Origin of the sequence: Paenibacillus sp. HGF5 (genome assembly GCF_000204455.1) — a bacterium.
Lineage (GTDB): Bacteria > Bacillota > Bacilli > Paenibacillales > Paenibacillaceae > Paenibacillus_AQ > Paenibacillus_AQ lautus_A.
Genome location: NZ_AEXS01000053.1, coordinates 1 through 43,303 on the forward strand (window position 1 = coordinate 1; position 43,303 = coordinate 43,303).

The 43,303-nt window shown below is 52.6% G+C and carries 33 protein-coding genes and 1 riboswitch; of the genes, 10 read left to right on the forward strand and 23 right to left on the reverse strand.

Annotated elements, in window-relative coordinates; translation table 11 throughout:
• Window positions 1-755 (reverse strand): FecCD family ABC transporter permease (locus tag HMPREF9412_RS08560; protein ID WP_009591071.1); only part of this gene is annotated, 755 nt, incomplete at its 3' end.
• On the reverse strand, window positions 756-1,811 hold the full coding sequence (locus HMPREF9412_RS08565) for a FecCD family ABC transporter permease (protein WP_036671713.1): 1,056 nt from the start codon (window positions 1,809-1,811) through the stop codon (window positions 756-758).
• Between the two features lie 231 nt (window positions 1,812-2,042).
• A riboswitch (Fluoride riboswitch) is annotated at window positions 2,043-2,103 on the forward strand.
• A 72-nt stretch (window positions 2,104-2,175) separates the two neighbouring features.
• Here HMPREF9412_RS08565 and HMPREF9412_RS08570 point away from each other — a divergent pair.
• Window positions 2,176-3,501 (forward strand): voltage-gated chloride channel family protein, encoded by a 1,326-nt coding sequence (locus tag HMPREF9412_RS08570; protein WP_009591060.1) that lies wholly within the window; start codon window positions 2,176-2,178, stop codon window positions 3,499-3,501.
• Window positions 3,502-3,517: 16 nt separating this feature from the next.
• Here HMPREF9412_RS08570 and HMPREF9412_RS08575 read toward each other — a convergent pair whose 3' ends face one another.
• The 3 genes from HMPREF9412_RS08575 to HMPREF9412_RS08585 are packed head-to-tail and all read right to left on the reverse strand — an operon-like array spanning window position 3,518 to window position 5,456.
• On the reverse strand, window positions 3,518-4,201 hold the full coding sequence (locus tag HMPREF9412_RS08575; RefSeq protein WP_009591048.1) for a hypothetical protein: 684 nt from the start codon (window positions 4,199-4,201) through the stop codon (window positions 3,518-3,520).
• Window positions 4,198-5,088, reverse strand: coding sequence for an ABC transporter ATP-binding protein (locus tag HMPREF9412_RS08580; RefSeq protein WP_009591065.1), 891 nt, complete (start codon window positions 5,086-5,088; stop codon window positions 4,198-4,200). The genes HMPREF9412_RS08575 and HMPREF9412_RS08580 overlap by 4 nt, the downstream gene beginning before the upstream one ends.
• Entirely contained in the window at window positions 5,088-5,456 is a 369-nt protein-coding gene (locus HMPREF9412_RS08585; protein ID WP_009591066.1) for a GntR family transcriptional regulator, read from the reverse strand. Before HMPREF9412_RS08585 ends, HMPREF9412_RS08580 begins: the two co-directional genes overlap by 1 nt.
• 232 nt (window positions 5,457-5,688) lie before the next feature.
• On the opposite strand from HMPREF9412_RS08585, the gene HMPREF9412_RS08590 reads away from it, so the two are divergent.
• From HMPREF9412_RS08590 to HMPREF9412_RS08600, 3 genes are all read left to right on the forward strand, one after another.
• The gene (locus tag HMPREF9412_RS08590) at window positions 5,689-6,822 is read left to right on the forward strand and encodes a phosphodiester glycosidase family protein (protein ID WP_009591068.1); all 1,134 of its coding nucleotides are present in this window, start codon (window positions 5,689-5,691) and stop codon (window positions 6,820-6,822) included.
• Window positions 6,823-6,999: 177 nt separating this feature from the next.
• Complete coding sequence (locus HMPREF9412_RS08595) at window positions 7,000-9,150, forward strand: restriction endonuclease fold toxin (protein ID WP_254664019.1); 2,151 nt, start codon at window positions 7,000-7,002, stop codon at window positions 9,148-9,150.
• A gap of 19 nt (window positions 9,151-9,169) precedes the next feature.
• On the forward strand, window positions 9,170-9,571 hold the full coding sequence (locus HMPREF9412_RS08600; protein WP_009591043.1) for an immunity 7 family protein: 402 nt from the start codon (window positions 9,170-9,172) through the stop codon (window positions 9,569-9,571).
• Window positions 9,572-9,740: 169 nt separating this feature from the next.
• Here HMPREF9412_RS08600 and HMPREF9412_RS08605 read toward each other — a convergent pair whose 3' ends face one another.
• From HMPREF9412_RS08605 to pxpB, 4 genes are all read right to left on the reverse strand, one after another.
• Entirely contained in the window at window positions 9,741-10,379 is a 639-nt protein-coding gene (locus HMPREF9412_RS08605; RefSeq protein ID WP_009591067.1) for a pyroglutamyl-peptidase I, read from the reverse strand.
• A 64-nt stretch (window positions 10,380-10,443) separates the two neighbouring features.
• Window positions 10,444-11,205: a LamB/YcsF family protein gene (locus tag HMPREF9412_RS08610; protein WP_009591069.1), complete on the reverse strand. Its 762-nt coding sequence runs from the start codon at window positions 11,203-11,205 to the stop codon at window positions 10,444-10,446.
• Between the two features lie 7 nt (window positions 11,206-11,212).
• Entirely contained in the window at window positions 11,213-12,220 is a 1,008-nt protein-coding gene (locus HMPREF9412_RS08615; protein ID WP_009591070.1) for a biotin-dependent carboxyltransferase family protein, read from the reverse strand.
• A complete protein-coding gene (pxpB, locus tag HMPREF9412_RS08620) occupies window positions 12,217-12,936 on the reverse strand; it encodes a 5-oxoprolinase subunit PxpB (RefSeq protein WP_009591061.1) in 720 nt (239 codons plus the stop codon). The genes HMPREF9412_RS08615 and pxpB overlap by 4 nt, the downstream gene beginning before the upstream one ends.
• Window positions 12,937-13,173: 237 nt before the next feature.
• Between pxpB and HMPREF9412_RS32855 the strand changes: the two genes are divergently transcribed.
• Window positions 13,174-13,350, forward strand: a complete 177-nt coding sequence (locus HMPREF9412_RS32855) for a hypothetical protein (RefSeq protein WP_009591058.1) — start codon at window positions 13,174-13,176, stop codon at window positions 13,348-13,350.
• Window positions 13,351-13,482: 132 nt separating this feature from the next.
• Here HMPREF9412_RS32855 and HMPREF9412_RS08625 read toward each other — a convergent pair whose 3' ends face one another.
• The 6 genes from HMPREF9412_RS08625 to HMPREF9412_RS08650 all read right to left on the reverse strand — a co-directional run bounded on the left by HMPREF9412_RS08625 (window position 13,483) and on the right by HMPREF9412_RS08650 (window position 22,529).
• Window positions 13,483-14,694, reverse strand: a complete 1,212-nt coding sequence (locus tag HMPREF9412_RS08625) for a VWA domain-containing protein (RefSeq protein ID WP_009591075.1) — start codon at window positions 14,692-14,694, stop codon at window positions 13,483-13,485.
• A 3-nt stretch (window positions 14,695-14,697) separates the two neighbouring features.
• On the reverse strand, window positions 14,698-17,052 hold the full coding sequence (locus tag HMPREF9412_RS08630) for a DUF5682 family protein (RefSeq protein WP_009591073.1): 2,355 nt from the start codon (window positions 17,050-17,052) through the stop codon (window positions 14,698-14,700).
• On the reverse strand, window positions 17,049-18,152 hold the full coding sequence (locus HMPREF9412_RS08635) for an ATP-binding protein (protein WP_009591055.1): 1,104 nt from the start codon (window positions 18,150-18,152) through the stop codon (window positions 17,049-17,051). The genes HMPREF9412_RS08630 and HMPREF9412_RS08635 overlap by 4 nt, the downstream gene beginning before the upstream one ends.
• A 19-nt stretch (window positions 18,153-18,171) precedes the next feature.
• Window positions 18,172-20,028 carry a HEAT repeat domain-containing protein gene (locus tag HMPREF9412_RS08640; protein ID WP_009591046.1) on the reverse strand — a complete coding sequence of 619 codons (1,857 nt, stop codon included), beginning with the start codon at window positions 20,026-20,028 and terminating at the stop codon, window positions 18,172-18,174.
• 28 nt (window positions 20,029-20,056) lie between these two features.
• On the reverse strand, window positions 20,057-21,487 hold the full coding sequence (locus HMPREF9412_RS08645) for an SWIM zinc finger family protein (RefSeq protein ID WP_009591041.1): 1,431 nt from the start codon (window positions 21,485-21,487) through the stop codon (window positions 20,057-20,059).
• A gap of 310 nt (window positions 21,488-21,797) precedes the next feature.
• Complete coding sequence (locus tag HMPREF9412_RS08650; protein ID WP_009591076.1) at window positions 21,798-22,529, reverse strand: metallophosphoesterase family protein; 732 nt, start codon at window positions 22,527-22,529, stop codon at window positions 21,798-21,800.
• Window positions 22,530-23,009: 480 nt separating this feature from the next.
• Here HMPREF9412_RS08650 and HMPREF9412_RS08655 point away from each other — a divergent pair, with 480 nt between their 5' ends.
• The 3 genes from HMPREF9412_RS08655 to HMPREF9412_RS08665 all read left to right on the forward strand — a co-directional run bounded on the left by HMPREF9412_RS08655 (window position 23,010) and on the right by HMPREF9412_RS08665 (window position 26,146).
• The gene (locus HMPREF9412_RS08655) at window positions 23,010-24,266 is read left to right on the forward strand and encodes an extracellular solute-binding protein (protein ID WP_009591047.1); all 1,257 of its coding nucleotides are present in this window, start codon (window positions 23,010-23,012) and stop codon (window positions 24,264-24,266) included.
• 81 nt (window positions 24,267-24,347) lie between these two features.
• A complete protein-coding gene (locus HMPREF9412_RS08660) occupies window positions 24,348-25,307 on the forward strand; it encodes a carbohydrate ABC transporter permease (RefSeq protein WP_009591050.1) in 960 nt (319 codons plus the stop codon).
• Between the two features lie 17 nt (window positions 25,308-25,324).
• Entirely contained in the window at window positions 25,325-26,146 is an 822-nt protein-coding gene (locus HMPREF9412_RS08665) for a carbohydrate ABC transporter permease (RefSeq protein WP_009591051.1), read from the forward strand.
• A 75-nt stretch (window positions 26,147-26,221) separates the two neighbouring features.
• Here the strand turns inward: HMPREF9412_RS08665 and HMPREF9412_RS08670 are convergent, their stop codons facing one another.
• The gene (locus tag HMPREF9412_RS08670; protein ID WP_009591062.1) at window positions 26,222-27,814 is read right to left on the reverse strand and encodes an MDR family MFS transporter; all 1,593 of its coding nucleotides are present in this window, start codon (window positions 27,812-27,814) and stop codon (window positions 26,222-26,224) included.
• A 207-nt stretch (window positions 27,815-28,021) separates the two neighbouring features.
• Here HMPREF9412_RS08670 and HMPREF9412_RS08675 point away from each other — a divergent pair, with 207 nt between their 5' ends.
• Window positions 28,022-28,405 carry a MerR family transcriptional regulator gene (locus HMPREF9412_RS08675; protein ID WP_009591074.1) on the forward strand — a complete coding sequence of 128 codons (384 nt, stop codon included), beginning with the start codon at window positions 28,022-28,024 and terminating at the stop codon, window positions 28,403-28,405.
• Between the two features lie 39 nt (window positions 28,406-28,444).
• The gene (locus tag HMPREF9412_RS08680; protein ID WP_009591052.1) at window positions 28,445-29,674 is read left to right on the forward strand and encodes an aminopeptidase; all 1,230 of its coding nucleotides are present in this window, start codon (window positions 28,445-28,447) and stop codon (window positions 29,672-29,674) included.
• A gap of 150 nt (window positions 29,675-29,824) precedes the next feature.
• On the opposite strand, the gene HMPREF9412_RS08685 is transcribed toward HMPREF9412_RS08680, so the two are convergent.
• The 7 genes from HMPREF9412_RS08685 to HMPREF9412_RS08715 form a co-directional block, all read right to left on the reverse strand.
• Window positions 29,825-35,041 (reverse strand): S-layer homology domain-containing protein, encoded by a 5,217-nt coding sequence (locus tag HMPREF9412_RS08685; protein ID WP_036671711.1) that lies wholly within the window; start codon window positions 35,039-35,041, stop codon window positions 29,825-29,827.
• A 774-nt stretch (window positions 35,042-35,815) separates the two neighbouring features.
• A complete protein-coding gene (locus tag HMPREF9412_RS08690; protein WP_009591059.1) occupies window positions 35,816-36,388 on the reverse strand; it encodes a DUF1697 domain-containing protein in 573 nt (190 codons plus the stop codon).
• Window positions 36,385-37,782, reverse strand: coding sequence for a protoporphyrinogen oxidase (locus HMPREF9412_RS08695; protein ID WP_009591044.1), 1,398 nt, complete (start codon window positions 37,780-37,782; stop codon window positions 36,385-36,387). The genes HMPREF9412_RS08690 and HMPREF9412_RS08695 overlap by 4 nt, the downstream gene beginning before the upstream one ends.
• A 528-nt stretch (window positions 37,783-38,310) precedes the next feature.
• A complete protein-coding gene (locus tag HMPREF9412_RS08700; RefSeq protein ID WP_009591072.1) occupies window positions 38,311-39,054 on the reverse strand; it encodes a GTP pyrophosphokinase in 744 nt (247 codons plus the stop codon).
• A gap of 250 nt (window positions 39,055-39,304) precedes the next feature.
• Window positions 39,305-41,053, reverse strand: coding sequence for an RNA polymerase sigma factor (locus tag HMPREF9412_RS08705; protein ID WP_009591049.1), 1,749 nt, complete (start codon window positions 41,051-41,053; stop codon window positions 39,305-39,307).
• Window positions 41,054-41,226: 173 nt separating this feature from the next.
• Window positions 41,227-42,597, reverse strand: a complete 1,371-nt coding sequence (locus HMPREF9412_RS08710; protein WP_009591045.1) for an LLM class flavin-dependent oxidoreductase — start codon at window positions 42,595-42,597, stop codon at window positions 41,227-41,229.
• Window positions 42,598-42,645: 48 nt separating this feature from the next.
• A partial coding sequence (locus HMPREF9412_RS08715) for an ABC transporter permease (protein WP_009591064.1) occupies window positions 42,646-43,303 on the reverse strand: 658 nt, incomplete at its 5' end.

Here is a 43,303-nt window from a genome sequence, read left to right on the forward strand (position 1 = left end):
TTCAATTGCTCCCTTGTAACGGAGGCTCCCAGTCCGGTCGCCGTCGGCTCTCCAAGATTGAGAACGTTCATCACCTGCGCTTTGTACATCACGAAGGGCAGCAGAACAAGCATCCATGGGAGCAATGCCAGGACGAACTTCCAGCTCGAGCCCCAGATGCTGCCGGCTAGCCAGGTGGCAACAAACTGATATTTTTCCGGGCTTAAACGCAGCGTCAGCACGATCATAGCCGCACTGATGCCGGCTGCTACGGCGATTCCCGTCAACAGAAGGCCCGTCGGCTTAAAGCCCTGATTCTTCTTGTAAGCCAGTACGCATATCAATGCTGCGGTGCCGCTCGCTCCAATCAGGGCGAGTACCGGCAGCAGAAAGACCGGAGCCGCCGCCGTGCTCGGAAAAAATGAAATGAACAGCATAACCATTAATCCGGCTCCCGCATTGATCCCCAAAATACCGGGGTCCGCCAGCTCATTACGGGAAATGCCCTGCATAACGCAGCCGGATATCGCCAACCCGGCACCAATCAGAAGCGAAATTACGATCCGCGGCAAGCGGAATTCGAACAGCACCAGCTCCTGTTTGTCCGTCCCGCCGCCAAACAAGGTTTTTATGACTTCAAGCGGCGATAAGCGAATGACCCCGGTGTTCATGCTAATGAGAAACACCAGTATGATTAGTGCGCCCAGGATTGACAGCGTCATGATCTTGCGCTTCCTGCCTTTACGCTCGTGCATGGTATTGGTAACGGCATCCATCTACAGCTCCCTCCTTTCTTTGCGTGCCAAGTAAAGGAAGAAGGGCACACCGATCAGTGCGATGATCGAGCCCACAGGCGTCTCGTATGGGGGATTCACCATTCTTGCCGCCAGGTCGGCTATGACGACCAGCAAGCTTCCCAGTACGGCCGAGCAGGGAATGATGAGCCGGTAGTCGACGCCGACAAGCTTCCGGGTAAGGTGCGGAATCATCAGACCGACGAAGCCTACCGCACCGACAACCGAGACGGCAGCCCCCGCCAGCACCAGCACGATTACCGTTCCGCCCAGCTTGACAAGTCCCGTTCGCTGACCGAGTCCCTTGGCGATATCGTCGCCGAGGCTGAGCATGGTAATGGAACGCGACAATGCTATAGCGCCCAATATAGCAGCAGCTATCCAAGGCAGCATAATTTTCAAATGAACCCACTTAATCCCGGCCGTACCGCCGGCATACCAGAACGCCATGTCCTGTCCGACCTGAAAATACAATGCGATGCCTTCGCTCAGCGCACTTAGCAGAGCGCTCAGCGCCGCACCCGCCAGAACGAGGCGAACCGGTGTAAGACCGCCTTTTGCCATGGAACTGACTCCGTACACGAGCACGGCACCCAGGCCAGCCCCCAGGAACGAGAACAGAATCAGGTACATATACGGCAATCCCGGAAAAAATGCAAAGCAGATCGCAATAACAAATCCCGCTCCCGCATTTAATCCGAGCAGACCCGAATCAGCGAGCGGATTTCGGGTCATCCCCTGCATAATCGCACCCGATACGGCAAAGCAGGCTCCCACCATCGCTCCGCCGAGGACCCTCGGCAGCCGAAGCTCCTGAATAATCTGATGCTCCGTCACATCGGGATTAAAGAAGAACACCGCTTCCCATACATTTCGCAGATCAATGTCGGCAGCGCCGAGCGATATGGATAAAGCTATGCCAAGCACCAATGCTGCCACGCCCCCGGTAAGAATCAGGGTCGCAGCCCATGGGCGTCCTTTGATATTGGCGTGGGTCTTTTCATCCGTAAAACTTGGATTGGACGTATTTGATGACATCATTTTCCCCTCAATTTTGTGATATTGATTATCATTATCATTGGTAACTATAAAATAGACCCCTTTCTTCGTCCATGGACAATTCGAATTTCTTTTTGAAAAAAAGTCCATGTCCAAGTCAAGCACTTTTTTCCAGCCTCATTTCGCAGTCATCTGGCTTAACTGTTCCATTAGACCTCAATTTCGATGTCTGTTGACATGTAAGCAGACAGTCCATTACAATAAATTCTAATTGAATGAGGCGATGGAGTTCGCCATAACCGCTTCCATAGCTAATGACTCCTACCAGAGGTCGCTTTCCTGGTAGGAGTCTGTTTGTGTATGGAGGGATTAGCGGCGAATCTATAGAAACGGGTGAGCTTGCATGATGAAAAAGTGGTTTGAAGGCGCCGAGAAATGGTCATTGGCCTTGTTGTCCGGTTACTTCGTCAAATGGGTCGTTCTGGGAGGCTTCGTGGGGTTGATGACGGGCAGTGCCTCTGCCTTCTTTCTCTACAGTCTGGACTACGTGACCTCCCTACGCATGGGAAATCCATGGCTGTTATACCTCCTTCCCTTGGGAGGCGCCGCAGTCAGCTTCCTTTATTACAAGTTCGGCAAGAGCAGTGCCAAGGGAAATAATCTCATTCTGGAACAAATTCATGACGGAACCGAAACCATTCCATTGAGAATGGCGCCGTTAGTGCTGATTGGCACGTTAATTACCCATCTATTCGGGGGGTCAGCAGGCCGGGAAGGCACTGCCGTTCAAATGGGGGGAAGCCTGTCGGAGTGGTTCGGCAAGCTTATCCGCGTAACGCCGGCGGATCGAAAAATACTGCTGATCTGCGGAATCAGCGGCGGTTTCGGATCGATCTTCGGCACGCCGCTGGCCGGCACGCTGTTCGGTCTTGAAGTGCTTGCCATCGGGCTGGTCTCGCATCAGGCTCTCCTGCCAGCATTCGCTGCAAGTATGGTCGGAAACCTGACCGCTACCTCTATATGGGGCGTCAGCCATTTGCATTATCCGATCGGAGATATTCCGGCAATGGGTTTTATGGTGATCATCAAGGTCGTCTTGGCCTCATTGTTATTCGGTCTGACAAGCCGGCTGTTCAGTGAGCTAACCCATTCGCTCAAGCGTTGGTACGGTTATGTTTTTCACAATCCGATGTTCAAAAGCGCGGCAGGAGGCGTCATCATCATTGGGCTGGTCTACCTGCTCGGAACCCGCGATTATCTGGGGCTGGGCATTCCGCTGATTGAAGCGGCCTTCGATGGCGAAGTTTCGCCTTTTGCTTTTCTGGGCAAAATTCTCTTTACCTCGCTGACGCTTGGAGCCGGGTTCCAGGGAGGCGAAGTCACCCCGTTGTTTGCCATCGGGGCAACACTGGGCAGCGCATTGTCGGGGTGGATCGGATTGCATGCCCCTTTCCTGGCTGCTTTAGGCTTCATCGCGGTATTCTGCGGAGCGACAAACACCCCGATTGCTTGCTTTATCATGGGAATCGAGCTGTTCGGCGGGGAAGGCGCGGTGTATATGTTTATGGCCTGCGTCATCAGTTACCTCTTTTCCGGTCACTCCGGCATATACACATCGCAGCTTATAGGCACTTCCAAACACCCGCGGCTCTCGTACCCGCCGGGCACGACCCTTGCCGGATCGAAGGCGTTAAACAAACGGAAGGACAACAAAAAGACGTCCGAGTAATCGGACGTCTTTTGCTTTACACCGAGCTTTTACGAATCGAGCGGTAACTGACGAGTGCGAGGATAACCGAGATGGGAAAGAGCCACAGGGACAATTCAAAGGCAGTATGTTTGACAACCCAGTCAATCACTTGCCTCCACCAGCCATAATGGGTGACCAGAACGCTGGCCCCCGACAATAGAATGAAATAGGCCGCCATCATGACAAAGGTCTTAATGCCGCGATGACGAAGATAGAACACGCCGATTCCTATCCCGATAAAGGCAAATGTAAGAAGCAATATGAAATAAATGATGAATTGTTCGAATAACGTGCCGTCATTCAAATACGGCAGTTTGAAAAACGATAACCGGTCTCCCCAAGAACTCGTTAAGCTTTCTATTTCGGCTAATGCCAATAATATAACCGACGTTAGGACGCTGTACGCTACCACCATCAGAACAGAACCCAGATAGAAGTCCGTTCTTCGAATGCTGAATCCGAGGGAGAAGGGAAACAGCTGCAGCACCGATACCAGAGCCGCGATAAACACATAGATAAAGATCGTTGCCAAACCCCCGGCATAGATCGCTTCACCATTAACCAATACGCTAATGATGTAGTTGACCAGAAAGCTGAATGCCGTGATGGCCCAGGGCAAATAAAACCAGGATAGTTTCTGTCTCGAATAAATATGGATTACGCCAGGAATTCCGTTCATGGTTGGATCCCCACCTTTTCGTGCTTAGTTAAATATACGATCAATTGTTGAAGGGACACCGGGGTTGTTTCCAAGCCCAATTCCTCCGCCTCTTTTTGCAGCTTCGATGTCGCGCTTCCCATTAACGTGACGGACAACATGGAAGCGAACGATTCCCGATGTATCACTTCATGCCCTTGGATAAACGATTCAACCGTTCCGGAAGGACCGACGATCTTAAACGCACGTCCGCGCAAGTCATCCGTAGCATCGTCAAGCAAGATTCGGCCGGAATCAATGACGATAATATGCTCCAGCAATCTGCTGACTTCATCGATCAAATGCGTGGACAGAATAATCGTGCGCGGATGATTCGTGTAATCCTCGATCAGATGATCATAGAACAGCTCTCTGGCCACGGCGTCCAGCCCAAGATAAGGTTCATCAAAGATCGTTACGGGCGCGCGGCTGGCAAGTCCGACGATGATGCCTACCGATGAGAGCATGCCGCGGGACAATCTCTTTACGAGTCGTTTCATAGGCAGCCGGAATACCTCGATCAGTTTGTTCGCATATGCCGCATCCCAATTCGGATAAACGTTAGCTGCAATTCCCATAACGTCCTTGACCGTAAAAATATCCGGATATTTCTGGCCTTCCTTAATGAAGCATACCTGCCGGATCACCTTATGATTTTCGTATGGATGCTCTCCGAATACGCGAATCTCCCCATGGCTCGGAAACAGCTGCGCCGTTATCATCTGCATGATGGTCGTTTTGCCCGCCCCGTTCCGGCCCAGCAATCCATAGATCTTGTTCGCCTCGATAGTAAAGCTTACATTATCGACAGCCGTCGCATCCTTGTATGCCTTGCTCAAATTCTTAACCTCGATCACGGTTTGGCTCATCAGTCTTGCTCCCCTCTGCGAATCATTTCCGACAATTGATCTTTGGTAATCCCAAGTTTGGCCGCTTCCTTAACCATGGCGACCACGTACTGTTCATAAAACTCCGTCTTGCGCTTCTCCATCAGCAGTTCACGAGCTCCAGAAGCTACAAACATGCCAATCCCCCGTTTCTTGTACAAAATTCCTTGATCGACCAGCAGATTAACCCCTTTGGCAGCTGTAGCCGGATTGATCTGGTAAAAGGCTGCAAACTGATTCGTTGATGGAACCTGCGTTTCCTCAGGCAGTCGTGCTTCGATGATGTCGTCTTCAATTTTGTCGGCAATTTGCATGAATATCGGTCTGCTGTCATCAATCTGAAATGCCATTTACCTCACCAACTTTCGTTTATAACCTCATTGCATAATTGGTTAGTTACTCATGTAATTAACCATATAAGAAACAAACTCCTTTGTCAATGGGTGATCGGAATATTTTTACAATGCCTTGCCGGAAACATAGACTTTTGTCCTAAACAAATAGCCCCTGTAAGCCGATAAAATATAGGCACTAATACTACGCCCAATACAGATAAAGACACAAAGGAGCTTGAGAGGAAACATGAAAAGAATCATTGCAATCGTTGTACTGGCCATGCTGACGGTCATAACGCCGCTTTATGCCGCATCCGCCCCCAAAGATTTGGCCTACGTGGACAAGAACAGCCAGTCCTTCATCTCGGTCGGGGTACTCAAGACCTATGATGGTGTAAAGGTAGCTTATACAGCTGCTGAGAAGAAACTCAACATCACACGAGATGATACAGCGCTCACGCTATACCTGGGCAGTCGGAATGCTTATGTTAACGGCAAAAAAGTGCAGGCAAAAGCAGCGCCGTTCTCCGAGAACGGCTCCACATATGTTCCGCTGCAATTTGTCAGCCAACATCTTGGCCTTAAGCTGTCCTGGAGCAATAACAGATCCACCTTGAACATTACGGACGGCGGCGTATCAAACACCCTCCCCGTCCTTTCGGGGAACATGATGACCCGTTCATCCAAGGCCGTGACGTCGGCCAAAAAAACATTTAAAGTGGGAGCACGTTCCTTCAGCGCACAGGTCGTCACCGTTTCGCTGCTCCATCCGAAGGTGGAGCTGGACGTTGTTTTGGCAGGCAATAAAGCAGGCAAAGTCGAAGACTTGCGGAGCATAGCAAAGCGCAGCAACGCCGTGGTTGCCATCAACGGGACGTTCTTTGACGCCTATACCTCGGGAGCGTACAAAGCTCCGTACGGTTATTTGGTCAGCAAAGGCAATATCTTTCACAAGGCCTCGGGAGATAACCGAACGATTTTCACCTATGACAGCAACAATCTGGCGACGATGATGCCGGGACTCGACTTCAAATCCGTATATGAAACAGGCCGTATGGAAGGAGCACTTCAAGCGGGTCCGCGTCTATTGACCAATGGCAAGGTGACGCTGGACGTCAAGAAGGAAGGATTCAAGGATCCGAAGATACTGACGGGCGGCGGGGCGCGAAGCGCGCTTGGCATCACGAAGGACCATAAGCTGATTTTGTTGACGACAGGCGGCGCTACCATTCCCCAACTGGCGGAAATCATGAAGCAGGCAGGTGCCTACCAAGCGATGAATCTAGATGGCGGGGCTTCCAGCGGATTGTATTATAACGGCTCTTACTTAACGACGCCGGGCCGACAGATCAGCAATGCCATCGTCGTAAAATATAAATAATGACCCCTCTCCTCTGGCTAACCGGATCTTCCGCCGGCCGCCAGAGGAGTTTTATTTTATGAGCAGCACTACCTCTGTCTCAAACCGCATATGCTGATCAAAGAAGTGTTTCACTATGAGGACCAATTGTGTAAATATATAGCAAACTGTCTATAGGGAGCATCGGGAAGTTCGTGGTTGATTCAGCGGGGGGTGAATTCCATTACATCGTCAATAGCGGTTATTCGGACGAGAGTCAGGGACACCATGGAGCGGATATACGGGGTCTTGAGGGAATGGATCGGAAAATATCCTATTCTTTCCAAGGTATATCACTTGTTTTCCTGGATTTCCTTGGCGGTGCTCATTGTAAGTCTGGTTCTGATCGAAGAATCGCGTACCATGCTTGTTCAGTACTTGTGGTCCTTCTACGTGCTGCTTCAATTTTGGCTGTTATGCCGAAGCAAAACGGTCGCCTGGAAGCAGGTCAGCTTGTTTGTTCTCTCGGGCGTTCTCTTGGTCATTCCCTTGACCAACGGAACCATGCAGGGACTGCATATGATATTCGGGGGACGTACGACCGACACATGGTCATTTGCCGTCATGACCCCCATCATAGAAGAAATTTACAAGCTGCTGCCGCTGGCAGTATATTTGTTTTTTTCAAGAAGAGCCACTTCATTGAGCCTAGGCGATTACGTGTTATTGGGCGCTGCTCCCGGCATTGGCTTTCAATTTATGGAGGAGCTGTCTAGGCGCCTGGTCCAAAGCAATTACGGAGTTTCTTTTCTTGGCGGCAAAACGCTGCATTGGGAGTTCTTCGATTGGTTTCCCGGCTACTTCGAGGAAAGCTTTATTCCTACCATGATGAATGTTACGCATCCCGTACATAGTGCCATGATCGCGCTCGGCATCGGCATCGCTTTTCGGTTCTCCAAACGCCTCACCCGCTGGGCCTATGCTTTTCCGGCGATCCTGCTGCTCTGGGCTATCCTGAATCATGCGGCCTGGAATGGTCAGAATCGGCTGCCGGATTGGATACTTACCCTTCATGAGTGGACCGGGGAGGGCTACCGAACCGAAGGATTCTTCCTGACCCTGCTTGTTCTCGGCTTGTTCATCGACTACTGGGACCTGCATCGAATACGCGACCGTCTGCCTGTGCTTAAGGGGGAACCCCTCATCAATCCGTTAACGGAGCTTTGGCAGATGACGCGGGCTTTGTTTACGGACCGGAAACGCCTGGGCTACTTGCTCGGTTTCTACCGCCAGCGGCGCGAGCTCGGATACTCTCTGCTGTACGGCAATCTTGAAGCCGCGGGCCAACGTGATCAGGTTCAGGACAATGTAAGAAAGTATTCTGCCGTTCTGGGAGTCATCGGACTCCTCATGCTAGCTGCCGGGATCCTATCCAGCGTTGGCGATTTCATGACGGCTGCGGACTCCTCCTGCTTTGCGTGCCTGTTCGACTCCCTCCAGAATTGGTGGGATCGGCTTAGCGGCTGGGAACAAGCGGGAATCATACTAGGCGCCTTTGCCCTGTCCCTGCTGTTTGTCAGCTTCTGGCCGGCACTCGGCATCGCCATGACAGGTGCCGGCATTGCCGCCGGGGGACACGAAATCGCGGGATACATCCGCGATCCGAAGAAGCTGCTTTCTCCTCAAAATGCGGCCGCTGCCGTGTTAGCCGTGATCCTCAGCCGGATCCCGGTCGGCAAAGGCCTCTCGTGGCTGTCCAATAAACTGGGCCCGCGGGCAAGAAGATGGTTGGATTCGCTCACCGAAAAATTCGGCTCGAAGACGCGCGAAGAGCCGGATCGGCCCCATGAACAACCGGGAGAGAATCCGCGGAAGCCTGACGATGACCATGAGAATAATAAGCCGGACGAAGACAAACCGAATCAAGATAAACCGGATAACGAAAAGCCCGATGAGGATAAGCCGAGTGACAAACCCGATAACGAAAAGACGGACGAATCAAACGACACCCCCCAAGAGGCACCGAGATATTCCGGTGAGCTGCAGAAGGTCAACAAGCCGGACGCAGCCGCCGATGCGCTGGCGGAGCGCCTTGGCGGAGAATCAAGGATGAAGTTTGATTCCGATCCCATCGGCCGTGAATTCGACGCGATTAGCGATGAATACGTCGCCCAGACCAAGCCTGCCCTTCAGCAGGTGAACAAAAAGGTACGCGATCAAATGAAAGCGACCTTCGAAGCTGCCGAGCAAACCGGCAGAAAGGTCTATTATCATTTTGAAGGGGAGCCTGCCCAATCGGTTATTGACAAACTGCATGAATACAGCCAAAGATATGGAATAGAAGTCCACATCGATACCGATCCATTATAACGACAAGGAGTGAGCATTCATGTATGAATTTCACGGCTGGGCTACCATTCAAGAGAGTCCTGCGGAAGCGGATGCCGGGCAGCTCGATATGATCATTCAGAAAATACAGCTTAAAATTACCGAATTCGCATGGGGCAGCGGCTTGTTATCCTTAAATGCGGCCAACGGCTCATATTATCTTCATGTCGGCGGGTTTACCAACCGCAAGGGAGCCGAAGCTGCCGAGATTGTAGCGTTGTACCAATTGATTGGCGAAATCGCTCCCGGTTCATACGGTTTACTGTACACCCGGGACGATGAGAACTTGGAAGGCTACGATAACGAGTTCCGGGTTCAAGTGCTGGCACGCGGACAATTACAGGAGCAGCGCGACGCGTTCCTCTCTCCTTGCGTGCCGGTGATCGAAGATGAAGTCGACTAACGACGATATCCGCATGGTCCTTTCTACGAATCTATACGTGCCGTTGTCTTAAAAAAATCCCGCATCCCTTCATGCCATGTTTCCATGGAAGACGGGGTGCGGGATTTATGGTTTATTTGAATATGGCCTGGTTCGTAGTAACATTTGGTGAACGAGCTTTCAAAAAGGCTTAAGCACGTCCATTCAATTCATCGATCGTTGCTTGAACGATGATTCGCAGGCCGTTCAGCATCGTTTCATGCGATAGGGTCGGCAGGGACGGCTTCTCCACGGCCATCTCCGTCGAAGCCGGAAAATGCACGAAGCCGGCAATAGCAGACCGTTGCTCGCGCCGGATTTCATTCAGAATCGCATACATCGTATTGTTGCAAATATACGTTCCGGCTGTATTGGATACCGATGCCGGTATCCCTGCTTCCTTCAGCCGGTCGACCATCAAACGGATCGGAAGGGTTGAGAATAATCCGTCCGGTCCGTCAACGTCTATAGGCTCGTCTTGGGGCCGTGCACCCCGGTTATCCGTCATCGTCGATTCCGACGGTATGTCCTTGATGTTAATGGCGATCCGTTCCGGCGTAATGGCGGTCCGGCCCCCCGCCACACCGCAAGCGATGACCGCATCGGGTTCGCATGCCTTCATCTCCTGCAGCAGAATGTCCGCGCATTCGTCGTAATGCACGGGAAGAAGCAGCGTCCGGATCTCGGCGCCAGGAAAGACCTCTTGCCGGATCTCTTCAACCAGTCTCTCCGTAGGATTGACGGAACTCCCGCCAAAGGGCTCAAAGCCTGAAATTAATATTTTTAGCATATGGCATATCTCCTGTAATCGTTATGTAAGCTGCCTGGATCATACGTAAATATTTTACTGATCATTACGATTGGATGGCTTGTACCTTGACGCCCTCGCCTTCAAGCCGGGATCGCAAGGTGGTGGCGAATAACGATGCGTGCGCACCGTCTCCATGTATGCAAACGGTGTCCGCTGTTATCGGGATCAGCTTGCCGGTCAAGGATACCACCATGTTTTCCTTGACCATCCTCACCACCTGCGCGACGGAAGCTTCGGGATCGGTGATGACGGCATCCGGCCGATTCCTCGGCGTGAGGGAGCCGTCGTCCTGGTACGTGCGATCCGCAAACACTTCACTGGCCGTTCGAAGCCCTGCTGCTTTCCCTGCCGCGATCAGTTCGCTGCCTGCCAATCCAAACAGAACGAGGGTCGGATCGATTTGTTTGATGGCGGAGGCAATCGCGTCTGCCAGAGACCTGGAGGCTGCAGCCATATTATAAAGGGCTCCGTGCGGCTTTACATGCTGAAGCCCGGCCCCTTCCTGTACCGCAAAAGCCATCAAGGCCCCCACCTGATAGGTGACCATGTCATAAGCCTCAACGGGCGTAATGTCCATCCTTCTTCTTCCGAAACCGGCCAAATCGGGCAAGCCCGGATGCGCGCCGATGGCGGCGCCGCTCTCGACCGCCAGACGCACCGTTGCCCGCATGACGGCCGGATCGCCTGCATGGAACCCGCAAGCGATGTTAGCCGAGGTGATGCTTCGAAGCAGCTCCTTATCGTTGCCCAGCTTGTAAGCTCCGTAGCTCTCTCCCATATCGCAGTTCAGGTCCACTCGAACCATGGCGAAATCACCACTCCTTTAATTTCTGCTTGATCATCGCTTCCATCATTCGAAGCTCCCGAGCGCGGGCCGCGTATAGCCGTTCCGCTTCCGCCAAGGAAATTTCCGCAAATCGGATGCTGCCGCCTGGCGGCAGCTGGGCAATCAGCGGAATATCGACCGAAGCCACTTGCGCGATTTTGGGATAGCCGCCAAGCGTCTGCCGATCCGCCATCAGAATAATCGGCTGGCCATCGGAGGGAACCTGTACCGTTCCCAGAGCAACCGGCTCGGATATGTATTCCTTTGCTTGCCTTAACGTCAGCGGCGGACCGGTCAATCGGTAGCCCATCCGATCCGATTGCGGAGTGACGGTGAACCGTTCCCGGAACAACGCTTGTTTGCTGTCGTCGTCAAAAGCATCGAATTGACGCCCGTTCAGCACGCGTACCACCGCATCTTGCCCGGTGAAGTCATACCCTGAAGCAGAAACGGACCATTTCGCGGTGAGAAAGCCGCCGTAATCGTCAACATGAAGGTTTCGTTCAGACGAATCAACCGGAAGCCGGGAAGCATGGGCATGCAGCGTATCCCCTTGCTTGAGCGCTCTTCCCTCATATCCGCCGATTCCTGCCCTTAAATACGTGCTGAGGCTGCCCATGACCGGCGGGACATCAAATCCGCCGGATACGGACATATAAGCGCGGCATCCCGCTGCCGGCTGTTGAAAGCTCAGCACACGGCCCGCTTTCACCAGCACCGGGCGCCACATGGGCACCTTTACGCCATCGATTAGCGGCGATAAATCCCCGCCTGTAATGGCAATCCAATGATCGTCGTGAAATTCAACGGCCAATCCTGACCATGTGATCTCCAGAACGGCGTGTTCACCCTCATTGCTGACAAGTCGGTTGGCAAGCCGATAAGCATAGCCGTCCATCGCTCCAGCCGTGATGATACCGTATCTGCCGTAACCCCGTCTCCCTGAATCCTGAAGAGTCGCCAGCAGACCCGGCTTGATGACGGTCAAACTCATAGGCTCACTTCCCTTAACCGTTCGTATTCCTCGGCTTGAATGGGCCTGAACCGAATATACTGTCCGCTCTTCAACAGCGTTGGCGGCTCGGCACCGGGACGAAACAATGCGAGCGGCGTCCGGCCGATAATCTGCCAGCCGCCCGGCGTTTCAATGGGATAGATGCCGGTTTGCGTCCCGGCGATTCCAACGGAACCGGCCGGTATTCGCAGCCTGGGCGTCTTTCTCCTCTGGGTTGCGATTTGCTCCGGGATTCCTCCTACATACGGAAACCCGGGGGCGAAACCGATGGCGTAGATCAAGTAATCCTGCCCGGAATGAATCTTGACGACATCCATGGGCGACAGATGATTCTTCCGGGCCACCTCTTCCAAATCCGGCCCATATTCGCCTCCGTAACAAACCGGAATATCGGCAACCTCGTAAGGCCTCAGGTTCTCGTCCGCCGTGTTCGCCTCCATCCGCTGTTCCAGCATCGAGCATACATATGCATATACCGTATCGAATCCGTCAGGCTTTTCGGTCTTATGAAAATCGTAGTAAACCGCGATGCTCGTAAACGACGGGATACATTCGATCCAGCCCATAAATGGCTCCCGTTCCAATCGCCTCGTCATGTCTGTGACCTGACGATGCACCTTCTCGCTCACGAAGTCCGCAAATTGAATGAGGACGGCCGAATCCCCAAGGGGGTAGAGCGTATAGGACTTGCTCATCGTACATCCTCCGTTCTGTATGTACTGCCTGATATCCGTCTATCCCGAATGGGTTATCCCTATGATAGCAGAGAAACAGGCATTCGTTGAATACGAAATTCTATAATCATCGATGAACATGAGAAACGGGCAGCTCCGTGCCGAACATGCCGCCGAATCTATTGCTGCCCTTTTTGCATAAAATTTAGGCATCCTTGGCAAAATACAGAAGTCGTACTAGCATAAGGAGGTGCCACAATGAGCGAACAAAACCGCAACAGCAACGAACCGACAAAAGCGGAAGTCCAGACTACGAAATTGAACAAAATGCCGGTTCCAGGTGAATTTGACACCGAGTTCTCTGCCGAAGAAGCAGCCGAGGTGTTTGAACAGCAGCAGCCTAATGCGGGACAAAACACCGAAAACCAATCATAATAACATGCAGAAGACCTCACGTATGATCCGTTGTTTACGGGATCACGGTGAGGTCTTTTTAGTCGGTCATCTAACAAGCAAACCGAATTATGGTCTTAATGTGGTTTAAACCACGCCGCCTTGGATCAGCGTTTATATCCCTTTGGTGCCTAACCGCTTCGCGAGTTCCGCTAGATCCTGCCCTTTGAGGGCGCCCTCTACCAGCTGCGGAAGAAGCGCAGGAGTGCATGCGAAGCAAGGGGTGCCGTCCCGGGACAGCTGTTTGGCTACCTGCTCGTCATAGAAGGGTTTACCCTCGTCGGATAAAGCGAGAAGACACATCGTCTTGACCCCCGCTTCCCGCAATTCTCGCATGCGCCGGATCAGTCCGGCCTGATTGCCGCCTTCATACAGGTCTGAAATGATGATGAACAGCGTCTTTTTCGGTTCCTCGATAAACTGCTCGCAATAAGCGACCGATTTATGAATATCCGTCCCGCCGCCGAGCTGGATCCCGAACAGCATATCCACCGGGTCATGGGCACACTGTTCGGTCAGATCAACGACTTCCGTATCGAACACCACCACGCGGGTGTCCAGCGAAGGGATGCTGGCAAATATGGATCCTATAACCGAAGCCCAGATCACGGATTCCGCCATGGAACCGCTTTGGTCGATATCCACGATGACGGTCCATTCTTTGCTCCGTTTGGCTCTGTCAAAATAGTAAAAACGCTCCGGCACGATCTGTTTGCGGTCCGCATCATAGTTTTTCAGATTGCGCTGTATCGTCCGCTTCCAGTCGATCCCGCTGAGCGAAGGGAGCGGCGTATGCTGCCTGCGGTTCAATGCCCCGGTCACCGCCCGGCGGATATCCTCGTGAAGGCGCTGAACCAGCTCATCCACAACCGCCTTCACCAACTGGCGTGCCGTGTCCTTCGTTTTCTCGGGGATTTTCCCCTTCAGGGACAGCAGCGTGCCGACCAGCTGTATATCCGGCTTGACCGTAGCCAGTACCTCGGGCTCAAAAAGCAGCTGCTTCCACCCTTTTCGTTCCATGGCATCATTCTGGATGATGGACACCACGTCTTCCGGAAAAAAGGAGCGGACGTCACCCAGCCACTGCGCGAGCCGAGGGGCCGACTTTCCCTGTCCGGCTCCCCGCTGTCCCGAGGGCGCGCCGCCTGCATCCGTCCCGCCGTCCGTATTATCGTATATTGCAGCAAGCGCGCGGTCCATGATGCGTTCTTCCTCCGACAGCTGAATGCTCCCGCCGGGGCTGAAGCCCGCTAGCTGAGGCTCTGCCGACTGGCCCAGAATGAGCCGCCATCGCGATACTTGGTTGGATTCTTGCATACTGCTCATAGCCTAAAAATCCTCAAAATCAAAATCATTCAATTCGTCCAGCATTTTTGCTTCTTCCTCCTTCAAGTCACCGGTCAAAATCTCGACAGCCTGCTCTGCGTTCACGCCCCAAAGTTCGCCAAGCAGCTCGGCTATCATCGTCTTTTCCTTTGGCGAGAAGCTGCTGAACGCCCTGCGCAGAAAGACAAGGGCGCGCGCGAACTCCTCATCGTCCAGGGACAGGATGTATTCATTCAGCTGCTCCCATAAACTTAACCGTGATAGCAGGGCATAACGGTTCCGCATCGATAAACCCTCGAACCATCCCGCCCCCAAATCGGCCGGAATGCCGGGGGAGAGTCTGCGCGAAACTTCTTCGGCGCACTGCTGCGGGGAAATCGCGTTCCGCTCCATTAAGACCGCGCATGCATACCCCGACAGCCGTGCATTGAGGTCATCCCTTTCCGACAAATGCCGAAGCTCTTGCAGCCAAAGCTCCTCGTCTACCTGCTCGGCATGCTCCATCGCAACGCTGTTCAGCTCATTCATAGCGGTGATCATCGAGCCGGACACCTCATCGCTGCACTGGCTGCCATCAAGCAGGAACAAGCAAGCGCGCATAAACAGCTGCTGAAGCAGCGGCACTAACGGCTCCGTATCCATTCGCCGGACCCCGCCATAACGGATCATCACGGATAACGACCGGGAAGCAGCCGCGATCTGTACGACATCACGGCTGTCCACAGCCAGCTTCTGCAGGGTCTGCCTGCCTGCTTCCATCTGGTGAATCATCCCGCACTCATAGGCGATTCGGATAAGCGAAGAGGCTTCGGCAATCGAGCTGCAGTCCGCCAGCTTCTGTTGGAGCATATAAGCGGCAGCTACTTCTACCGTCTCTCCCAGCAGCGTGGACTCCACGACCTGGATTTCAACCTCGGGCGTCCATTTCACAACCCAGTGCTCCGCCCACGCCGCCTGCTCCTGCCCGCTCGGTCTCGCGCTGACGAAGTCAATCCCCAGCAGCTTCAAGCGGTGAAACAAGAAGGAACGGTTCAAATCCAGATAGGCGGACTCTTTCGAAGCAACCCTCCGGTTTTCGCGCAAATCCAGAATTACATCGTTGGCCACAACCGATTTATATTTCTCCAGCTTCAACCTTTTGAGCTGGCGGTTCAGGTCGTCCTGGATCGGCGTCTGGCTGACGCCTTCGGCCAGCTCGCCGATCGCCGTGCCGATATCCGTTCGGGCAAGCTCCTCTGCCACGACGGCAAGCTCACCGCGCCCAAACAGCGTCTGGGCCGCATCCCGCAAATCCCGCAAGGTGGGAATACCGCCCCCATGGAGCGCGGCGAGCGACTCCGCCAGCCGGACGGCTTCGATCACTTCTGCCGTTGACCGGTGGGTCCCTTTCTTTCTCATCGAGCCCGCCACCAAGGATAAATACTGATGCGGCAATTCCGTTAGCGCGCCCTTCAGCATCCGTTCCCACATCATTTCAAAATAATGGGGAGCCGCATTTCCGGCACCGTAGCCGGAAACAGACGACAGTTTATAGTAAGAGTATGGCATCAGGGTCAGTTTGGTTGCCCGGGAAGGCAGCTGAGTTAATTCCTCGTCGCTCATCGGGTTTGACAAATCGCTAAGGGCAGGGGCATGGTATGCCCCGCAGACGACGACAATGCGTTCGGGCTCATGCCCCGCCGCAATCGCTTCAACAATCTGACGGCGCATGTAAGACTCCCGGACGGCATTGTAGGCGTACTCCACTGCATCCGCAAGCCGTTCTCTCTCCTCCGAAAGCTCTCGCATCTGCCCGGAAAAAGCCGTTATGGATTGCCGGTAAGACCCCCCGTTTAAATTATGTTCATAACTCCGCTCCCAGTACATATCGTAATCGTATTCGCCAGCAAGCTCGGCAATCCGCTCATATACGGATGTTCCGGCCGGCAGGCTATCATCCGACGGCTCTGCTGCACCTGAAACGCTTTCCGGCTTCTCGTCTTCGGACTCCTCCCCGCCAGAACCGCCTACCGGGCTGCGGCGGAGCTCCTGAAGGCATACGGCAGAGGACGACGGCAGATCGATAAATGCGGCATAGGCTCCATGCTTCTGCGCCCATTTCATCGCCTGATATTCCGGAGAATATACCGCATAAGGCCAAAGTACGGTTTGTACCGGCACTTCTTCGGTAAATGCCAATATGGCAACCGGCGGTTTTGTCGTAGCATGGGCCAGATGCCGGATTTCCCCGCTTGCATCAGACGGTCCTTCAATGAGGACGGCGGTGGGATCAATCTCATCCAGAAAGTCTAATAGATGCTTCGCACCGGCGGGTGACAAGTGCCGAACGCCAAACACATGGATGCCGGCGGCATTCACTTGTTTATCTCCTTACATGCTTGATATAAGCCCCGCCACTCGGCACCGCGCTTTTTCATCACGTTGTCGAGATATTCCTTCCACACGAGCCGGTCCTTATCATCATCCTTCACGATCGCGCCTTGGAGTCCTGCTGCCAAATCCTCGTCGGTGAGCTCCCCGCTGCCAAAGCTGGCTGCCAGCGCCATGCTGTTGGTCAGGAGCGAAATCGCTTCAGCGGTCGAGATTACCCCGGCAGGAGACTTCACCTTTTCCTTTTTATCCAGGGTCATGCCGCTGCGCAGCTCGCGAAAGATGGTAACTACCTTAAGCAGTGCTTCATCTGCAGGAGCAGCAGCCTGAAGATCGTATGAGGAAGCAATCTCCGACACCCGTTTCTTCACGATTTCGATTTCGGTTTCCAGATCCGCAGGAGCCGGAAGCACGATGATGTTGAAACGGCGCTTCAGCGCGGTCGACATCTCATTGACCCCGCGGTCTCTTGTATTCGCTGTAGCGATAATCGAGAAGCCTTTTCGGGCATTCATTTCTTTTCCGAGTTCAGGCACCGATATCGTCTTTTCGGACAAAATGGAGATGAGGGCATCCTGTACCTCCGAGGCGCAGCGGGAAATCTCTTCGAACCGGGCGATCCCGCCCGCTTCCATCGCCCGCATGATCGGGCTCTGCACCAGCGCTTCGGGGGTAGGGCCTTGGGCAAGCAGCATGGCGTAGTTCCAGGAATACCGCACGTGTTCTTCGCTCGTTCCAGCCGTGCCCTGTACGACCAATCCGGAATTTCCATAGATTGCTGCCGCCAGATTTTCGGACAGCCAGGATTTGGCCGTGCCCGGTTCCCCGATCAATAACAGGGCGCGGTCGGTTACCAGGGTAGCGACCGCCATCTCGATCAGACGTTGGTTTCCGATATATTTAGGCGTGATTTCCGTCTTGCCGGCCTTGCCGCCAACGATGAATTTGAGTACGGATTGAGGGGACATCTGCCATCCGGCAGGAATTTTCCCGGTATCCTCCTTGCGCAGCGCTTCCAGCTCATGACGAAACAATATTTCCGCGGGCTGACGCATGATATCTTCCAATTGCTCTTGACCTGCTCCCATGGGTTCCACTCCTTAATATTTATTGCTCTTTCATCTGGCGAAGGATATATCGAAGCTGATCCTCGGCGTTGTCCTTGTAGTTGCCCAGCACCGCATGGACGCGATCATGATAATCTGCAGGTAACCGGCACAGCTGCGAGAATATAAAAGGCTCGATCATGTAGCAGTCCTGATTTCGCTTATCCTCAAGAGCGGCCACAACAGCTTCAAACAGCTCTTCATCCTTTATGCCGGTACGAACAAGACCCATAATAATCAGATTGGCAAACCGGTTGCGGAATTCCGGCGAATTCTGCAGCTTTGCCAGCAAATACGATTCGGCTTCCCGATGTCCCCGGCGGGCGAACGCGCTGACCAGCGCCAGCTCATCCTGCTCGATCAACAGCTCCAGCCATCTGTCATCCCAGCTAGCCAGCAGCTGCTCTTGCGGGAGCATCTCCACGTAATACGTGTAGCTCTCCTTGCCCGCAAACGGCATTACTTCCTCATAAGGCTTATACTGCCTGCGGATTACCAGATCAGATAGGGTATCCAATAGCTTTTTCCGCTCTTTGGCCGCGTTGCTGAGCGGGGACGAGGCGAAGCCTTGTAACAGAACGTCCTTGTATTGTTCATATACGCGTTCAGGCGGGAGCACGCGCGTTGCTTTTTGGAATACCTCGCGGACATAAGAGCCGCTGTGTCTATATTGCTCTATATCATGCTCCGCATTTTGGCGCAGCAGTTCCCTGGCTTCCCCGGAATCCACGCGATTCATGTAGATGACCGCTTCATTCATCAGATAGGTCCAGCCCAAAGACTTGATGTATAAGGCATACTGCTGAAGCACGTTCCGGTACAGCTCCTCGAGCTCCGGATTTTGTTTGTCGTGCAGGGCCCACAAACAGCGTTTCACCTTGATCCAGCTCTCCTCCAGCTTTTGCTTGTCGCCCAGGGATTCGGAAACCGATTGAAGCTCCGCCGACAAGTCTCGTACAAGCCAATCCGTCAACAGGGCGGAACGGCATCTGCCTAAGGCAGGATTCACCAGCTCTTTGTCTTTTCCTTGGGCGGCTTCATACAACCGCCCCACGGCTCGATCGGAACCGTTCTCGGCCAGCGCGCCATACGCCGCTTCGCGGATGACCTTCTTCTTGCTCCTGCTCCATTCCATCAGATCCGCTTCAAACTCTTCGTGCCGCGCAAGCAGTTTAATCGCCATGCACCGCACCTCGTCGCTGCCGATCTCGGCCGCTTGGCGGATCAGCTCCAGCGCTTCCTTCCCGCCTGTTGCCGCCATCACCTTCAGCTTGCGTGATTCCGGCTTTCCGCCCGCCGGATTAAAGCTTTCCATCAGAAACGGAACGATTTCCGGGCCGTACGCCGGCAGTATCTCATTGGCCGCGAGCTCGCCAATCTCGACGTAAGGGTCATTCAACGCTTCGATTGCAAGGTATACCAGACGGAAATCCCGGAACACCCCTTCCTTCCACGCTTCTTCTATGATCTCGTAACGGCCGCTGCCCGTCGTGGTCAGGGCGGTCTGTACTGCTGAGAGCTTGCGGTATGATAGATGGGATGACAGCGAAACCGGATGATGGTCTACCGGAAACAGTCCTCCTTCGGGTGCTGTCGTTCCTTGCGTATGCAGCACGGAGCTCAGCAGCTGGTTTATATCCTGAAGCAGCTGTGCGGACTGGTTCTCCTTACCGGAATCCGGTTCGATCAAGGCAAGGATCCCCTCACCCAATCTTTTGAACACGGGAGCGCGTTCTCCCAGCTGTTGAAACTGCGGCAGCAGCCGCTTCAGGCGGAAATCGCCTGCCGCGAGCTCGCTGCCGGCGATATATAAACGCCTAACCTCTTGGTTAAGCTCCTGCAGTAATGCCGTACTCATGTTCGCTTTCCTCCTTCGTTAACCCTGCTTAGTACAATAGCCGGATGATTTCGTTCGTCGTAATGATGCTTAACGGCTGGGCCCAGAGACGGCCCGTCGCAAGGTTGTGCTCAAACATAACCAGCATGGATACGCCGCTCAGCTTCTCCTCCGGCAAATACCGCAGCATCGGCACGGTTGGTTCCATATACACATCGGCCAGCCCGATCGACTGTCCGGATTCATCCGTAATGGCATATTGCCCTTCCACGTTCCGGCCGATCCCGGATACAAGCAGCAGCATGACGGGGTTGCTGTCGCTAAGCGGATTCTTGAGCTGGTTCTTCACCTTTTTAACGGCTTCAGCATAAGAACCCGCCGCATGGTTGCGAATCCACTCCAGATCCTCTTCCGTTACCGGACTTGAGGTCATTTCTTCAAAGCGAACACGCCGATTCATATCTCCCGGGTAGTGATACAGTACAGGGACATGGGCTTTATCAAAGAAGCTGTCTTCTTCCCGCATCAGCTTGGCGGCTTTATAAGGACGGTACTGGATCGTCCGGTGAATTTCGCCGCTGTCCTTCTGGATCCAGTATCCGGTATCCACATGCTCCAGCCGCGCATCGTCGGCATAACTCAGAAATGAAAGCTGCACCAGCTCTGCTCCTTCGCTCACTAACCCATAGCTCTGCAGCTCGGTCAGCTGCCATGCATGCCCCAGCCATTCCTCTATCGTCGACTCGTGGTCCAGCCTCATATCCGGATCCTCAATTTTTGTAGTCAGGTACTGTCTGCCCTTCTTGATCATTGCGTTCATGACGGCAAGCTGCCCCACCGCATATGTATAAGCTTTCTCCTGGTCTTCGGATGACAGAACCAGCGCCAGGCGGCGGAGCTCCGTCTGAGCACCCGATAAGTAATAATTGCCCATCTGCTTCACATGCTCCTGGATCCGCTTATGTTCTTTTTTGTCCAATGTCCCGAGTCCGTTCCGGATCAACGAGTGTATGAGCTTTTCCAGTACGTCCAGGCCTTCCAGCTGCGCATGGAGTTTCTTTTTTAACGCCGATTTGTTAACCTTCTTCGGTTTTGGTGCTGCTCCTTCGGCTGCTTCTTTGATCTTGCGCTCTTCCCGCTTCTCCGCCTTCTCCCGCTTGGCGGCCAAATCCTCCGGCACCTCGGCGGGGGTGAACGACACTCCGCCTGCATAAGCATATAGCAGTCCAAGCACATGCTTGCACGGAAACTGTCGGCTCGGGCAGGTGCACCGCATGACCGGCTTCTCCGGCACCGCAAAATCGGCGGACGGCTGGTAATCGGAACTTCCGCTGCCGGCACAGGTGCCGAACAACACGGCTTGATCCTCGGAATGATGCAGCTTGAGGAAACGTCCTTTTTTTACTAGACCTTGCCCGTTCTTAATGGCCGCGCTATTCGGTGCCTGCGAATCGATCCATGTCTCTGTAATCTCAACCAAACTCATACCCTCCTAAATCAAATCGCTGCGTTCAAAAACAGCAATAATATCCATTACGTTTAATCATATCGAATCTTCGCCCTGCTCCCTACCCTTCTAAAGACCTATTTAAGAACACCCATTCCTATTTAATCCATCATCCTCATCCTAAAATGGAACATATTGTTATGCTATGCTGCCGTTAAAATAAAAAAGAGCCGGCTTAGCCGGTTCTTCGAAATTTGCTATCACCCAGGAGTAGACGAACACGCGCAATGCGGACTTAAAGATCGCCTGCGGCGTTCCCTTATCCCTTTTGTCTCCGATGCCGTTAGTCTTTTCGCGCTTGATACCGCCCTGTTCGAATCTCGAGAATATACGATTCAGGGTGGGGCATGCCGGACTTTAACACATCCTGCACGGCTTGTTCGATCGGATACGGCACACGGATGCATTGAATGTTTAACGGCGCGGGATCTTCGCTTCCATAAACTCCCTCCAGAATGACGTAAGACGCCTCGGGCATTTCAAGTGGATTGCCGACGCTGCCGGTATTAAACAGCGTTCTCCCGTCCAGATGCTGGTGATAGGCATTATGGATATCGCCGTAACCGGCGACGTCCGCGATTCTCGGGCTGCCGCACAGCGGGGAACTGTGAAACAAGGTAGCCAGCTTCTCCTGGTCGTCCCAGGGCTGGATCCGTTCGTACACGCTTCGCGGCGAAGCATGAAACAGCCGGACCCATTTACCGCTCATCATGAATTCTATGACATAAGGGAGGCCGGCAAGATATTGGAGCCTCTCGCTTCCGAGTCTATGCTGATGCCATAGCAGCGACGGATCATCGGTCTCATTGCCAATAAAGTCGTCCCAATTCCCCTTAATGACCTGCTGGCAATGGGTTCGTACCATATCCACCGCCACATCGCCGTGCGGGCCCTTGCCGATCAAGTCGCCCAGGCAATAGATGGTTTCGATTCCGCGGCGTTGGATATCCCTAAGAACCGCCTCCAGTGCAGGGATGTTTCCGTGTATGTCGGAGATTAATGCAAATTGCGCCATCAGCCGGCCTCCAAACTTTGTTTATTTCGGTTTGCTATGGTTATGGCGGTGTTGCTTTTCGTATATTCATCCTATGTCTCTTTTTAGCCAGGGATGAACCAGTTCAGCGATTCACGCCGTGCCCCAAAATCAGGTCTTTGGATTTACCAATCCAGCACTTCATTTTCCATACAATATTAACTTATAATGAAAATAGTTTGAAGCTATTCTAAAAGAAAGTCAAAGGAAGGAGGTTATGCCGTTCCATGCATTGCCGTCCGGAAGCGTTCGGGCACGCGATGCGTGTTTCAACTACATCGGCAGTACATAACGTGCATTGGAAGGAGGCAATTATACGCCGGAACGTGCCAAATCCTTATTTTGGATGTTTAATTTTTAGTCTATTGTATTAAGGTAATCATATATTTTTACTCACGCAAGCTTGGTAACTGAATAAGATTTAAGCATCACCGACTTCACCACGTTAGGAGGCTGACGATAGTGAATACACGCAGGATGGTTAGCTTAGGGTTACTGATTCTTGTCTTGATCATCAGCGGTTGTACGGGAAATGCTTCAACCGAAAAAACGAAAACGCTTACACTTTGGTATTGGAACCGAAGCCTGGACGATGAGCTGATTAAGTCTGTTGAAAAGGAGTTTCCGGGTATCCGCATCGATGCGCAAAAAATCGGAGGCGACTTCAAATCGAAATTAAAAACAACGCTGGCCGCCGGCTCCGGAGGGCCGGACATCGTCGCTTTTAACGACTGGGTGGCGGAGCTGTTTACGAGTTCGGATCGCTTCTACGATCTGTATGAACTTGGCGCCAAAGAAATCGAACCGGATTTCCTGGATTGGAAATGGAAGCTCGGCGTTACTCCGGAAGGCGCCATGATCGCCCTGCCGATCGATACGGGGCCAACGGCTTTATACTACAGAGCGGATTTGTTCGAGGAAGCCGGACTTCCGACCGAACCGGAAGATGTCCACGAGCAGCTCGGCACCTGGGATCAATATTTCGAGGCCGGCCAGAAGCTGCAGGAGCACTTTGATCAAAAAGTGAAAATGCTCGATAACATCACGAACATTTATACCCAATTCAATGCCCAATCCGATCGCATCTATTTTGCCGAGGATGGGACGTTCATCGGCGAGTCTGCGGAATCTTCGATGAAGACGGCCTGGGATACGGCGGTAAAGGCCTCCCAAATGAAGCTGAGCGCCAACGTCAACACTTCTTCCTCAGAGTGGAATGCCGCCATGAACAACGGGCGGGTCGCTTCCTTTGTCGGTGCGGTCTGGATGAAGGAAATACTCATGCAGGCTGCGCCGGACACCACCGGCAAATGGAGGGTAGCCCGTGCACCTGGCGGTGACGGCAACAACGGCGGTTCCTTCCTTGCCATTATGAAGACAAGTAAATATCCGCAGGAAGCATTTGATGTCATGAAATACATTCAAAACCCGGAAAATCAGGTTCAGTCCTTTAAGAAGATCAACCTCTTCCCTTCCGCCAAGGACGCGCTGGATGCACCCGTCATGAAGGAAGCTGAAGAATTCTTCGGAAATCAGGCGACCGGCGAGGTGTTCTCGGAATCTGCACGAAACGTTAAGCCGGCTTATTTCGGCGGGAAGTTCGCGAATGTCAACGGCATTGTCAATCGAGAGCTGTCCTCGGTTGCCCTTCAGGGCAAAAATCCCGATAAAGCCTGGGCCGACGCGCTGGCCAGGGTCAAAAAAGAACTGCTGCGCTGACCAAGGTTCTTGTTTTGCGAGGTATGGCTTTCCGATTGTTAGGAGTACTTAAATACCAACCGTTACAGGAGGTACAGTACGATGGATAATCCTATGCTGAATCGCACGCCCGTGGAACAGAAGCCTGTTCCCAAGCATCCGAAATCCCAAGACCGACTGTCTGCACAGATATGGAAGCACCGCAAAGAATATTTGGCGATATCCCCTTTTTACATTCTATTTGCCATCTTCGGGCTGTTTCCGATCGCCTTTTCCATGTTCCTGTCCTTTCAAAAATGGGACGGCATCGGCGAGATGACCTATAACGGTCTCAATAACTATCAATTCATGCTGACCGATCCGGAATTTTGGAGAGCCGTTGGCAATACGCTGCTGATCTGGATTTACTCCACAATACCGATGCTGTTCATCGCGCTGGTCGTGGCTTTCCTGCTAAATGCATCGTTTGTCCGTTTCCGCACCTTCTTTCGCATCGGTTATTTCCTGCCAAACGTCACCTCGCTTGTTGCGGTTGCCATCGTGTTCGGCACGGTCTTCTCGAACAACTACGGTCTCCTCAACTATATGTTGTCCTTGCTCGGCCTCAACTCCGTCGAATGGTTGAATAATACGTGGGGCATTCAGTTAGCCATTTCGGTCATGGTTATATGGAGATGGGCGGGATATAACGCCATCATCTATCTTGCCGGGCTGCAGAGCATCCCGACTGTTCTGTACGAGGCAGCCAAGATCGACGGAGCCACCGGCATTCAATCCTTTTTCAGAATCACCATTCCCAATCTAAGGCCCATCATTCTCTTTACGGTCATTACGTCAACCATCGGCGGCATGCAGATCTTCACCGAACCGCAAGTGCTGGTCGGCAATGACGGCGGCGTAAGCGGCGGCGGGATGACCATCGTCCTCTACCTGTACCGCGAAGCCTTCGTGAACAACTATTTCGGATATGGCGCTGCCGTCGGCTGGGGCATGTTCCTGCTCATCGCCCTCTTTTCCATCGTGAACTGGAAAATGGTGCAGGGCAGTCCTTCCAATGACTGAAAATGGGGGTGAAACGTATGTTCAAATGGAAATCCATTCTGCTGCACATCGGGTTGATCGCCGGATTGATCTTATCCATTTTTCCCTTCTACTGGCTGCTTGTGATGGCGACGCGCACCACTTCGGATATCTACAGCTTTCCTCCGAAACTATGGTTCGGTCCGCACTTGCTTGATAACGTGTCGAGGGTGCTGAGCAGCATCGACTTCTTCGGCGCCTTCTGGAATACCCTGTTCGTCGCTTCCGCTTGTACGCTGCTGGTCTTATTCTTCGATTCCCTGGCCGGATTCACGTTCGCCAAATTCCAGTTCCCGGGCAAAAAGTGGCTGTTTGTGCTGCTGCTTGCCACCATGATGGCGCCTGCACAATTATCCTTGGTGCCTTCGTTTGTCATTATGGCAGAATTCGGATGGGTGGGCACCTACAAGGCCCTGATCATTCCGGGAATGGTCAACGCCTTCGGAATCTTCTGGATCAGGCAGTATGCACAGGAATCGGTGCCTTCGGAGCTTCTCGATGCCGGTAAAATCGACGGCTGCGGTTTCTTCCGCCTCTATTGGAACATATCGCTGCCGATTCTGCGGCCCGCTTTATCGTTCTTGGCCGCCTTCACGTTCATCGGGGTATGGAACGACTATCTGTGGCCGCTCATCATTCTCAATGATGAGAACAAGTTCACCTTGCAGGTTGCGTTATCATCATTAAACGGAATATATACCACCGACTATTCGATGGTCATTGCCGGCACGCTGCTCGCCGTCATCCCGCTGATTGTCATGTTCTTGTTCATCAGCAAGCAATTCATTTCCGATATCGCCGCAGGCGCGATTAAGAGTTAACGGCCAAAGGAGCTGCCTCCAGGTGTTATGCCTGGCAGGCAGCTCCTCTCTATATTCCGGTCCATGACGTACGCGCTACGGCACCATGACCAGCTGTTCATTTTCTTTCGTCCCTGCCTCTTCTGCCGAATCGGCTGTCTCCTCCCTTTTCAGTTCTGCCGTTTCATCCAGCTTTTTGCGTCCCATTAAGGCTGCTGCCAGAAGCGCTAACGCAGCAGGAACGATAGCCCAGGCAAACGTAGCCGCGATGGAGGAAGCAAGCGTGTCCGAGATCGGCTTGAGCAGGTCGGACGGAATCCATGATCTCGTCTCCGGTGCCAATAAGATGTGAGGATCCTTAAGATCGAATCCTTCAGGAAGCCCACCGGTGTTCATCACGCCCGATCCCGATGTTAAGGAACCGGTGAAGGATCGGCTCTGTATCAACCCGAACACCGTAATGCCAATGGTCATTCCAAGCGACCGCGTGAAGTTGAAGGTCGAGCTCGCCATCCCGCGCTGTTTATAGGATAAGCCATGCATGACCGCCGTTCCCAGCACGGAGAACGATCCGCCGATGCCAAGCCCGATCAGAACCATGTACAGGGTAACGATGAACCTGCTGGATTCCGCAGTTAACGTCGAAGCGAGCACCATCCCTCCCGTAAACAGGATCAGCGTCGGGATCATGATGCTGCGATACGAGATTTTACTCATCAGAAAACCGCTGACCGTCGCCGTGACGACCGAGCCCACCATCATCGGCAGCAGGACCAGCCCCGAGTTCGTGGCGCTTCCGCCGAGCACGCCTTGTATGAAGATCGGAATGTAAACGGAAGCCACGATGAAGGATCCTCCGCTAAACAAGCCGCACAGCACGCTTGAGGTATAGAGTTTATTCTTGAATAAATGAAACGAGATGATCGGCTCCTCCGCTCTTCTCTCGGCAAGCACGAACAGCACCAGCATGACGGCGGCAGCGCCAAACAAAGCCAGGATGACCCAGGAATCCCATGCCCATTGCTTCCCTCCAAGCTCAAGCGCGAACATGAAACAGATCACGCCCGCAAGGAGCGTGGTTGCTCCCTTCCAATCAATCGGCTGTTTGGAACGTTCATGCGATTCCTTATAGAATACCGTCACCATCAGGAAGGCCACGATGCCGATCGGCAAATTAATATAGAATATCCATTGCCAGGTAATATGATCCGTAATATAAGCGCCTGCGAGCGGCCCGAAAATGCTGGATAATCCAAAGACGGCTCCGAACAAACCGGTGAGCTTTCCGCGCTTCTCGAGCGGCACGGTGTCGAACATGATCGCGAAAGCGATCGGGATGAGGGCTCCGCCCCCTACGCCTTGCACGGCCCGATACAGCGCCAGTTCCGTGATGGAGCTTGCCGTACCGCACAGCACGGAGCCCAGCATGAATACAATCATCCCGAACACAAAGAATTTTTTGCGTCCATACATATCGGACAGCTTGCCGAAGATCGGCATCCCCGCAAGCTCGGCAACCATGTACGCGGAGGTCACCCATACGAAATGATCAAGTCCTCCGAGCTCCCCGACGATGTTTCCCATGGCGGTTGCTACGATCGTATTGTCCATGGAGGCCATCAAGATGCCGAGCAGCAGGCCGGCAAGCACGATGGGCAGTTTGTTGTTGTTGGCTGTTTGTGTCTTCAAGTTCTCATACACTCCTTCTAAGTAGGTTTCCTTCGTACTGCAGTCATTGTAATTCGAAAAGTATGACAGGTGACTGTCACACTTTTGTCCCCGATTCCGTTATTTTTTATCAAACGCTCTTATTCAAGCAGCCTAATGGCTTTATGTTCGCATGCGGGGTAGCGTATAATCGGTTTATCTTAGCTCATGCCAAGGAGGTCATGTGATATGAAGATCAGTGAATTATCGCAGCGCAGCCAGGTCAGCGCACGCTCGATCCGGCATTATGAACAAAAAGGCCTGCTGGAAGCCGACAGACTCGATAACGATTACCGCCATTTTAACGCGTCCGCCATCGAACGGGTCAAAATGATCCAATTGTACTTAAAGCTGGGCTTGACCACGGATCAGATTCGCGTATTGTTTCGCGGTGAAGTCGCTTCGCCGGACGATTATGAATATTGCGAAGAAATGCTCTCCTTTTATGAGGACAAATTAAGCAGCGTGGACAGTCAGATTGCAGCGCTCCATGAATTGAAACACCTGCTGGAAAGGCAAATCTCCCGGACCCTTGGCAAAAAGAAGAGTCAGCAGCAGCCCTCCGCAACGTGATAGAATGAAGTGTACATCTGAAATGGAGGATATCTACATATGGACAATTTCGAGAAAAATCTGGAGAAATACGCGGAGCTGGTCGTGAAGGTTGGCGTAAACGTTCAACCGGGCCAAGTGCTGATCGTCAATGCTCCAATCGAGACCCTAGAGTTGACACGCCGCATCGTGGCCAAAGCATATGATGCAGGCGCCAAATATGTCCAAGTCGACTGGGAAGACGAAAAAATCACCCGAATTCGCTATGAGAAGGCACCGGAAGACTCCTTCCATTATTATCCGCAGTGGCAGGCCGACGCCATGCAGCAGCTCGCTGAAGGCGGAGGAGCCATTCTGCGCATTAAGGTTCCGGATCCCGAGCTGTTCCGCGGCATTGATTCGGTAAAAGTATCTACAGCCGTTAAGGCTGCTGCCGTGGCTAACGAAAAATATCAGGTATACGTCCGCAACAATAAGATCAGCTGGTCGCTGATTAAGGCGCCTACCCGAGCCTGGGCCAATAAAGTATTCCCGGACCTCCCCGAAGAAGAGCGCATCCAAGCGATGTGGGATGCCGTATTCCTGATGAATCGGGTAGGCAGCGAAGATCCGGTAGCCGCGTGGCGGGATCATATCGCCGGACTGAAGCTGCGCCAGAACCACATGAATGCCAAACGCTACAAGAGTTTCCACTATCGTGCGCCGGGAACGGATCTGCGCGTCGACATGCCGGAAGGTTACCTCTGGCTCGGCGGCGGTGACGAGAATGAAGCCGGGGTGTATTTCGTCGCGAATATGCCCACCGAAGAAATCTATACGATGCCTCATCGTACGGGCGTGAACGGGACCGTATCCAGTACCCTTCCGCTGAATCTGAACGGCCGCCTGGTGGAAGGCATGAAGCTCACGTTCAAGGACGGCAAGGTTGTCGCATATGAAGCCGAATCCGGACGGGAGCATCTCACGACGCTGCTGGAAACGGACGAGGGCGCCTCGTATCTTGGAGAGATGGCACTCGTGCCGCATGATTCGCCGATCTCGCAGCTAAACCGCGTCTTCTATAACACCGGCATCGATGAGAACGCCTCCTGCCACTTTGCGCTGGGAAGCGCCTATCCCGTGAATATCGAAGGCGGCACCAAGATGAGCAAGGAAGAACTGCTGGCTCGCGGAGCCAATGTCAGTCTGACGCATGTCGATTTCATGATCGGTTCCGCTGAACTGGACATTGACGGCGTGCTGGCGGACGGTACGATTGAACCCGTATTCCGCGGTGGACGGTGGGTCTAAGGTTCGTTTGGGTAAAATGGGCTCCCAGCGTGCCTTTTGGCGTCATATGACCGGGGGCAACCCTTTAAGCCTACAACTGTAAAAAAGGCGGACACTGGAGCAATTGCTCCATGTCCGCCTTTTTCTATGTTCTACATTCGTATGGTTACTTTACTCTGCACGCTCCAGCATCCGAAGTATCATCATGACCGCTTCCGCACGGGTCGCAGATTCCTGAGGTGCAAACCGGTTACCCGAACGTCCGTTCACGATGCCGGCCTCGGCCGCGGCTGCGATTTCCTTCTCTGCCCAAGCCGGAATATTCTGCTGATCGCGGAAGTCCGTTCCGGCACCTGGCTGGGTAAGGCCTAGATAGCGTGCGATCATTACCGCCATTTCCGCACGGTTAACGGATTCATTCGGTTTGAATGTCCCGTCTTGATATCCTTTCACGATGCCTTCGGATACGGCCCATTGAATCGCTTCAAGCGCCCAGGATCCGATGGAGGAGCTGTCTTTGAAGCTCAGTTTCTCAGACCCCGCTTGACCTTTCAGTGCTTTGGCCATCATCACCATAAATTCGGCACGCGTGACCTGACGGTCCGGTTTGAAGGTCTGATCCGGATAGCCGCCAACGATGCCGAGCGAAACCGCCTGCTCAATCTCAGATGAAGCCCAATGTCCGCCGATGTCGGTTAACAGCACCGGCTGGGGTTCCGGCTTCGGTTCTTCTGTCCCTGCTTTCGCCTTACGGTGTATGGTTAACTGATAGGTTTTGGTCGCACCATTCTCGGCCCGAACCACCAGCTTCAGGACGTTATCCCCTTCCTTCAGCTTAATGACCTGATCATTCTTCAGAGGCTCTCCTTCCAGAAGGACAGCGGCCTTGCCATGCGCCGTCCCAATGCGGAGCTGCACGGATTCCGCATCCGTTTCAAGCCGGTACTCCGTCGTGCTCTCGTTGAACGCAGGGGTTAATGCAGCCGCTACGCCGCCAATGATGACTTCCAGCGCTTTTAATTGATTGTTTCCGGACAATGGGACTTCACCGCCAGGGGATTCCGATCCCGATCCCGATGACGGAGGATTCTCGGATGAAGGGATCACCGAAGCGTTATAGGCGCGGATCGCGGCTTGCAGTGCGGTCATTGCGTCCCTGACATCCTTCGCAGTTGCATGATCCTGCTGCGTTATGGCGCTGGCGTTTGCAATCGCGTCACGGAGTGCTGACCTTGCGACTGCCGGATACTGCCCTGGCGATGAGCCTTCCCGTGTTTCGTCGAGCCTTTGCTGCGCCGAGGCGATTAACCCGATTAACTCGCTCTTGTCCACTCCTGCAGCCGAAGTCGTGGCCGAGTTATGGAGTCCCACGCTCTCGCCAGCAGCGTTATAAGCTTTGACGGTAAAATGATAACGCGTATCCGGCGTAAGCCCAGCTGCGGTATGCGAATACACATCGCCGGTTACGGTAACCACCGGTTCCTCCCGGCCTTTCAAATATACGCGATATCCGTCCACGCCATCGCTTGCAGCCGCCTCCGGCCAGCTCATGGTTACATGGCTCGATGAGATCTCCGAAAATTCCAACTCCCCGGGCGTCCATACCGGCGCACCCGGAACGTCTACAGCACTCGTGATCACCGTTAAGATCTCGCTTGGTGGCGATTCCGCTCCATGCTGATCCGAGGCGGTTACTTTGAATTCGTACGGCGTATCCGGCGTAAGCCCTGTCGCTTCGTATACGCTGTCCGTAACGGTGGCCACTTGCTGTCCGTCCTGATACACATGATAGCTCACGACTTGCTGGTCCGGACGGTTCACAGGGTCCCAGCCGATTTGAACCGAGGACGTCGTGACCTGAAGTGCTTTCAGCTTGGTTGGGGCCGCGAGATCCCCTTCATCCGTTGCGAATGTCCATACGTCCGATACTGTTCTTCCCCCGAATTCATCTTGGGCGACGGCATACCAGGAATAGGTTCCGTTGGATGACAGTCCTGCCCACGGCTGAGTAACCTCCGTGCCGCTCGCTGCCTTTTGCGGCGTACCGATGGCCTCTCCTCTCAGATGATTCACTTGGATCGAATCGGTGGCTACCCGCTTCAGTTTCGGCTCAAGATCCAGGTTCATCGCAAATTCATCCACGCCCGGATTCGTATAATAATTGTACTTATCCAAATAAGGAGAGTACGTATTCACGTAAATCTGATTGCTTTCCTTATCAAAATGCAGCAGTCTCAAATATCCGCTGCCGCCGTCCGCATGTCCTTGATAGTCTGCCAGCATCTGATACACGGTTCGGTCCGCATTGCCGTCACCATCATCGTCCAATTCGTTCTTAAGCAGGCTGGCTCCCGTGTAATGGCCGCTCAGTACGGCAACCACGTTCGGATTAGGGACGACTACTTCCTTGTACAACTTGTTGCCTACGCCGGAACGCGTTCCGTTCGCGAGCATGTAATCATGGAAATTCAGGAATGCGATACGATCCGGATATTCAGCCAGAACCTCGTTCATCCACTTGATATCCTCGTTTTCGACGCCCCATCCCATATACATCATGATGAAGTCGTTGCCTTCGACGGAGACCAGATCGTAATGTCCCCGGTTGTTCTTGTAGGAGCCTCCGTAATAGGGCTGATCCTTATAACGGTCTTCCCCGAAATATTGACCGTAGGTCGTGTAATCCCAATCGTAGCTGCCCACGTCATGATTGCCGGCAAGCACGCCGTGCGGCAGCTTGGCATCCTCCAGCATGTTCATGTACGCATCGGCACGTTTCCATTGGTATTCGGCTGTTGGATCATTCACGATATCACCGGTATGGAACAAATATTTGATGTTCATCTCATCGATGGAATCAACGATCCAGTCGAACTGCTTTTGCTGAATATGAGGATAGAGCTCCGTCAAGAACTGCGTATCGGATACCCATACAAAGGTGTAATCATAATCCCCTCGGGAAGGAATTTCATCCTGTACGATCACATCGACTTTATTGTTCTGTACATAGTCCGCTGCCGTCAGTTCGCCTCGAAGCGTAAAATCATCTTCAGACTGGGCAATATGCTTGGTTATTTCCGTCCATTTGCTCAGCTTGTGGTTCCACGCATACATCGTGACCTTGCGGCCGGACACCGTGTGTCCTTCCCAAGTGACTTCGACGCTGTCGCCAGGCTCGACGGCATGCTCCAGCTCTGCCTCGAACCGGATGTAAGGGAATTGAGACGTTGAATCTACGGTGACATATTCATCGTTGGATTCGGATACCCGCTTCAATTCCTCTTCGGTCAGCACAGTTTCGCCCGTAGGGAATCTGTCCTTAGGAGGTTCTTCGTCCGAAGCGTTCTTGGACAATTTCACCCGATCCCCGCTTAAAGCATGATACGAATAAGCCTGATGGAAGGAGACCTCGAGCTCGTCATCCGATGGATCGCTGACTTGAACCTTCAGCTCCGGCGACAGCCCGGTGCCGCTCTCCTTATCTGCCGGCGACACCAATACAGGTTTATTCGGATGCTCCTGAGCCGTGTGAAACGTCACGGTTCGTTCGGAGCGGTTGCCGATCTTGTCCACTGCGCTAATTTCCAGCTTATGATCGCCTGGTTCAAGCTCGGCCGAGGAAGTATTGTACGGCAACTGGATGGCGCGTCCATCGAGCGTAACCTCGACCCGGTCCACGCCCGATACGCGATCCGTGGCGGTCACATCGATCGGGATGCCGCCCTTGTAACTCTTGCCCTCTTCAACGGTTGCGCTAATTTCCGGTCCGTGGTTATCTACCTGAACATCGGCAGCTGCTTCAGACTGACCTTTGACCTTCAATTGAATGGAATACGTTCCGTCCGAGACGGCCGAGGTATCCCATGCGTAGGACAATGCATTTACTTTTTCGGCAGGAATGTCGAATTGAAAAGCTACGAAAGGCAGGAAACGTCCATCGTCGCCAAGGTCATGGATCCGTGCGGGATCGCTGTATTGCGGATCCCGGATTTCCGTTCCGTCACCCAGGAGCAGCCGCACGTTGCGTGCATTGAAATCATCCATATTACCCGTCGGCTTGTCGTCCTCGAAATAGGTCTTCTCGTTATCGCCGGCCCGAAGGGTAATTTCGTTCGATCCGCTTGTCAGCCACTGCGGTTCGATCGGGACCACGATGGTTTGATAACCGTCAATGTTCGCCTCCGTCTCGAAAAGAACCTCCTTGCCGATGGTTACCGTGTTGATTCCATCGTCAATGCCGTCGCCTTCAAATATAAAATAGGCGGAATGCTCCATGGCGGGAGTGCCTTGAACCGGCGTTCCGTCCACTTGAAGCTCCAAATCGGAAGGCCCAGCCCCATCAGCTGCACCCCGAATATACGTGATGCCCGTAACCGTTTGTTGATCTTTAACGTTCAGGCTCGCGCTTGCGCCGCTGCCCGTGAGATCAACCTCATATTTAGGGCTCTCCACTTTCTTAAACGTGTTGGACACCGTGAAGAAATACTCCAGCTTGGCATGTCCCAGCAGCTCCAGATAAGGTATCGTATGATGGTAGCCTTGCTGTCCTTCCCGAAGCTGTACGACCTTGTAATCGTTCTGTCCGTCGACACGATAAGATAACGCGAGCGATGTCACCATACGGTCATCGTGCGCTTCCGCGGCGATTTCCAGATTGTCTCCCGGCTCCACGTTCGTGGTTGTCGTCCGATTGACAACGGACGGCTCCTTGGTCACGTCGATATGTACCGGCATCGCGGGAACTTCCGAGTGCGCGAGCGAACCCGGCGTAGCCTTATGTTCCAGCTGGGAGATCCGCTGCATCTTTAGGCTGCCGTCTTCGGGATATTTATAGAAGATGCCCTGATCGGGACCGTTATGAACGTCACCGTCGTTGTAAAACGCGGACACGATCGGGCGTCCGGTGTTCGTTACGACCACGAGCTCCCGCATGCGCGAATTGGACATGCCGCCTGAGAATATTTTGACGACATCGGTGCTTTCGTTCAGGTTGGTGCCGTAATTATGATTAAAATCAGCAATCGTGGATTTGCTGTTCTGACCGTTTATGATCCAGAACACCAGCGTGCTCCCGGATGGAATAGTCACCTCGTCGGGTACATGAGCCCACAGGGTGTCGCTCTCCAAGTAACGGTAGCGTATCTTATAATTGCTGAAATCGATGGCTTGATCGGTATTGTTGTAAACCTCGATAAATTCGTAACCGTCGGCGGTTCCTACGTTCGTGGAATCAGGCACAAGCTCGGTGATCAGCAGCTCGGGCACTGGGTTAAGCGCGGTGGATGTCTGGGCGGAAGCTTGTCCCGCGAGAGCAGTAAACGAGGCAGACATAACGATACAAAGAATCAAGAAACAGGAAATAAATCGTTTAAGGACGATCTTAGACATGGAAAACCTCCTAGAAATGATTTTTTGAGCAATCAATTCAGTTTCCCAATTCTCCAGGTCTCCATGGGATCTCCAAATTATAATTAAAGCGTTTTCAACATAAAATCCCTCGCGATTTCCAACTAGGCTTTTCCCCTTGAGGAGTCCTTTTCCTCTTCACCTCCCAAGATCAATAATTGCATATTCCGATCGTTTTTTAAACCACTTTATGTAAAATTTGATAAATGATATAAAGGTCCCGATATTCGCTGAACATCTAGTACAATAGGACAACTTAACGCCGCGTCTTTCTGTCCATGGCATATGGCTTACCCGTTTCTCAAGGTACATATTTCGGGATCCAACAACCTCTATTGTTCGATACTTCAGCACTACGAACGGCTTATTTTCAATTCATCTTTGAGCAACTGATTCCCGATCCGCCGTATCTTACATACTGTAACTATTGCTTTATCCGCACAAAAAAAGACCCCGCGAATGATATCGCAGCTTATCAGTGGGAAGCGATTTTATTATTCATTATGCAGCAATTTTCCAATTGCTAGGGTGCCTTACCTGAAAAGAATCGAAGAAACTTCGCTCTCCTTCTCCTTTTGCGAGTGTTCATGGCGAATCAACTGCCTTTCGGAATGACATGATGTTCTTCCGTCCGTCGATTGACAATACCACTTCCCACTTGTTCTATATTTACCCGGTCCACGGGAAGTGAAACATGCCGTCCCAAATTTCCTTCGAAATGGATGCCGCCTATGTCTACTCCGTCACCTTGAACCATTATCGCGGCTGTTCATTTTGCATCGTTCGGGACAGCTCTACCAGCTTGTTCATGGTTTTCCAATTCCGCATCGTCATCGGTACGCCGAACTTTGCCATTTGTGCCGCCAGCTTGGAATTCCGAACGCTTTCCTTAAACAGTAAATAGATTTCTTCTCCGATCGCTTCAAAAGTTTCTTTATCGTTCACGTAGAGCCTCAATTTCTCAACGTCATCGGGAGCTGGCGCTTCCGGCAGCATGGCAACATAAAGACTCTCAAACTCCGATGCTGCCTCCGCAGCACGTATCGTTTCTTCCGAAAAAGGACAATGCCGGACGATACCCTCGATTTCCTGCGAGGTTCTGAGTATCACGGTTATCGGGAAGCCGAACGCTTCTTGTATTCCTTGCTCCATTTGGACCTGCAGCGTTTCCTTGGAATCCGCAGATTCGAAGAGCACGTTTCCGCTCTGAATATATGTTTTCACGCGGGCTAAGCCCATGCCTTCAAGCATCTTTCTTAAATCGGCCATTTTGATTTTATTGTGTCCGCCGACATTGATTCCTCGAAGCAAAGCGATATAGATGGTCATTTGAGCATCCTTTCCATAATCATGCCTGCCGTCTTCTCCCCGTTCGCGATGCAGTCCGGGATCCCCACGCCATAGTATGAGCAGCCGGCAAGCATCACGTTAGGATAAAGGTCTTCCATTGCGAGCTCCAGCGACTCCACGACCTGCCTGTGCTTCAGATGATAGTTCGGCATATTCTCATGCCATTTGGTAACTTCGCAGGACACGGGCTCAGCCTCTAAACCTAAGCTCTGACGGATATCCTCCATCCCGACATGCTTCAATTCTTCGTCCGACAATCGAATCAATTGGTCATAATGCGGACTGGAGCTTTTGTAGAACAATCGCATCAATAACCGATTATTCTCGGAGGTATGCTCCCATTTCCGGCTTGTCCATGTGCATGCGTCACACTTCAGCTTCGTCCCCTTGGCCGTAATGAACCCCGTACCGTCGTATGGGAGCTCTTCATCTCGAATATCATAGGCCAGATACACGCTGATGAGGGACTTGGTATACAATTGGTCAAAATCCTCGTGAAGCCGCGGATCTTCCAGCAGCTCCTTCGCGCTTGATCCCAGTGTGCTTAAAACAACAAAATCCGCTTCCAGCTGGTCGCCGTTCGCCAGCATCAATCGATAGCCGTTAGGCGTTCTCTCCAGCTTCTCTGCGGCAACGCCTTTGCAAATCTTCGCGCCTGCTTCTGTCACGCTCCGTTCCAGTGCGTCAATCAACACCGAGACACCGTTTGTGAAGGAAAGGAATTTCTTATTGCCGGTGCCAAGGAATTTCTGTTTGTTCTCGGCCAAACCACCCATGATGCTGCCGTAGGTATTTTTGTACTCCAGCAAATAGGGGAATGTGGACGCGATGGTCAGGTCATGGAGCTCCCCGGAATAGACGCCCGATATGACCGGTGCGATCTGGTTCTGAACGATTTCCTTCCCTAGAAAGGACTCAAGGAATTCTCCCAGGGAATCATGCTTGGTGAACGTCTCATTCGGCGTATAATAGTCCTTGAGCGCCTCCACCTTCCCCTCCGCGGATACCAGCTCGCTTTCGGCCAAGGATTTCAAGCTAAGCGGTATGCCAAATACGCTCTCCTCGGGGATTTTTTTTAGGCCGTCGGTTGTATATATGAAAGAAGTCCCCGTGGCATTGTACACAACCTGGTCCGTTAACTGAAGCTCCTCCAGAAGCGGCGCCACATTCGTTTTCCGGGATACGATCGAATCCGCTCCGGTTTCCATAATAAATTCACCGCTCTGGACGGTTCGGATTTTGCCTCCCAGCGCCTCGCTTGCCTCAATCAGCACCAAGTCCATCTCCCGTTGATGATGTTTCAGCTCTTTTTGCAGATAATATAAGGTCGAAAGTCCGGTAATGCCGCCGCCGATGACTACGGTAGTTGTCACTGTACATACACCTCTATTATGTAGGTTTATATCAATAATATATAATGTTACGTTACCATTGTATCCAATTCCTAAGTATATCATAGTGACCGTTCATTCGTTGGGTGCCATTCCCTCAATATTGTGAACAGAACCGTTCACACAGCCACCGGTTTCCCGGACATCGCCCCTGAACAATCCATACATTGTGCGTGCTGCACTCATTATCCAGGTATTGGAATGGTTGTCGACAGCAAAAAACTCCGCGAGATCACTCGCAGAGTTTTTTTCGTGGGAAGCGGTTATATCCTTCTGACGCTATCATTCCATTGCTTTATTAGCTTAAGGTGTACGCCGGAATAATTCAGGCTGTGCCGTCCTTATTCCTTGTTTCCTTGTACATGGGTATCAAATCCTTTCGGTAATTCCGACTTAACGTCTTGTTATCCGTCTGGTGTTGATGTGTTTCCACTTCCCACTTAGGATAAATATACCCGGTGCATGGGCGATGAAACAGGTGAGGCATTTTTTGCTGCGCCTGGATACGTCTTATTTATCCTCGGTCAATACTTCGAGCAAGCCCGCCGGGAGCTCATACTTGCGGTTGTTGATCTGGATGCTTTTTAATTCCTCCAGCAGCGAATCGTCGCTTTCCGAATCCTTAATGGCCTGCACTTCGCGGTGCAATTGCTCCATCTGACGGTCCAGCGCGTTGGCGGTATCCGCCGCCTTTTTAAGCTCTTCGAGCAGGTGCTGGGGAACCGACTTATTATATTTGTAAAAGATTTTATGCTCCAGACTCGCCCAGAAATCCATGGCAATCGTTCGAATCTGGACTTCAACGCATACCTTCTCCACCCGGTCAGAGAAAAAGACGGGCACTTCCACTAACAGATGCAAGCTTTGGTATCCGTTCGGCTTCGGATTCTTGATGTAGTCCTTGACGTTCAGGACCGTTAAATCGCTTTGATTCTGCAGCATGTCGCTGATTTTGTAAATGTCGGTAATGAATGAACAGGTGATTCGTAAACCCGCAATGTCCTTAATGTTATCTTCTATGGAACTAAGCGATATGTTTCCGCCCTTGCGAAGCAGCTTCTTCATGATGCTCTCCGGCGATTTCAGGCGGGATTTCGTATGCTCGATCGGGCTATAGTCATGAAGAGCCTGAAACTCCTCTTTTAATATCTCCATCTTGGTTTCGATCTCATCTAAGGCGAATTTGTATTTCATCATGAATCGGGTAATTTCGTTCCGAATGATTTTGAGCTGTTCGATTTGCAAAGAATTCATGGGATACTTCCTTTCGATTGTGTGATTCAGAGCCGTGACGACTCGAGTAGTAAATAAAAACAAAACGCGTTGCTAACATTCTAGAAGTTCTGTCCCTCTTTAAATAGTAGTTGATATTGAGGTGCGACTGCAACTTTAGTGCAATAACGTCAAAAAGACGCCGCAACTACAAACGTCGCAGGCGTCTTTATCTTATGCTTATTCATTCCAATCATTGCGGCAAGGATTAAGCCGCTAAATCAACCTGGAATCAGGAGGACAATCCAGCAAACATCTGGCTCAATTTTGCAGCAGCTTCGATCTCCAAGGCCTTGATCTCCTCTACCAGCGATATCGCCGTTGCTGCTTGTTCTGCCGAATTAGGCTCGCCCCCCTTCGGAAACGGAAACATCCCATGCAAAACGGTGAACTTCTTGCAAATCTCCGTATACAGCGCAGCGGCATCTTCGAACGATGTCGTCAGATCCGGCCCGTCCTCCATGGCTTTCGGCCAGGCGGTCACCAGTTCCTTGAAGAACTCGGCGGCATAGTACCGTGCGTCCCGCAGCACTTCGATATTGTAAGCATGACCATTCGGCTCTATTTCACGACCATACAGCGATTCTATCCAAGCATCGTAGGCCGCAATTCCCTTCACAGCCGTCGGCACCGCATTTTCCTTTCCTTCATATAACGCGGTGGCGGTTTCCAGTGCCAGTCGCAGCTGCTGCCGAAGCGTCAAATCCACGGAACCCTCAATCGCCAGGACGAATATTTCTTCCAAGACGCTCTTGCCTAGATTTTCGTATGGCAGCGTATCAACTCTTCCGCACTCCTCCGCATATAAGGTTCTCGTCTCGTCATCGTACCCGTACAGCGTTCCGAACTCCGGAAAGAAAATATCCCAGGCCAGGACGGGATATCCGCGATCCAATGAGGCATGGATCAAATCAAGGGCTCTTGGCAGCTCTTGATGAATGCTGCGTTTATTCATCGCTCCCTTTTCCATAAGGGCAGGATCCAGCAGATTGGCGTTTGTCCCGATGCCGTCCGACATGCCGTCGACGAATTTGGAATGGAAGCCGATATTATGAAGGCCGCGGGATAAAGATTCGCCGAAAAAATAGGCGGTCGGGCCCGCGATATGGACATCATTCGGTATGATATTGATCCGGAATGCATGCCCAGTCAGCCCCATGACCATTGGCAGCGATAGCTTGCGGTCTGTAAACTGAAGCATTTTGTACGTGGCGTCCGCTGCGGATGTCCAGGTTTTGGTTTCCTTCATCGGTCCTTCGTAAGGCAATATGTTCTTCTTCATAATTCCCAAGTCCCTTCTCGTCTTAATATAAGAGTCAACGGTAACGCGGATTTTTTCTTGGATCACTTTTTTCCGTGATCTCGAAATAATCTGATACACATTGGCCGAAGAGAGCTGAAACAAGTCGGCAATTTCCTGCGGGGACAGCTGATCGAAAAAATGGGATTCGAAAATAAGCCTTTCGCGCGGCTTCAGGCATTGAATGATGCCGGTTAAAGCACGCAGCGTTTCCTGCTGCACGATGCGCTCCTCCGGTACGTTATAACCCGAGGCCGCTTCGCTTGCGGAATGGTTGAGCCTGCCCAGAATGCTGTCCAGATCGTTCCATTGCTCCAGACTTCCTGAACCGTTGACTCTTCCCATGCCTTCTAGCTCGGTGAAAGTCTGCTCTTTGCACGCCGAGCTCCCTTTAAGGCGGGTATAGGCCTGATTCCGGACGATGCGGTGCATCCATGGAAGGAACCGCCGGGCATCCACCAATTTGCCAAGATGCATGAATGCTCGGATCAGGGCATCCTGCACCACGTCTTCTGCTAAGTAAGACTCCCGCGTTATCGCTCTGGCATAGCCATACACCTTGGAGCGATGGCGCCGAACAAGCTCCCCGAATGCTTCCCGTTCCCCTGCCTGCGAGTATTTCACCAGCTCGTCATCTTCCATCTCATCCCATTGAATCGCTAAGTCTGCAGTCGTTTCCAATTGCTCGAACCCTCTTTCGTATCGTTGACTACTTATATGACTTGAGAAGATCGTCATTTCTGACAATATCACCCGAGAAATATTATAGCTTTTTTTGCATTTGAAGCGACAAAAAAACGTCCCAAGCTGACCTGCACCCTCGGTCGCTTGGAACGTTTTCCGGCTTTTCACGCTTATATGGCATCCGCGGCGGCCTGTTGAGCCTCCCGACGAAAATGTCCCGGTTCAGGACGCGTTAGGCCCAGATGCTCCCTCAGTGTATTGCCGCTGTATTCGGAACGGAACAGGCCCCTTTCTTGCAGCACCGGGATAACCGCATCCACGAACTCGTCCAGATCTCCCGGCAGCACCGGAGGCATGATATTAAATCCGTCGCAGGCATAACCTTCGAACCAATCCTGCATCATGTCGGCCAGCTGCTCGGGAGTCCCGACAAATGGCATATGACCTCTCGAGGTCAGTATCTTCCTCCCTAACTCTAAGATCGACAGATTATCCTGATAAGCCATGTCCATATATAATTGGACCCGGCTTTTCATGCCGTTGGAGGCGGCCACGGGGTCCGGGATGTTTCTTGGCAGCGGCTGGTCCAGCGGATAACCGCTCAGGTCGTAATTCAGGAACCCGGACAGAACGGCGATCGCCGAAGCTGGCGGAATCAATTCCAGCAGCTCGTGCGCTTTGCGCCGTGCCTCCTCCTCGGTTGAGCCGATAACAGGCGACAGGCCCGGCATGATTTTCAGGCTTCCGCTTGCTCTTCCATAATGGGACAGCTTCGAGTGCACGCTGGCGTAAAAAGCCTGCGCTGCCTTCTTGGACTGCTGTGCCGTAAAGATGACCTCGCCATATTGGGCGGCAAAGTCCTGTCCCGGACCGGAAGAACCAGCCTGTATCAGGACGGGGTAGCCTTGCGGCGGCCTCGGAACGTTCAGCGGGCCTTTCGTGGAATACCATTGCCCGTTAAAGTCCACGGGACGCACCTTCGCTCCATCGGCAAAATTCCCGGACTCCCGATCCAGCACAAGGGCATCGTCTGCCCAGCTGTCCCATAACCGGGTAACCGCTTCAACAAACTCGCGTGCCATTTCGTAACGCAAGCCATGCTCCGGGTGCTTCGGCTTGCCGTAATTGTGGGCTTCGATGTCCAGCTGGGACGTCACGATATTCCAGCCCGCTCTTCCCCCGCTGATCCAATCGAGAGAAGCAAATTTCCGAGCCACGTTATACGGCTCATTGTACGTAGTGGAGACCGTGGCGGTCAGCCCCAATTTGTCCGTCACGGCGGAGAGTGCGGATAACAGCGTTAACGGGTCCAGCATGCCGGAAGCGGAATTTTCGACCTGGGTCACGTACAGCAAATCGGCAAAAAACATCATGTCGAACTTTCCCCGCTCTGCCGTGGCTGCCAGCTGCTTATACAGCTCAATGCCAAACATGCCCTCCACGTCCGAGGTTGGATGACGCCACCCGGCGTGATGATGTCCAGCATAATAGATAAACGCTCCCAAGTGCATCTGATGAGCTCTGCGGTTGGTTGTCCCCATCTTCGTACCACTCCTGTTCATATAAAATAGTCAGCCAACCATCCTTGATCAGCCCTTATATGTCTCTCTCCAGCCCAGCAGCCTGGATTCCAGCCGGCGTACAACGGAATCGGACAGCTTGCCCACGATCGCAAAAATAATAATGCCTACAAACACAATGTCCGTTTGGGAATAGGCTCGGGCGTCTTGAATCATGTATCCGATGCCCGCGCTGGTCCCCATCATCTCCGCTACGACCAGCACAAGCCAGGAAACGCCGAGCGACAGGCGGATGCCAAGCAGGATGTTCGGCAGTGCAGCCGGTACGATCAACCGGATCAGCAGCTGCAGCTTGGAATATTGAAAGATCCTCGATACTTCATAAAGCTTTGCATCCACGCTGCGAATGCCAAGGAAGGCATTCACATAGATCGGGAAAAAGGCTCCGAGGGAAATCATGAGAATCTTCGAGAATTCCCCGATGCCGAACCATAGAATAAACAGCGGAATCAGCGATAAAAGCGGCACGGTACGCAGCATTTGAAATGAAGGGTCCAGCGTACGCTCTGCCATTTTGCCAAGCCCCGTGGACAATCCCAGAGCCAGCCCCGTCAAGCCGCCCAGCAAAAAGCCCGATAGCGCTCGAAGGAGACTGATCCGAAAATGCTCCCACAGCTCGCCGCTGGCCCCCAAACTCGCGAATTGCTTGGCTATCGTAAGCGGCGTA

Excerpts from the sequence above, each read along its gene's own strand:
- HMPREF9412_RS08615 (WP_009591070.1), bottom strand. The coding sequence starts at position 12,220 with ATGAGTTTGACCGTCATCAAGCCGGGTCTGCTGGCGACTCTTCAGGAT.
- HMPREF9412_RS08680 (WP_009591052.1), top strand. The coding sequence starts at position 28,445 with ATGGACAATTTCGAGAAAAATCTGGAGAAATACGCGGAGCTGGTCGTG.
- HMPREF9412_RS08570 (WP_009591060.1), top strand. The coding sequence starts at position 2,176 with ATGATGAAAAAGTGGTTTGAAGGCGCCGAGAAATGGTCATTGGCCTTG.
- HMPREF9412_RS08580 (WP_009591065.1), bottom strand. The coding sequence starts at position 5,088 with ATGAGCCAAACCGTGATCGAGGTTAAGAATTTGAGCAAGGCATACAAG.
- HMPREF9412_RS08675 (WP_009591074.1), top strand. The coding sequence starts at position 28,022 with ATGAAGATCAGTGAATTATCGCAGCGCAGCCAGGTCAGCGCACGCTCG.
- HMPREF9412_RS08600 (WP_009591043.1), top strand. The coding sequence starts at position 9,170 with ATGTATGAATTTCACGGCTGGGCTACCATTCAAGAGAGTCCTGCGGAA.
- HMPREF9412_RS32855 (WP_009591058.1), top strand. The coding sequence starts at position 13,174 with ATGAGCGAACAAAACCGCAACAGCAACGAACCGACAAAAGCGGAAGTC.
- HMPREF9412_RS08640 (WP_009591046.1), bottom strand. The coding sequence starts at position 20,028 with ATGAGTACGGCATTACTGCAGGAGCTTAACCAAGAGGTTAGGCGTTTA.
- HMPREF9412_RS08635 (WP_009591055.1), bottom strand. The coding sequence starts at position 18,152 with ATGGGAGCAGGTCAAGAGCAATTGGAAGATATCATGCGTCAGCCCGCG.
- HMPREF9412_RS08625 (WP_009591075.1), bottom strand. The coding sequence starts at position 14,694 with ATGAGCAGTATGCAAGAATCCAACCAAGTATCGCGATGGCGGCTCATT.
- HMPREF9412_RS08665 (WP_009591051.1), top strand. The coding sequence starts at position 25,325 with ATGTTCAAATGGAAATCCATTCTGCTGCACATCGGGTTGATCGCCGGA.
- HMPREF9412_RS08650 (WP_009591076.1), bottom strand. The coding sequence starts at position 22,529 with ATGGCGCAATTTGCATTAATCTCCGACATACACGGAAACATCCCTGCA.
- HMPREF9412_RS08590 (WP_009591068.1), top strand. The coding sequence starts at position 5,689 with ATGAAAAGAATCATTGCAATCGTTGTACTGGCCATGCTGACGGTCATA.
- HMPREF9412_RS08660 (WP_009591050.1), top strand. The coding sequence starts at position 24,348 with ATGGATAATCCTATGCTGAATCGCACGCCCGTGGAACAGAAGCCTGTT.
- pxpB (WP_009591061.1), bottom strand. The coding sequence starts at position 12,936 with ATGAGCAAGTCCTATACGCTCTACCCCCTTGGGGATTCGGCCGTCCTC.
- HMPREF9412_RS08685 (WP_036671711.1), bottom strand. The coding sequence starts at position 35,041 with ATGTCTAAGATCGTCCTTAAACGATTTATTTCCTGTTTCTTGATTCTT.
- HMPREF9412_RS08690 (WP_009591059.1), bottom strand. The coding sequence starts at position 36,388 with ATGACCATCTATATCGCTTTGCTTCGAGGAATCAATGTCGGCGGACAC.
- HMPREF9412_RS08610 (WP_009591069.1), bottom strand. The coding sequence starts at position 11,205 with ATGGTTCGAGTGGACCTGAACTGCGATATGGGAGAGAGCTACGGAGCT.
- HMPREF9412_RS08565 (WP_036671713.1), bottom strand. The coding sequence starts at position 1,811 with ATGTCATCAAATACGTCCAATCCAAGTTTTACGGATGAAAAGACCCAC.
- HMPREF9412_RS08585 (WP_009591066.1), bottom strand. The coding sequence starts at position 5,456 with ATGGCATTTCAGATTGATGACAGCAGACCGATATTCATGCAAATTGCC.
- HMPREF9412_RS08710 (WP_009591045.1), bottom strand. The coding sequence starts at position 42,597 with ATGGGGACAACCAACCGCAGAGCTCATCAGATGCACTTGGGAGCGTTT.
- HMPREF9412_RS08700 (WP_009591072.1), bottom strand. The coding sequence starts at position 39,054 with ATGAATTCTTTGCAAATCGAACAGCTCAAAATCATTCGGAACGAAATT.
- HMPREF9412_RS08575 (WP_009591048.1), bottom strand. The coding sequence starts at position 4,201 with ATGAACGGAATTCCTGGCGTAATCCATATTTATTCGAGACAGAAACTA.
- HMPREF9412_RS08605 (WP_009591067.1), bottom strand. The coding sequence starts at position 10,379 with ATGCTAAAAATATTAATTTCAGGCTTTGAGCCCTTTGGCGGGAGTTCC.